Consider the following 57,671-nt stretch of genomic DNA (forward strand, 5'->3'; position numbering starts at 1 on the left):
ACGGTCTTGCAGGACATCGCAGATAAACGCGATCGCGCCCAACTTGAATTAAAACAAAAGGAGAAAGTGCGGCGGTTTATCACCTTTGCCCGCAAGGTTTATAAGGAAGCGGGGCCACGAGTTACAGAACGGTATGTGCAAAGCATTTCCCGTGAAGCCGATCGGATCTTTCGCGAACTGCTCAACCGTCCCAACGTTGCCCTGGAGTGGAGCAAGGATTACGAGATTCTGGTGCAAGATGGTGCCCATCCTCGGCGGTTCATTAACCTATCTGGAGGCGAACAGATGTGTGCGGCTCTTGCCGTCAGGCTGGCGCTGTTGCGGGTGCTGGCTGATATTGACATTGCCTTTTTCGATGAGCCAACAACCAATATGGACAAGCCCCGCAGAGCGAGCTTAGCGGAGGCGATCGCCAACATTAAAACGTTCCGGCAACTGTTTGTTATCAGTCACGATGACACCTTTGAACAAGTGACAGAAAATGTCATTCTGGTGGAACGAGATGCTAGCTAAGCCTGAACAGTGTTCCGCTACAGGAGATGAGTAGGTGGGATGTAACCTATCAATTAGCGTTTCGCCCTCCTATCGTTGAAATGACCTGGAGCCAAGGGGCTAACGGCTAAAGCATGATTGACGTGCAGTCGTACCATCGTGTCGTAGGGTATTGCATCCTTTTAACTGACCTAGCAGAGTGGAATTTGCCCTGTGCAACGTATTTCTATGATGACTTCACCAGACCCCACTATCACTCCTACCGCCGACCAAATTGCACAAGCAAAACAGGCGATCGACACCTATGTCCAGCGCATCGTTTCTCACCCTGAGCGTCGAGAGGGAGCCTACCCCTATTACCTGTTTCATGCCGCAGGCGAACCGATTCGGGGAACCGTGCTGCTCTTTCACGGGTTTAGCGCAAAACCCCACCAAACCTGGCGACTCGCTGATTACCTGTTTCGGAATGGGTTCAATGTTTATCAGGCCACGCTGGCCGGTCATGCGTTGGCATCCCCCGATAAAAACTGGCCTCAAGTTGATTTGATTCCAGAAATTGCCGTTCCGTTGAAACAAAAAGTCCAAGAAGACCCAGTGTTGCAGGTCTATTTTAGTAACCTGGCTGCCCATCCAGAAGGCTTTGCCAGACCCGGACACGGACAACGATTGGCTTTAATGGCTCGTTTGGTTGCGATCGAGCCTCGCTTATTAGACATTGCCCTGGCCATTCAGCAGCCCAACGATCCTGAATTCGATCGCTACTTTACGTCGTCTCATCTGGAGTATTTAACCGATGCGATCGATCGGCTCAATGAACTAGAGTCAATCCCTGGCCCCGTTTTCACGGTAGGGCTATCGGTCGGTGGCGCGGTTGCCATTGGTTTAGCCGCAGCAAAACCAGAGCGGATTCAGCGGGTCGTTGCCTATGCACCGCTACTCAGGGTTTATGGGGAAGAGCGCCGTCAATATGTCAACCTGGCAGGCCCGCTGGATATTAACGAACTGGGATGGGACCCCGATTTACGCTTTCCGGTAGGTGCCCTCACTGCCGCCGATCGCTTTGGCAGTAGCTTTGTGCTTGATCCTAAAAACTTAGCCACGCTCAGGGATATTCCCACCTTCCTGGTGCTGACGCAAAACGAAGATGCTGCCGATATTCAAACCAACCAACAATTTCTTAAAAAGATTGGTGGGTATGAACAGGGGCATCGATCGTTCATGTACCTGGCCGAAGATATGGTGCCTCACCCGATGGTTGATCCAACCGAGGTTAGCCAGGGGATGAGTAACCGCTTTTGGCAAAGTCTATATCAAGAAACCCTGCGGTTTCTCACCACAGGGAATGTTGATGTGATTAATATGAGTAACCTCGATCAATCCTCTGATTTGCCCCAGGTATCGCCTTTAAGCTGATCTGAGGCACATGTAGGCGAGGGCATTGTACTGCAACGCCCCCTCAAGTATTGGATGGTATGAAATTCGAGAACTCCGGCGTGGTTGCGCTCCCTTCATCCTCAGGATTTCTTCCCCTTTTTCGCCTTTTTCTTGCCATTTTTGGCTGCTTTCTTGATGGTGCCTTTGGTGGTGTCTACTGCCCCTTCCAACACGGCAGTTGCAGATTGGCGTGCGTTGTTGGTATTTCCCTGAAACGCTTTAATCGCTTTTTTGACGGCAGGGCGAATATCGCCAGCCGTTCCCTTAACTGCGTCAACGGCATCTTGAGCCGAGAGATTGTTGTCAGCGATCGCATCTTTAACGGCATTTGCTGCATCTACTACAGACTCGCGCACCTGCTCAGCCGTTTCGCTGTCCTTGGCCTTTTGAGATAGGCGACTGATGGTTGCTTGAGCAACTTCAGCCACAACAGCACCCGCGATCGCTGCGCCAATCTCGCTGGCTCTACTGCCCAGAACCGACATATTTTGGTCGTTGCGATCGTTTTTCTTCTTCGATTTTTTCTTTTTGGCCTTTTTCTTGGAACCCATTACTATCTATCCTCTTATTTCGTCTACCTGTGCTAGCCACTTTAGGTGTGCAGCCATTAGCGCCAGAGGACGTTGCACATCTCAGCCAGTGGAGCATCCTTGAGCCAATCATGGTAGCTGGTTTCGGGAAGATGTAATTCTGCTACAAGGAACATATTTTGTTTAACCGTTTGCACGTCTCTGGATGGAGGGGCGCGCAACATTTACGGGCGCTCCGGCAAATGTGCTGCTAACGGTGGAGCAGAGCCTCTACTTGTGCCACCAGTTCATCTGGCTCGAATGGTTTGACCATATAAACGTCTGCACCCACTTTAAGCCCATCAATCCGATCCTTGCTTTGCCCCTTCGCAGACAAAAATAACACCGGAATTCCCTGCGTCTCAGGATCTTCTCGAACTTTGCCAACAAAGGTGTAACCGTTCATTTCTGGCATCATGACGTCGCAGATAATCAGGTCAGGCTTTTCTCGGAGAACCGCTTCAATTCCCTGCACGCCGTTTTCTGCTGTGATGACTTCATAGCCCTTGTACTCAAGATAGTCCTTGGTCAGCATCACCAAATTAAAATCATCATCAATCAGCAATAGTTTGTAACGTGAGGTTTCGTTCTCTTCCATGTTGCTTAGTTTTTGAAAGTCTAAATACGTAGAACGTGTGTACTAAGTACTCTGTTTGCCGTCCTTATCTGACGCAAAAATAGGTTTGGTAGTTAAGTTTTAGCAGTTAATTTAATTGACAACGAGTACAGATTGCCACCTATGCTGTTAAATTTTAGTCATTCAGTCAAGCAAGATGAATTTAAACTGGGAAAACTATTCCTGAATGGTTCTGAATAGCTTGCAACACCTCGCTAAGGCTGAGGCTGCTTGGGTGCTCCTATAACGTGATGCGGTTGCTGTTCAACGCCCGCCACTACTTTTCATTCTGGGCGAGATGCTTTAAAGACACCGCTCGATTTGTAATGCGATCGCGACTCAGTCAGTAAATTATGTCTCAGAATTCCAGCACTCACCAACCTGTTTTAGATGTACCCGAGTTAGATATACCCGAGTTGGATGTATCCGAGTTAGATGCATCACATTATGAGGATGCACCATCCTCTAACTTTGAGCATGCCCGTTTCCAGGTAAACGCAGATTCTCAAGATGCCTCGGTCGAAGCCTATGCCAATCATTTGATGGACGAGCTGTTCGAAGAGGTTGATCACGTTCTCGATCGAGGTGGAAAGCTGCCCTCTGAGCCGCTCGAACCAGAGTATGTGTCGTTACAGCCGATCGCAGTCCCGGAAATAGCATTGCCGCCCGTACTGGCTCAGCGGCCAGCAGCAGTAGACACCGTAGACAGTACCGAACTGGCCGAGATCAACGCTGAAGCGGTAGAAGTGGCTGAACGGCGGCGGGGCGCTAACACGTCTTTTGATGGGCTGTTGCTTGCGGCGGCTTGCGCCTCATTGATAGCCACTGGAGTGGTTTGGTTTGCTCTGCAAAACCGTCTGCAACAGGCTGCCGACCCGTCTGATGCGCCAGTGGCAACCCAACCTGACCCCGCTACCGCCGACCAAACTTTTGCAACGTACGTGCAGCGATCGCTCGACCGCATTGAGCGAGATACCGTTGCCAGCCGCCAATCTCCTGGCTCAACCAGCAGCACCCCAGCCGCCAATGGTGCAGCTCCTACCCCAGCTTCCAACTCTACGGTGGCCGCTGCGCCCCCTACAGTGCTAGAGCGCGTGTACATTCCGGTTTACCAGCCGCCTCAGCTCTTTAACCAGCTTCCTGGCGGCACAGCGCCAGCGGCTCCGCCTGTTAATGCCCCAGCCGCGTCGGTTCCGGCTCCGGCGGCATCTCCGCAAAATATCGCGGCAGCACCCAATGCGGCTCCGTCTCCTTCGCATGTGTTGATTGGCGTGCTTGAATTGGGCGATCGCTCGGCGGCTTTGTTTGAAGTCAACGGCACTCCCCAGCGCGTTTACATTGGCGAAGGCATTGGGTCGAGCGGCTGGACGTTAGTATCGATCGCTAATCAAGAAGCGATCGTTCGGCGTAACGGTGAAGTGCGATCGATCTACGTTGGGCAATTGTTCTAGTCGAATGGTTCCAGCAGACCTGTTGGAACTATGAATGTGATGGCGATAGCGCTGGCAGCGATCGTCCCTTGCTACTATCTAAGAGGGCGTACCTCAGAAGGACTTTCCCCTAATGGGCTTGTTTGAAGACCTCAGCCGTTTTTTGGAAATGCGGTTAGAGGAATTTTTGCGAAATAACCCGCATCTGGAGCTACAGGCTCTAGAAGAGAACCTGCGGCAGCAAGAAGGAGAAACGACACGGCTGCTAGGAGACTTGCAGCGACGAGAGAAACAGCTAGAAGAGGAGATTTTGTCAACGGCTCAGGAAATTCAGCGCTGGCACATTCGCATTGAAAAAGCAAAGTCGGTGAATCGGTTGGATCTGGTCAAACCGGCTGAAGAACGCGAAGCGGCACTGTTGAGCCAGGGCAACCAGCTTTGGGGACAGATGCAGGTGTTAAACGATCGAATCAAGCAAACGATCGCTCTGCACCAGCAAATCCAGACCCGCCGCCAGGAAGTGAAAGTGAAGGTGGCAGAGGCAGAAGCCGCTCGCGCCAGTCAAAAAGGCGAACAGCAGTGGCAAACCAGCGGCTGGAACCAGGGCTATCGGTTTGGGTCGTCTAACCCTGCCGACCCGCTAGAAGCCACCTTTAGGCAATGGGAAACAGAGGAAGAACTGGAACAGTTGAAGCGCAATATGGGGCGGTAGTTGCGTCACCGCTGGCGGCGGTTCCAGGGGTTATGGACGTGGTGTGTTCGGTTTCTGAATGGTGAAGGAAATCGAGCGGTTTTGCTGCGACGGATTGAAGGCAGCGGAGGCGGAATCAGCCGCTTGAGAGGGATGAGCCGCCGTTGCGGGTGCTGTTGACGGCGCGTTGGGTGCAATTGAGGGTTGGGTCAGACGGGTGTACATCTGCCACGGCAAACCTGCCTGTTTGTCGTAGTTAGAAGCGATCGCCAACCCGGCTCCGGCCAGCATTAGCACCGGAAGCGGCAGATGAAAATGACTCATCCAACCCGTATTGGTGATCCACTGATACAGCTCTGCGATCGCAAACAGCAGCAGAAAACACGTCAACCAAACCTTCATCCTTAACCCCTGCGAACACAACGTCAGTTGAATGCCAGGATACCCGATGTGGACAATTTTGCAACCCGTTACAGTGACCTGTGCAGAGACGCAATGACTACGCCCCTGCACAACCTAGGTTCATCTCAAGCTTGATTTGATCTGGCTTGATTTGATCTGGTAGTGACCTACTGCGGTTGGTGGGCAGATGGGGTTGATGAGCCAGCCTGGGTGAGGCGATCGCGTGCTGCTACCGCTGTTGCAGGAAAATCTGAAAAAACGCCGTCTACTCCAAGGTTGTAAAACTGTTCGTATTCGGTGAATGGGTTGCCGTCATAATCCACAGTGAGATAGCGTTCCTCGTTGCGGAAGGTATAGGGATGTACCACTAATCCGGCGGCGTGTGCGTCTGCAATCACTGGCAGCACTTCACCTGTGAGCCGTTCTGTCACTTCTGGCTGCCCGTCGCCATTGGCATCAATGGGCGGCTCGATGGGTTCCGTCAACACAAACGATCGCTTCCAGGGGCCAATTCCATCAGCGTAGGTTGAGACAAAATTGCTCAAACTGTCGCGGCTGATTAAGTCGCCATAGGTGCGGCGATCGCCACTCACCACAAAGTCATAGGGCTGAAGATGAAACTCGTCAAAGAGCTGCACCAGCGGCAAGTCGATACCTGCGGCGGCCATCAACCGGGGCAATTCCTCTCTGAGATTAGTCACTTCAAACGACTGAATGTACACCCGATCTGGGTTGGTGAACTCGGTTGCAACCAGTGTCTCGATCAGCTTTTCTTCGAGTGATAGCCCCAAGTCATCAGAATAGGTAGGATGTTTGGTTTCGGGATAAATGCCAACCCTTACCCCCGTTTCAGCTTCCACTTGCTTGACCAAATTAATAATTTCTTCCAGGGTTGGAATGGCATAATCATCGTTAAAGGACTGGTCGCGAAATGGTTGGGATTGCTTGGCTCGCAGTTCTTTAATTTCGGCCAGGGTGAAATCGTCGGCAAAGAAACCCTCTTGCTCGGCACCATCTACAGATTTAGTGGTGCGGCGATCGGCAAATTTGGCAATGTCGGCAACGTTGGTAGTGTCGATCAGGTTGGGTTCATGGCGAGCGATTAGCACTCCGTCTTTGGTGGACACCAAATCTGGCTCAATAAAATCAGCCCCCTGTTCGATCGCCAACTGATAAGCCGCCAGCGTATGTTCCGGACGCGAGCCGCTGGCTCCTCGGTGCCCAATGACCAGTGGAGGTTCTCCATTTAAGGTTGAATAGGCAGTCATTTCAGCCTCGGCAGGCGATAACACCAATAGCCCTGCGGCTAACCAGCCTAACTTTACACCACGAACCATGATGCTCCTCACTCGCGTTGCATTTTGTTTTTGTTGTTCGTGGAGTATAAAAAACGGACATTAAGCAGAGGTGCCGTTCGCATTAACGGTAGATTAGAAATCAGTTAAGGCTATCTCTGCCGCCTGGAGAAACTGGCCTGGAGGCCATTCACCCACTCCTTCTGCGATCGATGAGCAGGCAAAATGAGCAGGCGATCGCTCCCCATCTCAAGCGTTAAACTATTTGAGCGTCTTGGTTGATATGGCTGGCTCTCGTTTCGGTGGCAGCCATCCAGCGCTCTAACTAAAATGCGAAGTCTAGCGATCGAAACGTGCAGGAGAGGCGTGTGGAACAGGCAGTTCTTGAGGTGCAACAAAGAGTTGCCGAGTTGCGGCAACTGCTCCAGCGAGCCAGTTATGCGTATTACGTCTTAGACAATCCCGATATGCCGGATGCGGTCTATGACCAGCTTTATCGAGAATTGCAAGATTTGGAGGCTCAGTATCCCCAGCTAATTACGCCCGATAGCCCCACGCAACGCGTTGGCGAACGACCCGCCACCCAATTTACCTCAGTCCGGCATAACGTACCGCTGTACAGCTTAGAGAATGCCTTCAACCTGGCGGAATTTGCCAGTTGGCAAGACCGCTGGCGGCGAGTTGCTCCGGGCGTTTCGGAGTTTGAGTATGTTTGCGAACTCAAAATTGATGGTAACGCGCTGGCGCTCACCTACGAGAACGGGGTGCTAACGCGCGGCGCAACCCGGGGTGACGGTGTAATGGGTGAAGACATTACTCCAAACGTGCGAACTATTCGCGCTATCCCGCTACGGCTGAATCTTGACCATCCACCGCCGCGAGTTGAAATTCGGGGGGAAGCCTTTCTGCCGCTGGAGGTGTTTCAATACATCAACCAGGAACGCGAGCAGGCGGGCGATGCTCTGTTTGCCAATCCTCGCAACGCCGCTGCCGGAACGCTGCGACAGCTTGATTCTCGTATTGTTGCCAGACGACGGCTCGATTTTTTTGCCTATACGCTGCATGTTCCCAACACCGAAGGCAGTGATGCGACCCCACCGTTACAGCTAGAGACGCAGTGGAATGCGTTGGAGACATTGCAGTCGATGGGGTTTCGAGTTAACCCAATGCGGCAGTTATGCCGATCGCTCTTTGAAGTCGAAGAGTATTACAACCGTTGGGCAACCGAACGGCTAGAACTGCCTTACCTCACCGATGGCGTTGTTGTAAAGCTCAACTCGCTGGCGCTTCAGGAGCAGCTAGGCTTTACCCAAAAATTTCCCCGCTGGGCGATCGCCCTTAAATATCCAGCAGAAGAAGCGCCAACCGTGGTTGAAAATATCAGCGTCAACGTTGGCCGAACGGGAGCCGTGACCCCAACGGCCGATCTGCGCCCGGTACAGTTAGCCGGGACAACCGTATCGCGTGCCACGCTGCACAATGGCGATCGCATTGCTGAACTGGATATCCGCATTGGCGATACCGTGATCGTTCGCAAAGCAGGAGAAATTATTCCAGAGGTGGTGCGGGTGCTGCCAGACCTGCGGCCAGCCAATACTACCCCCTATCAACTGCCCACCCACTGCCCGGAGTGCGAACAGCCCCTGGTGCGTCCAGAGGGTGAAGCTGTAACCCGCTGCATCAACACGTCCTGTCCAGCTATTTTGCGCCGCTCGATTTTGCACTGGGTGGGGCGAGACGCAATGGATATCAACGGCCTGGGTGAAAAATGGGTGCAACAGTTTACCGATCGCGGCCTGGTTCATACCGTTGCTGACCTGTATGAACTCACCCCCGAGCAACTGATGACCGTGGATCGGATGGGCAAAAAGTCGGCACAGAACTTAGTAGAGGCGATCGAGCAATCTCAGGGGCAGCCGTGGGCTAGAGTGCTATATGGCTTAGGAATTCGCCATGTGGGCAGCGTCAACGCGCAACTGCTGGCTGACCAGTTTTCCACCGTCGAAACGCTGGCTCAAGCGCAACCAGACGACATTGCCCAGGTGAACGGCATTGGAGCAGAAATCGCTCAGTCGGTGTATCAGTGGTTTCAAGTTCCTGCCAACCAACGATTAATTGAACGATTACGAGCCGCCGGAGTGCAGCTTGCTGGCGAAAGTAAGGCAAACCAGCCTCAGGGTAATCAACCGCTGGCGGGTAAAACCTTTGTGCTAACGGGAACGCTGCCTACCCTGAAGCGAGATGAGGCGAAAGCCATGATTGAGCAAGCTGGCGGCAAAGTAACGGGTTCCGTCAGTAAAAAAACAAACTATGTGGTTGTGGGCGCAGAAGCCGGATCTAAATTAGAAAAAGCTGAAGAACTAGGAATCACCCTGTTGTCGGAAGCGGATTTTCTCGAATTAATTGCATCCTCGTAAGGGTATGCCAGGGTTATTGCATTTCTGTACTGTCCTGACTGTGGCAGGCCAGGTTGCTATTGCGCCTTGTCTCGATGCCTTAGCTTCTACTACGATGCTGCGATCGATTCTGACGCTTGATTAGAACTACGCTATTCGAGCGATTATCACATCCGGTATCAGGCTTTAACTTGATATAGACCTTTCAGTAATTTTGCGATCGCACTCCCCTATGAACCGTTCTGCCTCTGTTGATGTAGTCAATTGTGAATCGGTTGGGTTGTCTCAGGCGCTTCGTACCATCAACCGCTTACCCCGTTGGTTGGCATCGGGACTAGGGCTTTGGCTCGTCCCTACTCTTGCGTCTCCAGGACTGGCGGCGGAGCGAATTATCATCTCCTATGGTCCCCTTCAGCGCTCGATTCCGATCGAATACATCGAAACCTATGCTCAAGAGGGCAGAATTGAAGGCGGCCTTAGAACGTATACCCGCTATTTTGATGACGCGCAGTTGGTGCAGTTGCGTGATATTCTCACCAACTCGATTGATCTGGATGTGGTGGCTGTGTCGCAGTTCCTCTACACCGAACAGGGCGAAACATTGCTGCAACGGTTGGGTGAAGTGATTCGCACTGAATCTAATTTGTCGGGCTTCTATGCTATTCGTGCGGCATTAATTCTGGCTGCTGCCGAGCCGGAAGGGTTAACGCCACTAAATGTCTTGAAACAGTTTCCGCTAGAGGGGATTCGGATTGATCTGGCGCGAGCGCTACAAGACTTGAGCAGTTTGGAAACGCTGATTGGGCAAACCCAGGAAGCGGTGGCAGCGATCGCCCAACAGTCCGAGGTGGAAGCCTCAGAGTCGATCGCGGAGCTTGCCCTCCTGCCCGACCTGGAAGACCCTGGCCCCTTTGCTTTTCGCACCGAAACGATGCAGTTGGTGGATGGCCGTCGCAATCGCTCGTTTCCGGCTGATATCTATCTGCCCATTCAAAATAGTGCGGCGGCATCAACCACTCCGGTGATTGTTATTTCCCACGGGCTTGGTTCCGATCGCAGCACCTTTGCCTATTTTGCTCGCCATCTGGCATCGTACGGGTTTGCGGTTGCCGTGCCAGAGCATCCCGGCAGTAATGCCCAGCAGCTCCAGTCGCTCGTTTCCGGTCGTGCCAACCAGGTCACGGCACCCGACGAGTTTATCAACCGCCCGTTAGACATCACCTATTTGCTCGATCAGCTTGAACGCTTTGCCCGCGAAAATCCATCCCAGTTTGGGCAACTCAATCTCCAGCAGGTTGGCGTGATGGGGCAGTCGTTTGGTGGGTACACGGCACTCGCTTTAGCCGGAGGCGGAATCAACTTTACTCAGCTCAGTACCGATTGTCCTCCCATCGACTCGTTTAACCTGTCGCTGTTACTGCAATGCCGTGCAACGGAGCTGCCCCAACCGACGGTTGACTTGAAAGACGATCGCGTTAAGGCGATCGTTGCTGTTAACCCAATTGGCAGCAGTATCTTGGGCGAAGCCGATTTTCAGGCGATCGACATTCCCGTCATGCTGGTGACCAGCACTGCCGATACCGTTTCTCCTGCCCTGCCAGAACAAATTCGTCCATTTACCTGGCTCAACAGTTCAGACAAATACTTGCTGATGCTGGAAGGGGGCACTCATTTTTCAACCATCGATGTGCCTAACCCTGAGTCTGAAATTGTTGCTATTCCGCCCCAGGTGATTGGCCCTGACCCTGCCCTTGCCCGTAGCTATTTGAACGTGTTGGGGTTGGCTTTCTTTGCAACCTATACCCAAAACCGACCCGAATATCGTGCTTATTTGAATGCGGGCTACGTTAGAAGCATTAGTCGAGCAACGTTACCGCTTAATCTGATTCGTTCTCTGACCCCAGCCCAACTGGCGCAAGCGCTGCAAGAGGAGCTACCGCCCACGCCAGACCAGGCACCCGCTGCACCAGGAGAGACTCCCGACCTGCAAACCGAAGCCGATCTGTCTCAGTTTTAAGCTGGCCTCAGGGTTTATTTCTGTCTCTAGTTAGGTTCAGGCGGGAACACCATCTAATAACCTGATGACGGTCACAAGACTTCTGTTCTGCTGTGTTTGGGGCTGAAGTTGGGGCAACTGCTGTTTCAACAGCTTCAATAAATTCATCAACGGATGTCATCCAGTTCACCACACAAATAGGGTTCAGTCTCTAGACTGAAAGTATCAGGCTCTCTGGAGCCAACGCTGCTAATCCATACGGAATGGATATCGACTTACACAACAAGCGTTATAGCAGTGAAGTTTAGTAAACACCGCAAAAGGAGGCGTAAGGAATGTACGCACAAGAGCTTGCAGCCACTGCACGAGCAATGATGGCTAGAGGTAAAGGGCTTTTAGCGGCTGATGAAAGCAATGGCACTTGCAACAAGCGATTTGAGCAGGTAGGAATTCCAACGACGGAAGAAATGCGCCGCGCCTATCGGGATATGTTGCTCACCACTCCCGGTATTAACGAGTGTTTGAGCGGGGTCATCTTGTTTGATGAAACGATTCGACAAACGACCAAAAGCGGCGTACCGTTTGCGAACCATCTGATGCAGATCGGCATCATTCCTGGTATTAAGCTCGATAAAGGAGCAAAGCCGCTAGCGGGGCACCCCAACGAAACGGTTACAGAAGGATTGGACGGGTTACGCGATCGCATCGCCGAATACTATCAGATGGGCGCACGGTTTGCGAAATGGCGGGCAGTGTATACCATTGATGGCGATCGATTGCCCTCTCGTAGCTGTATCGAAACCAACGCTCACGCACTGGCACGTTATGCCGCTCTCTGCCAGGAAGGCGGGCTGGTTCCCATTGTTGAGCCAGAGGTTTTGATCAATGGCAATCACACTCTAGAGCGCAGCTACGACGTGCATCGAGACGTGCTGAAAGTAGTATTTGATCAGCTCTTCGTTCAGGATGTTGACTTTGACAAGATGATTTTGAAGCCCAGCATGGTGGTTTCAGGACTAGAATGCCCTCAGCAAGCCAGTGTCGAAGACGTTGCTAGAGCAACGGTGAAGTGCCTCAAGGAATGTGTTCCGTCTGCGGTTCCGGGTTGTGCGTTTCTGTCGGGTGGTCAAAGTGCCGAACGGGCGACGGCACATCTCAACGCCATGAATGCCATCTTCAAAGACGAGTTGCCCTGGACGCTAACCTTTTCCTATGCGCGGGCGTTACAGCAACCCGCTATGGAGGCATGGAAGGGGAACGATGCGAATGTTTCATCTGCCCAACAGTTGTTCCACATTCGTGCCAAGCTCAACAGCGCAGCTAGCCAGGGGCAGTATACGCCCGAGATGGAAACAGAGATGAAGGCGGTTACGGTCTAGGAACCTGAGATACCTGAGATACCTGAGATACCTGAGATAAACGATGAGAGAAGAGGCGAAACAGACTGTTTCGCCTCTTCTCTCTGCTCTTCCTGTTGACCTAAAATTGAAACGTTGCGCGATCGCCCCCCTGCCCAAGTCGCCTAACTTTCACCCGCTGTTACCCTCAAATCATCAATGGGATACCTGTTGTTTCTAGCGCTTGGATTAGGAATTGTTTGGTTTGGCTGGCAGACTAAGGAGGAAGTGCTGCGTCTGGCCGCTGCTATCTCCGGCGCAATTTTCCTCATCTGGGGATTTGCTATTACCCCTTTGCCGTTTCAGCTATTGGTTGAGGTGCTGGCCGTGATCGCGGTTTTTTCGGTTTGCGTTCGCTGTTTGAGAACCTAATAGTCTGGGAACATCGTACCGTCTGAGCATTTATGTCCGCGTATCTGAGGGTGAATGGCTCCAGGGCAAGGGAGGAGAGCGATCGCCCTCTCAGCCACCAATTAACCAAACCGACACGTTACCCGCCAAACACGCCAGGAAAGGACAGTTTCAGTGCTGCTGTCAGCAAAAGATTAACCAGCGAAATCGGCAGCAAAAACTTCCAGCCCAAGTCGAGTAATTGGTCAATGCGTACTCTTGGTACGGTCCAGCGCAGCAAAACCGCCAGAAAAATCAGCAAATATGCCTTGAATAGCGTCATCACAATACCCAGCGTTGCCGCCACAATTTGCAGCCAGGGTGTTGTTTCACTCAGCCCCAACCAGGCCGCTATCCACTCAACTGGAATGGGGAATCCCCAGCCGCCCAAATACAGCACTGCAACCAGCAAGCTAGACAAAACCAGGTTCACATACGACCCGCCATAAAACAGCATGAAACGAACGCCGCCATATTCGGTTTGATATCCGGCAACCAGTTCTTCTTCTGCTTCGGGCAAGTCAAACGGCAACCGTTCTGCTTCGGCCAACGCTGCTATCCAAAAAATAATGAACCCAATCGGCTGTCGCCACAGGTTCCAGCTCAAAATGCCGTAGCTGTTTTGCTGTTCAACAATGTCGATCGTACTCAGGCTATTCGACATCATCACCACCGCTAATACTGCTAAGGCTAGCGGCACTTCGTAGCTAATGGACTGTGCCGCCGCTCGCAGCCCACCCAACAAAGAATATTTGTTGTTGGAGGAATAGCCAGACATCAGCAGCCCAATTGGCACAATGCTGGAGAGTGAAATCCATAGGAAGACACCCACACCAATATCTGAAATGATTAGATTTTGACCGAAGGGCACAATCAAGTAAGACAAAAATACTGGAACAAACAGCAGTAACGGGCCAATGCTAAACAGCAACGGGTCGGTTTGGTTGGGAATGGTGGATTCTTTAACCAGCAGTTTAAGTACGTCTGCTACGGGAACCAGCATCCCAACGGGACCCATGTACTCCGGACCAACTCGCTGCTGGGCGGCGGCGGATACCTTGCGCTCTAACCAGGTTGAAACTAATGCCCACAGGGTTGCCATGATAATGATAAGCACCATAGGCAAGGGCATCCAAACCACTTTGGCGACTCCGTAGGGCAACCCTAAATTGGTTAGCGCATCAACAAAGCTACCTTGAAGATCGATTCCGGTGTTCATACTGGGGAATCCTCCGGCTGAACGGGAGTTATTCTCTTCACCTACAGCGATCAATATAGTGAAACCTGCCAGGGGTAGGCTCAATTTTTAGGTAATTTTTAAATGACACTTGCAAAAACGCATAAAAAAGCATCCAGGAAGGTACTTTCCTGGATGCTTGATTACTCAGTCAAAGTGGTTCGAGAACGGCTAAAGGTTAGACGTTAACAGTCTTCTTGGTAACGGCCGATAGCTCGCCCTTCGCGTATTTAGCGGCAAACTCATCCACCGAGACTTGCTTGATCTTGCTAGCATTGCCAGCGGTGCCGAACTGCTGATAGCGATCGCTACAAACTTTCTGCATGTACTTGATAGAAGGCTTCAGGAAATGACGGGGGTCAAACTCCTTGGCATCTTTAGCCAGCGCTTCCCGCACGGCAGCCGTGATCGCCAGACGGTTATCGGTGTCAATGTTGACCTTACGAACACCGCTCTTGATGCCTTTCTGAATTTCTTCAACGGGTACACCGTAGGTTTCAGGAATAGCACCACCGTACTGGTTAATTAATGCCAGCAGATCTTCTGGAACAGAAGATGAACCATGCATGACCAGGTGGGTGTTGGGCAGACGACGGTGAATTTCTTCAATCCGGCTAATGGCCAGGATCTCACCAGTCGGCTTGCGGGTGAACTTGTAAGCACCGTGGCTGGTGCCGATCGCCACTGCCAACGCGTCAACCTGAGTCTTCTCAACGAAGTCAACCGCCTGGTCGGGGTCGGTCAGCAGTTGAGACTGGTCGAGTTTGCCCTCAAACCCATGACCGTCTTCGGCTTCGCCCATGCCGGTTTCTAGTGAACCGAGGCAGCCCAACTCGCCCTCAACGCTAGCGCCGATCGCGTGAGCGACCTTTACCACTTCGCTAGTCACAGCAACGTTGTATTCGTAGCTAGCAGGAGACTTGGCATCTGCCTCCAAGGAACCGTCCATCATGACGCTAGTAAAGCCATTCTTGATAGCCGAGTAGCAGGTTGCAGGCTCATTGCCATGATCCTGGTGCATCACAATGGGAATGTGTGGATAGGTTTCCACCGCAGCCAAAATCAAATGACGGAGGAAGTTTTCGCCAGCGTACTTGCGAGCACCACGAGACGCCTGCAAAATCACAGGGCTGTCGGTTTCATGAGCAGCCTGCATGATTGCCTGAATCTGCTCCATGTTGTTAACGTTGAAGGCAGGAATGCCGTAACCATTCTCAGCCGCGTGATCGAGCAGCAGCCGCATTGGTACAAGCGCCATAAATTTTCCTCCTAATGGATACTGTCAGCGATTTTGAAATAACAAACTGAATGCTTACGACAATCTTAAGATACTTTCCGCAGTATCGCGAATGTATCTCACAGATCGCTTAATTCTAAACATCCAACCGGATCACTTTAACAGTCAGTATAAATCTTTCTGAGCATTTATGCTCATCAAAGTCAGTGAAGCTGGAACCGTTCAGCGTCCGGTTTGGGAAATAGGCGGGACGTTTGCAATGGTTCAGAGCAGGGGTTAGAGCCGGGTTGCTCTGCGACCCGTGCGGATGCGATCGCCCCGCACCGACAGGCCATTGGTCCAGTGCCACTGCACCATTACCGCTTGTCTTACCTGAAAAAATGGGTCGCCTGGGATTCGAACCCAGAACTATTCGGTTAAAAGCCGAGTACTCTACCGTTGAGTTAGCGACCCAAAAACATTTGGGAAATTCACCTTTACAAAGGTATCACATCTTTTGACGTTGTAGCAGCGAACCTCAAAGAATCTTTTGACCTGGATCGTTGTTTGCAGGCGCTGCTTGTTGCGCTGCCGTGGTGTAACGGTAGCTAGAGCAAGGCCGCCTTAATCCGCACGATCGCTTCTAAACTTTCCCCTGGGTTGAGGTAGGTCAAGTCTTCTGCTGTATTGAGCGCATTACGCGGTGCGCTCCACGGTTCCAGACAGTAATAGTCTTTGCCCTTAACGGCCCAAAATACAAGGGTTGAGTAGATTGGGTCATACTCTAGCTGGAGTTGAAGCTGGCGATCGCTGTCTGTGACGCAGGCGTATTGGCGAGAGAGTGGCTTCAGCGCTACATCAATTTCATCCAGGTCAAAATCAAACCCACCTAGAAACGGGTGGCTGGTTTGGTTGATTTGGTTCGTATATTGATTGGCTGGAATATCAAACTGCAACTGCGACTTGTTGCTTACCTCAAAATAGGGGTGTAGCCCCGTAGAAAAGGGCATTGGGTCGGCTGAATGGTTGTTGTACCGCTGCTGAATTTCGAGGGTGTTGCCTTGTAGTCGGTAGGTATAAATCAACTGAAAGTCGAACGGGTAAACAGCACGAGTTTGATCGTTACTGCTAAGCGTTAGCGTAATGGCGACTGCTTCCTGGGTGATGCGATCGGTCACTGTCCAGGGCAAATCTCGGGCAAAGCCGTGCTGCTTTAAGGTGTAAGTCTTGCCGTTGTGGCTGTAGGTATTGTCTGGCAAGTTACCGCAGATGGGAAACAAGACGGGGATTCCTCCCCGTACTGATAGTTCGGGATTGGCAAATCTTGCTTCATCTAAATACAGGATGTCCTTGCCTTGCACCTGCCAGCGGGTGATGATGCCTCCCCGCTCTGGTACTACTTCCAGCCGGGTTTGAGCCAACTGGTCAGAAAGAATGTAGGTTTTGTATTGCTGCTGTTTAAGGGCGATCGCAAACACAGGTGCTCTCTCCGTTTACCGCACTGCTTCTACCAATCTAGTCTGGCATTGCACCGAAAAGCGAACATCACCTCGATTTAAATCGAATCCTCATGGTTTTAATAGGCTTCAGTGAATTCGTCTGAGACAGGTTCTTCCCATGCGGTGGGGTCAGACTCTTCCAGGTAGTAGTCATCTGCATACTCGTCCGTTGCATATTCGTCCGTTGCATACTCGTCCGTTACATATTCGTCCGTTACATATTCGTCCGTTGCATACTCGTCCGTTACATACTCGTCCGTTACATACTCGTCCGTATCAGGCGATTCCCAGCTATCCCCCTCACTCCACTCATCGTCTAAAGGAGCAGCATCAACACCAGCCTCTACTGAGGTTGTATCCGCACCAGATGAAGCCGTAGAGCGTCCTGGCGGTGATGATGGAGACTGTCGCTCCTCAGCACCCGATGGAGCCGGGGTAACCCTCTTGTCCTCCGGTTGACTGATTGCGGCGGGTGTGCCGGATGTCGTCGCATCGGATGGGAACGAAATAAATGAATCGGTCGCCCCTTCGGGAGAGGAATGCTTTAGCACGGGCGCAATCTTGGCATCTAAAACCAGGGGAGACTGCATGGGCTGTTCAAAGCGAGCCGAGGCCGCTTCGATCCGCTTTAAGATCGCTGCCCCGTCGTCGCCACTGGTCACCGTTGGCTTCGACTGCCGCACCTGAACGGGTAAAAACTCCAGACGCATCTGGCGATCGCGAATCGCTACCTTTAGTGCCGCTGTGTCATAGTCACTGCTGGAAGCGCTGCTGTCGGTGAAAATAAAGTCACCCAGGGAGTAAGCAATGACCCGATCTTTATAAATTTCTGCGCCTTGCAGCACATCCGGATGGTGGCCGACCACCAAATCAGCTCCCTGATCAATGGCATGGTGCGCCAGCTCAACCTGCCATTCGGCTGGATACTCTTGCAGATCCTGATTCCAGCGAACGTTTACAACTACCCAATCGACCTGCCCACGAATGGCACGAATGTCTTCTTCCAGTTGGATGTAAGAGCCAAAATTAATCCCTGCTAAATCGGTGCGGGCGGGCTGCAAATCAGACCCGGAGTATCCCAGGTAAGCAATTCGCTGCCCCTTAACATCCAGAATTTCGGGACGACGCGCCTGTTGCTGATCCCGCCCGGCACCCACAGCACGAACCCCGGCTTGCTCTAGCGCGTGTCGAGTTTGCATTAAAGCAACATTGCTGTCTTGCACCAGTTTCGTACTGGCCAGGTTAACGACATCCACTCCATTGGCTCGAAGCGCCTGAGCCGTTAATGATTGGGTAGAGTCCGTTGCCGAGGACACAGACAGAGGGGCGATCGGCTTAGCCAGATTAGCCATTGCTACATCGGCCTGCTGATACACCTCCATACCTGAAGCGGACGATCGCGGCAACCATCGTCTGTTGGCGGCGGCTGGCTCTAAGGCCGTGTCGCTACTGAACAACAGCGTCACGGTTGGATCGTGAGGATCGAGCACCGCTTGTTGAGCAACGGGCACTTTATCAACCGCCGTCTGCACTTCATTGGGTTGCAGTGCCGATGGCATTGCGGTCAACGCTGCCGTATTGCGGGTAGGAGCATTCAACTGGGTGCTGGCGATCGGAGCCGGAGCATAGGTCAGCGCTTCAAAGCTACATCCAATCACAAACGCGGCGGCGGCGGAACCACCCAGCGCCACCGCATGAGATCGCTTCACCTGCTTTGCATAGTGTGTCAGGCGATTGACTGAGTCGGTTGCCCATTGCACTGATTCAGTTGCTATCTCGGTTGCCCGCTCCATTGAGACGGGTTGCAGGGTCAGGGGGCGTTGAGGTGGCTGTGAACCCATTGCCGACGAGTAAATCTGCCTTCCGTCCGGAGTCGCTATCAGGCGCACTGAATGATCCCAGAGAATGTCAGACGAACCAATAAACTTGGTAATGACTCGTACTCCTTCGATCAGCCCGGAGTTTAGCTTACAGAGGCGATGACAAATAAAGCGCAGCAGGCGATCGCGATCGGGTCGGCGGTCAAATTCGGCTAACACCAGCAGATATCCTGGTCGGTCTGCACCCACGCGAACGTAGATTTCCTGGGGGGCAAGATAAACATTCAGCCAATAGGCGATTGCCCGAAAATCTCCAGATTTCGCTAGTTCAACCACCGACGATTGACAGATCTCATCAACAGTTCCATTGTGATCAGACATCACAGCCACTCCTCAAACTCCGCCTACACTACACCTGCAAAATCCAACGGTTTAAGCGAAGAATTTCTTGATTTGCACAAAGCTTGCCCAAATCTTACGCGATGACGCCTTCAGAAGATAAGACTTGGCTCGAATTTTCCAAGAAATTAATGTTTCGCCCGGTTAACAAAGCTCACCCTACCGTAGACCACAGCCTGATCGATCGGGTTAAGTGCTAACTCAACCCATACATCTGGATCTGTCGGTGATGAGTATCACAACCTTGTGGATGACAGTATCACACAGTTTGGCCGATCTGAATCAAGGGGTAAGCGGGATCGATGGCGGATAGTTAAATGTAGGGGAGATAGACACCAAAAGATGCCTCATTACCATGATTAGCAAGCTTGTCAAATCGGCATTTCAAACCGGGTATCTCAGCGTCGAGTCTGAGGGACTGATTCGCCAGGTTCTCGAAACTCGTGGTTATCAATGTACTGACCTCACCGCGCTTGAGACTCTTTACCAGGCCATCCAAACAGGACAAATCAAGCGAGAAGCGCATCATAGAATCGGACAACTCCCAACCATCTAGCATCAATTGCGGTAAATGATGGGCGAAAACGATGACGGCATGGTTTGTCAGCTTATCCTAAAGAGATGTAGGCACTCTCGCCCCTACTGGTCTGACCTCAACACCCATGAAACCAGCCGATTCATCTCGACCCAGCTCATCATCCATGCCCGCAACGGAGTCGTTTTCAACTGACTCATCTACCAATCGTTCAAATGGGGCAACCTCTTCAACGGCTGATTCTCAAGACTCCATTACAGCCGAAACCGTTCCCGCCGACGACCAAATTCAGTCGGATGTAGCGCTGAATGTATTGCCAGATGGTGTTTCATCCACCCGCATCTCTACCTCGCAGGGTGCCGTTAAGCTTGCGCCAAGGCAACCACCTCTGGTCTTGATCACGCTGATAGCGATCGCCATCATGATTGTGGGGCTAGTTCTGCCCAATCTCTGGCTGGGAATAGCTGGGGCTACGGTGACGCTGTTGTTATCGCTGCGGGTTCTCTGGGTTGCCAGCCGTTCTGTGATCATGGAGCTGTTTTCGGAAGAACAGCGATCGCTTACGGTCGGGCTTATTGGTGCCCTTGCCGCTACCTGGGGCATCCTGCAACTCACAGGGGTGATTCAACGCAGTGCCGGTTGGTTTGGTCAACTCGACTGGAATGCGATCGGTGCGTTGGGCGAAGTGTTAGGAGCGCTAGGGCAGATTCTAATTGCCATTATTGCGGTTTATGTTGCGTGGCGGCAGTATGTCATTTCCAAAGATTTGACCATTCAGCAAAACGTCATCACCCAGCAACAAACCATTGACTCGTACTTTCAAGGCATTTCGGATCTGGTGTTGGATGCAGAAGGCTTGCTCGAAGACTGGCCCCAGGAACGGGCGATCGCAGAAGGGCGCACAGCAGCGATTCTTAGCAGCGTTGATGCTGGAGGAAAAGCCAAGGTTTTGCGGTTTTTGTCTCGTTCTAAGTTGCTAACCCCGCTGAAGCGCGACAGTTTGTTAGGACGAGCCATTCTGGATGGGCAGGGCGGCTATCAAGAGGATCGAGATTATGGAGTGCGGGTAATTGACCTGGGAGTGATGCTGGCTGCATCCAACCTGGTGGGCACCGATCTGCGTTGGACCGACCTGAGCGAAGCCAATTTAATTCGAGCCAACCTGCACGACTGTGATCTGGTCAAGACCAATCTGGCGCGAACTATTCTATGTGATGCTGACTTATCTGGATCGGACATGATGGGCACGCGGCTGTATTATGGTCACCCCAAATCGGCAACCCCTCGCAGCCGTACCGTTGTTCCCGACTATGCCACGGGTGCCCACACGGGCGCTGTGATTGAGAATGCCAATTTGACCGGGGTTAAACGCCTATCTGAAGCGCAGCGCTACTATTGTTGCTCCTGGGGTGGTTCTGCCACCAGAGCAACGGTTCCGGGCGGGTGTGAGGGCATTCCTAATTTGCTAGGGCGTTGATGATAGCTCGATTGTTTTACCTGTTTCTGCCGATCGCCGCACGGCATCCGCCACTTTGAGCGCATACAGACTGTCTTCTAGCGTGACATAGAGAGGCGTATGGCCAGTTAAGTGGTCTAGCACCATCGTTGTATCTTTAGCAAACAGTCCGCGTCGGCTACCCACGGTTAGCGGCGTGGTTTGATCTGCCTGAATCAAGCTTCCCTGTTCCCCCTCTAGCAGGATCGCTCCCTGCTCTCCTTGAATTGCAACGCGGCGATCGCTCTGCCAGATGGCTTCTCCCTTGCCGTAGGTCACGTCTGCCACCAGTCCACTGGCAAACTTTAACTGCGCTGTACAAATGCAGGACTTGTATTGTGAACCAGAATTACCCCAGAACCGAGCCTGCCCGCTCACGGTGGCTACACTGCCAAACAAATTAGTTAGCCGATGGATGCGGGAAACGGCTCCGACCAGCGGAAACCCAAACAATTCATGATTGTAGGTCCATTTTTGTGGCGCAGGATGTTGCGAGTTTAGGCTGGTCGAGCGGACATAAAAGGGGGTGCCGATTGCAGGTAATGCGGTAGCGATCGCCTGGTGAATGCCGCTCAGCAGCTCAATATGCTCCACATGCAAGAGGTTACCCTGGGCAGAAGCTAGCTGGATCAACGCTTCGGCCTCGGCAACGTCTAACGCTAGCGGATACTCAAGTACGACATGCTTTCCCGCTTGAAGTGCTGCACGAGCGATCGCGCCATGATCGCGGTTAACCGTCGCTACAATGACCAGATGGATCTCAGGCTGCTGTACTAGTTCTGGCCATTCCATTGCCTGTGCGCCATAGGTTTGGCTGAATGTAGCTGTTGTTTCCGGTGCGTGACCCGCTACGGCAACCAGACGCGATCGGGCATCGCCTTGGAGGGTTTCAGCTCTGAGCTTAGCTGCGTATCCTGTGCCAACGAGACCAACATTCAGAGGTTGCATTTTCAAGAATCGAGATCACCACTGGCTATTATCCATAGTCTATGGTTTGAATGGATCAATTCGATTCGTTATCTGTGTGACCGATCAATCCCAGCGTTTCAGTCAACAGCTTTTGCTTAGAGGGTATCTGAGAATGGCTCAACATTCTAAATTAGCCCCCTAAATCCCCCAAAATTGGGGGACTTTGAAACAGAATTGATTCGGGAGTCTCCGTTCGGCTGAGCGCTCACGTCGAAGCCAAAATTGGGGGATTAAGGGGCGGTTCGAGTTGGAGCTTAGCACTTTTAAGACATCCTCTTAGATACTTCTAGCGATCGGGCGTTTCTGCTACACGACCAGAGCCTATTAATCGAAACAAATTAATGGCTGGGCGAGTAATTCCAGATGAATAACTGTTGTCTATTACACTGATAATTGCTGCTAATTTGTTAAAGGCTTTTGAGTTAGAAAAACGGATGGTTCAAGTGATTGATTGCTCGGCTCCTTTTACGTTGCAGGGTCTCCAACTTGATAGGTGTTTGCTGGCCTGCCGTAGAGAATCAGCGAGGCAATAATAGGGCATGTATAAGTAATTTAGGCTTAATTTAAGCAATTTGATTACGAATACCATACGTCTCCTCTGCCGATCGGACGTTACAGACCTTAAGTTTTCCCGTAGTATCGAAATGAGAGGTAGCTCAAAAAGCAGACTTCCGCTTTAGCAAAAAACGCAAAAGCGAGATATAAAGGATGCTGCGGAGTAAACTCTACTGCCGTTTGAACTATTGAGAGGATTGTTGCATGCCGACTTTCAAGGTCACACTGATCAACGAAGCTGAAGGATTGAACACGACCATCGAAGTTCCTGACGATGAGTACATCTTGGATGCTGCTGAAGAACAAGGCATCGATTTGCCTTACTCCTGCCGTGCAGGGGCTTGCTCTACCTGTGCTGGCAAAATGAAAGACGGTACAGTCGATCAATCTGACCAATCCTTCCTGGATGACGATCAAATTGAAGCGGGCTACGTTTTGACTTGCGTTGCTTATCCCACGTCTGACTGCACCATTTTGACGCACCAAGAAGAGGAACTGTACTAAATCCTCAATTTGTTTGAGACAGGGAACTCCTTTTAGTCCTGAGTTTCTCTGCCTCTTCATGAATTTCTTTTCGCGCTACATTCTTTCATAGCAGCTACCAGAGTACATTTGCTCATTTGGAACCTGCTAACCAGTGGATCGTGTGGGCAAATAATTTTACAGGCAGGAACGTCACATACGTTCCTGCCTTGTCGTGCTTATTCAAGAAACAGTTGCTACGAATAAGCTGTAGAGGTCTAATCATCAAAGCCTCTACAGCCATACGTTATATTGGTCTGTTCTTCGAGAAGGGATGAGCGCTCCTGGCAAACGCTGGCGTATGCTCGCTGCGCCACTCACAGGATGTTGCCGAGTTAGAGGCGAGGACGAAGCGGTGTTTTATCATCGAGAGCCTGATTAAGGCCAGGTATCAGGCTCGGTTGAGAGGGTTGACGGGTTGTCTTTTCCTGGGACTGTACCTTTGCTTGCGGTTTGGACTGCAACCTGGATTTGGTTGTCGTTGCCAGGGAGTCAGATGTTTCTGGCTCTCGCCAGAAGGTGATGCTGCTATTTAACGGTTCAAGACGGGTTCCTGGATAGTAGAAGCTGAGAATGCGATCGCTCGACCAACCCAAATCGCCCAGGCGATAAGCACCTGTCTGGCTCATCCCTACGCCATGCCCCAGACCACCCCCCACAAAGGCATAGCCCTTCAATACCCGTGCTGGGTCAGGAGATGGGCTTGGATTGGCCTGAGCCGTATCCACAGAAGCTGGTTGGGCAGACGGTGCCGCCGTTCCCTGGTTTGGGGTTGGTTCGTAGATGGGATCTAGATAAAACAGCGTGCTGTTGGGAGCATAGAGCGCGCGCATAATTTCATCTTTTTCAAGTTCAACTTTGCCGCGATCGGTTTGGACGGCGATGCGTTGAACCCGTCCGGATGGCGATCGTTCCACAACGTCTAGCTGCTGAATGGTCGTGAAGTTAGCCAATGGATGCTGTTGGTTCTGCAAATACTGCTTCAAATCAGCCGCAATTTTAGGCAGGGTATTTTCGACGCGCCAGCGAAACATATTCCAGCCTTCTTCGTTAAACCCGGTTCTGCTGTTAATGAAAGCACGGAAATTGGCCTCATCGGCCAGGCTATCGCGAGACAAATCCCACACGTTTTGCACCGAATCAACCACCGCTTTGAGATAGGGCCGATCGGGGCCGTTCCACACGCTGCTAAATGGAGCCGTTACTCCGCCTGTGGTGGAGGAATACAGGGCATCAACCAGCTCGTTTTGGTACGTTAAGACCATCCCCTGAGTAGCCGTGATGGCGCGATCGCTAGCAGGAGCCGCCCCTTCTAGCCCCCGATACACCTGGCACTGAGTATCGGCGCAGAGTTGGTAATTGTCGATCGCAAACCGCCGGACGTTTCGCAGGGCATAGGTGCGTGCTAAAACGGCCTGCGCTTCAATGGTGGTTTGAGGCGCACCTAGCCCAATTTCGTGAGGTACCACACCCCGCAGATAGGTTTCGATCGGCACCTGATTTACCAGGGTGTAGGTACCATAGGCGTTGGTCTGAAGCCGCAGACTGCCAGCATAGAGCCGACGACCATGCTCATCTCGGTTGAATGTGACCTGAGTGCGGCTGTTTGCCGTCGTAATTTCCAGTTCATCTCGCTCGTAGCGATAGCCATTGACTGTGAAGGCCGCCTTTGGCTGTTGATATTGCACCTGGGTATCGACAAAGGCAGAGGTTGACCCGTTAGAGCGCAGGTTTTGCATCAACAGCCGCCGCAATAGCGGTGTTTTGTAAGTGTCTCGCTTCGCCCAAACCTGCCACTGTCGCGGTTGAGCCAGCTCGACCTCAACTCCGCGTGCTTTCCATTGATTCGCGCTATCTTCGGCACTTTCAAAGCTGCGGTGAGTGCTAAGAACCACCCGCTCGTTAACAACGGGTTCTGCTAATTGCTGCGGCGTGATGTTGAGCTTAACGCTGTTACTGGTAACGACGGACTGTTCTTGATTGGCGGTTTTGAATTTAAGCGTAAGGCGATCGCCCGTCAGCGGTTGCAACACAATTTCATCATTTGAATTCGACCCAAACCGCTGCACAATACCCACATCCAGCGTGGGATTGAGGGGCGCAGTTTGAGCCGTCGCGGCTTCTGGCACGACACTGGCGACAGATACCGTCATCAACGCTGTACCAGCCAAACAGCCAGACCAGCGCTGTAACATAGAACGGATTAGCATGGTGATCGCTCGATGGTTGGAACGGTTCAACTGAGACTGTTTACTCACAACGCTACTCCTCACCCAATGGCAACTGAGTCAATCTGGATCAGATTATCAACTCTATCTAAAGGTATAGCCAACTTCTTAACGGAATCTATCTAAAGCCATAAGTAACTTTACGTAAGTTGACAATCAAACGTTGAGGTTGCTGAAACGCAAATCTTGTTTAGCAGTGTCGTCGGGCAACCGCCATCCAACTGTAGAAGGCTTAGGCCATTGTAAAGGTTCAGATCGAGCTTGAGCCTTCGTTAGTGTTTCCAAACCATAACGCTGCACCTCGTAGTTCGTGCCAACTTCACCAATTCTTGACCTTAGCTTTTAGCTTCTAGTAGGCTACGTGTTTCGGCTGGCTCAAGCTCCAGGAGTACAGTCTTTCCCTCAGTTGTTGACCCAATCCGGCAGCTAATGTTTCGCATGAGCCATAGTACTTGGGCTGCTACGCTTTTGGCAGGCTTTGCCTTAACCCTGTCGGTCGAGTCGATTCAGACACTGAGATCTGATTCAGACCCTACTTAGACTTGGAGAGTGGCTTCAGGAAAGGTTGCCAGAAAATGATGTCGAAACGTTGCAACTCATACTCATAACGAGTATGATTAAGAAGAAGCAACATGGAACTGAAATAGAAGCATGGCAGTAAAAATCCAGGAAGTCCCCATCCAAGAAATCCGTCGTCCGCTGTTTCGCCAAAACGACCAGGACAAAGTGGCCGCGCTAATGGAGTCAATTCGGGAAATTGGCCTGCAAGAGCCGATTGACGTTCTAGAAGTGGAAGGGAAATATTATGGTTTCTCTGGTTGCCATCGCTACGAAGCTTGCAGTCGTTTAGGGTATGAGACCATTCGTTGTCGTGTCCGTCGAGCACCTAAATCAGTTTTACAAATGCACCTCGCTTAAATTAAGAGGGTCGCTCGACAAACTTACTCGGCGAAAAACGGTTGTTCTAGCAATTTCCGCCCCACGCGGATACTTTCATTCAGCTTTAGTTCACTACAGGAGAACCTATGCAAGTTCAAAATCAATCACAGCCTATGGACATTGGGATTGGAGAAACCGATCGCAATGCCATCGCAGATGGGCTGTCTCGTTTACTGGCCGATACTTACTCGCTTTATCTCAAGACCCACAATTTCCATTGGAACGTCACAGGGCCGCTGTTCCAAACGCTGCACACGATGTTTGAAACTCAGTACACCGAGCTAGCAGTAGCGGTTGATGACATCGCTGAGCGAATTCGTTCTCTGGGATTTCCGGCTCCTGGTACCTATAGCGAGTATGCAGAGCTTAGCTCTATCCCTGAAACACCAGGCGTACCCAAAGCAGAAGAAATGATTGCTTTGCTGGTTGAAGGTAACGAGGCCGTCGTTCGCACGGCACGGGCAGCGTTCCCAGCAGCAGAGAAGGCTGGCGATGAGTCTACGGCTGACCTGCTCACCGAGCGGATGCGTCTACACGAAAAAACCGCCTGGATGCTCCGCAGCTTGTTGCAATAGTAATCGTGAAGCTTTGAATAATAGACTTTGATCAGCAAGCCGATCCGCATGTCTACTATTCGAGTTTTCCGATGAGCCAAGTTTCTGCTTCAAATTACACCTGTCTGTTGCGATCGCTGATGCAAGAGGCAGGTGTTTCTAGTTTTAAAGCGCTCAGCCAGGTGGCAGGGGTATCTGAATGGCAGGTGCGTCAGCTTCGCCAGGGACGGGCAGCCCAAATGCGGCTGCAAGAATTACACCGCATCAGTCAGGCGTTGCACCTTTCGGTGGCCGATCTGGTTGAAACTTTTTCTGAGTTAGCACTGCATGGAGCGCCAACGGGTACAGCGCCAAGCAACGTTAACGTAGAGGCATGGCAGCAAGACTATCAGCGATTACAGGCTCAACTGGCGGCACAGCGAGAGCAGCTTTGGCAAGAGTTTCAACTCGCCAGCCTGCAAACGCTGGAATCGTGGATGCTTCAGTTTCCTACTGCCGCCTATGCTGCTCAACAGAATCCTCAAATCCCGGCGGCTCGGTTGCTGCCATTGATGCGTCCGGTGGAGCAGTTGTTAACCCAGTGGGGCATTGAGGCGATCGCCCCGGTTGGCACTGAACTTCCTTACGACCCGCACTTTCACCAACTGATGGATGGAACGGCTGCACCGGGAGAGCCGGTCAGGATTCGCTACACCGGGTATCGTCAGGGCGACAAGCTGTTGCATCGAGCGAAAGTTAGCCCGGTTGTTCATGATTTACCTTAGAGGCTTCGGGTCTATTTCCTGCTTGCCACAGTTTCTCGATCCTATGGGGATGGGCTGGATTGTGGGGGCACCGGGGGTACGGTTGTCGGGCTGGGCAGCGCTGGGGGATTGGTTGGTGCAACCGTTGGGGAAGCACCGGGCGCAATAGCAGGAGCCGTTTGTACCGGGCTAGGGGAATTCGCCGGACTAACAGGCGACGCTGGAGCGGTAATGGCTGGGGTTTCTTCCCGTTCGCCTAAGATGCCTGGAGCACCCGTGTCGTAAAATCCGGCAACGCAAGCAATCATATAGGTTGCTAGCGTTCCAACGAACAGAGCCTTCCAGCCAAGGGCGGCGATATCGCGACGGCGTGAGGGGATTAGCGCTGAAACACCACCGACAAAAATACCGACTGACGCGAGATGGGCAAACCCAGATAAGGCATAGCTAACAATTAGCACGGCGCGATCGCTAATGACCCGCTGTGCTTCGGGTAATGCGGCGGCTTCCCCCAACGCTTGATAGGGCGGAATTGCTGTTTCTAGCAATCTACGTCCAATAATCACGGACGATTGCCACAGTTCGTTCCATTCCAGGGACACTCCAGTCAACGCTGTTAGGGGCAGAAAGAGTGCGCCCAAAATGTTCGAGAGCGTGAAGACTTGAAAGAACTCTCCTACGGAGCCGGGTAAAATAGCCAACCAGCCAAACAGTTGATTGATTAACGAAACCAATCCCAGAATCAGGATCAGGACAGCGGCGATCGACACGGCCATTTTGACCCCATCCAGCGCTCCAATAATAGCCGCATCCAATGGGCTAATGCGCTCGATCGGTTCACCACCTACGGTTTCACGGGCTGCTTCTCCCGATTCAGATGCATCCGTTAAGGTGTATTCCGACGCTCTAATATCGTCCTGGCGGGGGATTCCTGCGGCAGTCAGCGGAATTTCGGTTTCGGGCACCAAAATTTTGGACAGAACAAAACAGGCTGGAATAGCGATGATAGATGCCGATACAAGGTGTCCCAGAATGTTTGGGAAGACCGGGCGCAAAAAGCTGACATAGATCGCCAATGTAGACGATGCTGCCGTGCCAAAGCAGCAGGACAAAATGGCGCAGAGTTCGCTGCGGGTCATTTTAGCCAGAAAAGGTTTCACGACGATCGCCGCTTCAATGCCCACAAAAATATTCGCTGCACCGCTGAGCGCTTCTGCACCGCTCAACCGCATTACCGTATAGAAAATTTTGGCGAAGATCGTAGTAACGAACTGAATGACACCAATGTTGTACAACAGTGCCATTAAGCCAGAGAAAAAGATTACGGTGGGCAATGCTCGAAAGGCGAAAATGTAGCCAAGGTTGATGTCTGGCTCTGTACCAGGCACCGGAACAATGTTGCGCCCAAAGACAAATCGTGCCCCAAAGTCAGCGGCGATAAACAAACTGTCCAAAAAGCTGCTAAAAAGCTGCAACGCTTCGCGCGAACCTGGCACTACAAACACCAAAGCCCCTAAACCCAATTGCAGCAAAATTCCGGCGATCGCCAACCGCCAGGGAAAATATTTGAGCTTACGATTTTCGGAAAAAATCCAGGCGATGCCGCACAGGCCAAAAATTCCGATTAGCGAAATGATGTTGAGAGGGATGGCATTGAGGTAATTCATAGGATGAGTTCTTTCGCCAGTTCAGGGCTAGCAGCTAGTTGAGCAACTACTAAATTTGGATAGTCGATCTGAGTGGGTTGAGCATCAATTTAGCGAAGGTGTGGCTAAAAGACATGGTGTCTACGCTACTGATGCTTCAAGGTAGACGGAAAATCTAGTTTTTCGTCCACCGCTTAAAACTTTGACACCTTCGCTATCCTCCACTGAAATCTCTAATCTTTAGTTTCGGTTGTGAGTAGGATAGTAGGTATCTAGCCTCTTCATCTTTGATGCATGGACGCATTTAATCCGTTTCCTCCTGAATGGACTCAATCAGCAGCACACGCCCGAGAGTTTAGTTGCCCTACCTGTCGTTCAGCCTCGGTTGAAGCGGAACATGTTTGGATCAACCGCCGATCGCCCGTTTTTACTGAAGATCATCGCCGTAAATGGCAAGAGTTTTATCAATGCCGCTGTGGAACGGTGTGGTGGGCCTGGAGTTCCGATCGCCCCCCTACTGATTTGAAACAACCCGATCGACCTGAATCACCGTGGACGAACTGGAACTTGTTTGACAGTTAATTCAGTGGTACCAATCGCACCCGTTTGGGCGGGATTAACGGTTGCGTTGTCAACAGCGGCTCGAAACAGGGGGTTCGGCTGAATGCACTCAGGGTACCCACTTAGCCGTTTGATCTAAAGAAATAACAACGCGATCGCTAATGTGGGAACTCAGGTATCGTAGTGGGAGATCATTGGAGTAGGCTGTGTATCTGACCTCTCCTATGACAGAACCACGCATTTCGAATGACAAGGTGCCAGAGGTGTTTGCCCTGGCCGCGCGGCTATATACCCGCAAACAACACGACCAGGGATATGCTCTTCCAGAGCTGCTTCAGGCTGGTTTAGAGGCAGATATCCCTCCAGAGTATGTTCAGGCGGCTTTGCACTATCTTCAAACGATTGACCTTCAGCAACAGTTGCAGCAGCAGGCGATCGAGCGTCGAAAAAAGCTGTGGATGGGGGCTATCGCGTCAAGCGTTACGCTTCTAGGTTGGCTAGTGTGGACGTACCAATCGTTGACCGCAGCCACCGAAAAGGTAGACTTCTCGTGGCAGAAAGTAGAGAACCAGTTGCGACGGCAGGCCGATCTGATTCCCAGCCTGATCGATGTAACCCAGTCGAGCGCTCACCCAGAGCGGGAACTGGCGGCAGTTTTAGCCCATACGCGGCAAAGCTTTTTAGCGGCAAACACTCGTATGGAAAAGATCGAAGCGGCCAACGAGTTAGCCAGGGCGCTCAATCGGTTTGAGAACTATATGATGCAAAACCCCCTATTGCGCTCAAACCAAGTGGTTGCTGGTTTGCAATATGAGTTAACCGATTCTGAGAACCAGCTTGCCGCTAAGCGAAACCGATATAACTACACGGTTCATGGGTACAACCAGCAGGTGCAATCGCTGCCTAAGTCTCTGGTTGCTCCTATTCTTGGCTATGAACCCAAGCCTTACTTCGATACAGAAAATGCTAGAGTTCCCGTGATGATGCCCTGATCTGTCTTGCTCTGAACGGCTTGATCGAAGGGATGGGTTGGAGGCGATCGCCGCTAAACCCCACGAAAATCGAGTCTGCTACCGTGGTCTCCATCTACGATAGAAGAAGATCGATTTACATTACTCAACATGATTTGGCAGGAGATTTACGGGAACTGGGTGTTAGTCCCTCCCCGACCCGTTGCAGTCATTCATTTTTTAGGCGGAGCGTTTGTGGCAACGGCTCCCCATGTCACCTACCGCTGGCTGTTAGAAAACCTGGCTAACCAGGGATATGCAGTCGTCGCGACTCCATTTGTTAATACGCTCGACCATGCAGCGATCGCCAAACAAACCCTGCGGATCTTCAACTTAGGGTTAGAGCATCTTCTAACAGAAGTCATTCAAAAACGCTATCTCCCGGTTTACGGCATCGGGCACAGCATGGGCTGCAAGCTGCATTTGCTAATTGGCAGTTTGTTTCCGCAGGAACGCGCCGGAAATATTCTGATTTCGTTCAATAACTATCCGGCTCGTCGCGCCATTCCGCTGGTTGAGCAGTTTGTGCAATTTTCGCCAAACTTTGCCATTGAATTCACGCCTTCGCCAGAAGAGACGAATCTGCTGATTGAGAAGCAATATCAGGTACGGCGCAATCTGCTGGTTAAGTTTAGAAATGATGATATTGACCAAACCAGGCCGCTGAGCGAAGCCATGCTCACCCGATTTCCAGAAATGACCACCATTCAGATTTTGAATGGCAACCATCTCACTCCTTTAGGGCAGGATGTGAGCTGGACAGCGGGCGCTTCATTTACACCGTTAGATGCGATCGCCCAATTTGTGCGACAGGAAGTGTATCGAGACTTGAACCAGCTAAAGCGCACTGTGTTGCTGTGGCTTGATCCGATGACTTCACTACCGTGAGTGGTTTCAACCTCAATCAATCACAGACGGTAAACATGACTAAATTGCCATTGACATAGTAGTAAGCATCAGAACAGTATCCCAGACTGCTAACGTCGAGGCTGGTTGGTTTTCCCTGCTCATCCATTTGAATCGCTCGCCAATGGTCGATCGCAGGTTTCGATAAATACACATTGCGAGCCGTGTCAGTGAGGGGGCTATACTCACGGTTTGCTAACCCTTCCGAGCCGGGGCGTTTGAAGTTCAAAGAGATATAGACACTGCCCGCTTCGGTGTCTGCGAGCGGTTCAAATTCCTTAAGAACCAGTGGTTTAAACGTGCCATTTCCCTGATTCAGAGCCAACTGGACGCGGAAACTGGACGTCTTGTCATCGACTAACAACAGCGCATAGTCTCGGTCTTTATCTTCATCAAAATCGGCGGTAAAGATGCTGCACGTTAGATCTTCTGTCGCGTTCTGGTTAAAGTCACGAATAGAAGACACAAAATCAGATTCATCCGCCAATCGATATCCAGCAGTGACTTCGGCTAGAGCTTCTGGCAGTTCGCCCTGACACTGCACCTCTGGCAACGGCAACGGTGTGGCGGCGGCTCTAGTTAAAGCCGCAGACGAAGCAGGTATTTCGGTTGGCGTGGTTGAAACCCCATCTGCTTCACCTGTGAAGCCACAGGCTGTCATCAGGAATGCCATTCCCAACCCGAAAATTGTTTTGTTCATTGCGTCCACTATCCACTCGGCTATATACACACGAACCCAAAGAGCCGCTGCCTGTTCCAAGCAGGCGGCGGCTTGCTGATAAAGCTCCTGGGAATATCCGGCTCGCCGCTGGTTAACCGCTCCATCCAAAAGAAAGGGCTGGGGGAAAGTGACGTGCTTGTAGTTCCTGGCTGGAGGTTTCCTGGTCGAGGGCGTGAATCACTTTATGGTAGATATCGTCTGCTTCTTGAGGCGACTTGCCAATGCTGGTCAGCCCCAGTTTGCCAAACTCGGACAGGCAACCCATCAAATGAAACACGGTTCCTGTTTCGGAGGTGCTGTCAAAGTGCAGCCCGTGATGGGCAATGACTTCCATTAAGTCGTTTGGCAGCAGGCCATGATAGTGATCGCGTTGCAGATTATCGGTTGCAATATAGTATCTGGGGCTGCCGTGGTGGTTGTAAAACAAACCCGTTTCCTGGTCGTAGCAACCGTTGGTCAACAGCTTGAGTGTCATAAACGGATGGGTGGTGCCGCCTTTCCGCAGGTTGATTTCGATCGCCTGCAACTCCCACTCGTTACCCGGTCGTCCGGGTTGCCGGACGGCAACAAAATCCAGGCTAAAACGTTCCAATGCTCCCTTTGCTGCCAGGTTTCGACCCACACTTAGCCCATATTCCTGAAGCTGCAAGCGGTAGCATTCATCTGCTGGAAAACGACATCCCAGGAAGATTTGTCCATCTGGCCCGCCCAAAATTTGGTCATGGGTAGACAGGATTTCCACTTCTCCGGTGGGTGTGATGCGCCCCTGCACGCTGGGCGATCGCTTTTCGTCTCCCTCAATAAACGCTTCCACGATCGCGCCTAATTCTGGAACGCGCCCGCCAAAGTTGCTCCATGTTTCCGTATCGCATTGAAAACTGAGCTGTTCGAAGCGATCGAGCAACAGAGATGCCCGTTCCCGTGATGAAACCAGGCCAGGTGCAACATGCTGTAACGGCCTCAGGTCGAGCAGGGCATTGCCTTCTCCAGAAAAGCCTTCATTGAGCTTGACAACCATGCGCTTTAAAGTCGGTTGCCGTTCCCACAAATCGGCAGCGGCGGCGGCCAGGTCTTCTGCTGTCCACATCAATTCGCTGCCGTCTGGGTGAGGAATGTTGCTTTCTGCAAAAATCTGACGGCTACCGCTCTTCGTACCCCAGTGCAGCAAGTCGGGATCGACTGCCAGCATGGGAATCCCTAACTGCACCGCTAAATCGCGTTCCAGCGAGGTGGAGTTAAAGCAGACCATGTACGCCTTGTCTACCCGAATCGCCTGCCGCAGCCGTGCCATCAAGCGGGGACGTTCCAAAATCTTCTGTGTTAGCGACTTAAACGACGAATCGTAGGTTGAAAGCAGCAGCAGGCGATCGCGCGCATGGGAGAACGGGATTCCCGGCAACAGTTGCAGGTAGTAGTCAATAATATGCGAGTGGATGGGCTGGGACGTAACATACACCACTCGGCTGTACGGGTTTCGCAGCCGCATAAGCGAGAACAGCAGTCGCTCTTCGTAGTGATGAATGCCCTGAACTTTACGCAGTTCACGCTGATCCAGGCTCAGAGATGGGATCACCAAAATATCGCAATCTTCTCGATCAAGCTCATCGGCAGCGTGCCAACGTGCCCGCAGTTGCTCCTGGAGTTGGCGAAACCGCTCCACCTGCTCTGGATGTGCCGCCGTGGAAACTGTCAAACCTTGCATATTATCAGCCTCACTCTGCCCAACAATGGAATAGGCAAGCTAAACGAGCTAAAAAGGACTCAATTAGTCAACTGTCTACTAACAACCGTTACTAGCCTTCTGCTTGACGCATCCGCTGTTTGTAACGCTGAATTTCGTTTCTTAGACTACTCGGACGTATATTTGTGATTCTACTCAGTCGATCGCCAGGTCATCTGCTACCTTGGGGCAGAAAAGTGCTGTAGTTTACCCCTTGCTACTGTATTAGAGGGATAAATTCCGCCCAATTGCTGTAATTCGTTGTAATCAGCGCGATCGACGCGATTTGAGCAACTTGTAACTTTAATTTTTCTCAATATTTTTTTACATTCCCTCTGCTTAAACAGCGTATGGTTGAAATTCAATTGGCTCGGTTGCCCTGGTTAGGTCGCAGCCGCTGGTATATCGCCCTATGGATTGCTGCCGTATGTGCTGGCGCGATCGCCACTCCTGCAACCGCAGGCGCTTTGCCCCATGTTTCCCAACGGGAGGCGATCGCTCAAACGGCTTCACCTCCAGTTAAAACCTGGGCAACCGCTCGGTTAGTTCGTACCATCGTCAATCCAGGACTGGTGACTGGAAGCAGTAACGTCATTGCTGTAAGCCCTGATAATCGCATGGTCGCCAGCGCAATGGCCACTAACCCGCAAGAATATGCCGACGCGGTTCGCGTTTGGGAGATAGACACAAAGCGAGTGCTTTACACCTTATTGGGGCACCGTCCGTTTGTGAGCGCCGTTGCCTTTAGTCCCAACGGTCAGTTATTGGCGACTGGAGAATACAATTACGATATCCGAATGCTGGTGATTCGGCTCTGGGATGCCAATACGGGGCAACTACAGCGCACCTTACAGCGATCGATACAACCCCAATATCGCAACGGAGCTTTTTATCATAATGCAATTTTGACATTTAACCCGGATGGACGAACCCTGTATAGCACAGCCACAACGCCCATTATTCAAGAGTGGGATGTTAACACAGGGAGGTTGCGTCGTAGCATTGTGGGTCATCGTGAAGTCATTCGAGCGTTGCGCGTTAGCCCAGACGGTCGCACGTTGGCGAGTACCCACATAGACGGTAAAATTTCCTGGCTCGATCTCGCAACCGGGCAGGTTATGCAGACGCTCACAGGAGGCTTAGACGGCTTTGAACTTGCTTTTAGCCTCGATGGTGAGGCATTAACAGGCACCTTTACTTTGACGCGAGATCCAGAAACACAGCTAGAAGAAACTCGGCAAATTACAACCTGGAACACCCGCACCGGAGAGATCACTCATTCCATAGGCGGCTTGGCGGGGAGAGATTGGCTCCTTCTTAGCCCTGACCTCCAAACCTTTGCCGCCGCAGACCATCAGCGCCCGATCCGTTTGTATGATTTACACACTGGACAGCAGATCCGTGCCTTTCGTGGGGCATCCACTAATATTGCGTTTAGTCCTGATGGTCAGCTCTTTGTGGCGGCCACTGAAACTGGTATCAAGATCTGGCGTTAGTGCAAAACTGTTAATGCAAAATCATAGAGGCATTTAGCGTCAATGGCTCTACTGTTCCATTTCGCTCACCGCTTTCGGCACACCGTCTGTCAGTATTTCGTACCCGGTTGATGTCACCAGCACATCATCCTCAATTCGTATCCCAATGCCGTGCCAACGCGGATCAACCTCTGGTTGCCCGTCTACTGGCTTGATCGTAGGAGAAATGTAAATTCCCGGCTCAATTGTTGTTACCTGTCCTGGTTCCAGCGTGTGAGCTGTCTCGCCATGCTGGTACACACCAACATCATGCACATCCAACCCCAACCAGTGCCCGGTTTTGTGCATGTAGAAGGGTTTATATTTCTCCTCTTTGATAATGTCTTCGCGATCGCCCCTTAATAACCCCAAATCGATCAACCCGTCCACAATTACCCCTACTGCCGTTTCATGAATATGGCTGTAAGGGTTGCCTGGTTGCACTTGCGCGATCGCCTGCAACTGCGCTTCTAGCACAATTTCGTAAATCGCTTTTTGCTCTGGCGTAAACCTTGCCCCTACAGGAAAGGTGCGGGTGATATCTGAGTTGTAATATCCATAGGCGCAGCCCGCATCAATTAACAGCAGATCCCCGTCCTGCATTTGGCGATCGTTTTCCGTATAGTGCAACACGCAGGCATTGGCACCGGATGCCACAATCGATGGATAAGCCGGACTGGTTGCCCCGTTTAGCCGAAACGTATGCTCAATCTCGGCTTGCACCTGATACTCATAGCGTCCCGGTCGAGCAAAATCACGGGCGCGGTTGTGCGCTTCGGCGGCGATCGCGGCAGCGGTTCGCATCAGTTCCAGTTCGGTAGAACTCTTGATTTGCCGCATAGCGTGCAGCAGCGGCCCCACATCTTCGATCGCCGTTGGTCCTGTTCCTCGTTTGGCATAAGTTGCCATGAACCGCTGCCACTGGGTTAAGATTTTGTCGTTGAAGGCGCGATCGCGTCCCAGTCGGTAGTAGATGCGATCGGCTTTCTCAAGATAGTGGGGCAGTTTTTCATCCAACTCCTCAATCGGATAAACGGCATCTGCACCAAAGCGCTCTTTCGCCGCTTCAACCCCTACTCGATAGCCCGTCCATGTCTCCCGTTCCGGATCTTTGGGCTGCACAAACAGCACAAAGCGATGCTCTTCGTGGTGGGGAGCCAATACAGCAACGGCCTGCGGTTCGTTGAACCCGGTTAAGTAGTAAAAATCGCTGTCCTGCCGAAAGTTGTACTCCACGTCGTTATGCATTACTGCCATTGGGGCACTGCGGAAGATGGCAGTACCTTTACCAAGCTGGGTCATCAACTGCTCACGACGCTGGGAGTACTCTGCTGGCATAGGAATAAGAAATGGAATGTAATTGGCAATACAGGGAGGCGATGAGCCGCACTCATCACTAACTTAGAACCTGTAGCTTAAAACTTCAATCCTGCTGCCAGAGTCGGGTAAGTCGCTCCGCCCAATAGTGACCGTATCTCCATTGGCACGGCGCACTGGCGTACCGTCCATCGCAGACAAAAACTCGTCGATTGAAGCAATATTGCAAGCGTTCGCATCGGCAGCTTGCGTCCGGTAATGGGTTGGAATAATCACTTTGGGGTTTAATACCTGAATTGCTGCTTTTGCCTCTTGAGCGGTATACGCTTTAGGCCCGCCACCAACTGGCAGTAGCAGCACATCCGGGCGACCCAGAAGAATCTGTTGTTCTACCGAAATGGGAGCCGCCGCTCCACCCATATGCAGCAGATTGACACCCCCCTGGTTCCAACGCCATGCCACGTTCATGCCAAATCGTCGTCCACCGACGCGATCGTGCTCTGTACTAATGCCTTGAACCTCTATTCCTTGAACCTCAAAAATGCCAGGTTCAGACAACAGACGTGGACTACCGGGAATCCCTTCAACCACGCCTTCGTCCAGCAAGCGGCTGCTAATCATCACCAGATCAGTTGCCACCTGAGGCGGACGGTATCCAGCCGTACACCCAATGGGACGATAGGGATTGACCAAAACGCGGCGGCCATTTCCAGTAAATAGAAAACAGGTATGCCCCAGCGATTGAATCGTGACTGACCCGCTAGCTTGGGCTTGAGCCGGTTGCAGCCGACTGATGATGCCCGTTCCTGCCATCGCCAAGATTCCTGCCCCTGCATACCGAATGAGTTGTCGCCGCTTCATCATGGTTCTACTTCTCTTATTCAGTCGATTCAACGTCCGTCTTCAACAGTGAACTTGCAGCCGTTATGGTTTGAGGGCTTCAGCGCTATGTGGTTGAATTGCATAGTGACAACGGCTTGACGCTTGCAGCCAAAATAGCAACTCCTAGCTTACAGCGATTTCTGCCACCCGCTCACCGATTCCGGTGGACTCATCGACGGGCAACAGGGACGTTCAGTTTCCAGAATGGGTCAGCATCAGTCAGGGAAATAGAGTTTTGTCTCTCTCCCTTGTCCTGATGTTATGCAGGATGAGGCGGTCAGGGCACCAATCGCACGTTAATCGGCTAATTCGGTTATGACATCGCTACCGCAGACGGCTGTTCATGGTTCGGCTGGCGGTGTTCTAGCGATCGCAAAAAATTTCGCAGCAGATCTTTGCCAGACTCCGTCAAAATACTTTCTGGATGGAACTGAACCCCCTCCACATGGGGATACTCGCGATGGCGCACTCCCATAATTGTGCCGTCTTCTACCCAGGCCGTGATTTCTAAGATCTCGGGACAGGTTTGTGCCTCAATTACCAGGCTGTGATAGCGCGTAGCAACCAGCGGATTTTCAACCCCTGCAAATACCCCAATGCCTTTGTGCTGTACCTGAGAGGTTTTCCCGTGCATCAGCTCTGGTGCAGAGGTGATGGTGCCACCAAACACTTGACCGATACTCTGATGCCCCAGGCAAACCCCCAGGATTGGCATAGAAGGCCCAAAGGTTTCAATCAGGTCAAGAGAAATGCCAGCATCCTCTGGACGACCGGGGCCTGGAGAAATCACGATGCCATCCGGTTGTAGCGCTCGAATTTCATCCAGGGTAATTTGGTCGTTGCGGTACACCAAAATCTCGGATGCGACAGGTAGCTCTGCCCCCAATTCCCCTAAATACTGCACCAGGTTATAGGTAAAGCTGTCGTAATTATCAATAACAAGAATCATTGGGAATGGTTAATGGGTTGAACATTAGGATCACTGCAAGCTTGGCGGATTTTGAACCAGTTGGCGACTTGCCCTATGTCGTCTGTATGTTAAAGAGTCGTTTGCACCAGCTCAAACAAAGGCGGCAGCAACAGCACACTAGCCACCAGGATAGCTACAAAGGCTGAAACCAGGACGGCACCTGCCGCACAGTCTTTAGCAATCTTGGCGAGTTCGTGATAAGTCTGCTTGACGGTGAGATCTACTACGGATTCAAGGGCGGTGTTCAACAACTCCATGGTCAAAACCGCTCCGATCGTTAACCCGATAATGCAAACTTCAATCGAGCTGAGGTGGAGCAACATGCTGAGCGCGATCGCCAGCGTGCCCACGGTTAGATGAATTCGGAAATTTCGCTGTGTGGTGAAGGCGTAGCTTAACCCAGCCCAGGCATAGGTGAAACTAACCATTAAGTTAGAAGCGACCTGCCAGGAGAGCGTGCGGTTAGGCTTAACAAGCCGGGTGTGAGGCAAATTCTCTGTCGAAACTTCTGGAGACATAGACATCACTAATAAGCAAACAACAGCGGCTACGTTGAAACAGAAGTGTATTAATAGAACGTTGTAATGTTTATAACTTCGGTATCAGCAGCAAACTTTTTAGAAAATAGCTGAGTTAACCCATGTTACAACCTACCTCACCCTGGTCAACGTTTTCCTCCTACTCATAGTCAGCCTTGAAGCCAACTAGCTGTAGTAACTCTTTCTGCTGCATTAACATGCAGGTTAAGCTGGCTTCATCCGGATGATCCCACCCTAGCAAGTGAAGTAAGGCGTGAGCCGCCAGCCAAACTAGCTCCTGCTCCAGGGAATGCTCCTGTTGCTGAGCTTGACGATAGGCCGTTTCTACAGAAATAACAATGTCACCCAGATACAACGGTGTTGCGCTCTGAAGCTCTTCTGGTAAAGGATACTCCGCTTCTAACGCAGCAAAGGCTAAAACGTCGGTAGCCTGATTTTTCTGACGATATTGCTGGTTTAAGCGGCTAATTTCTCGATCGTCTGTTAACCGCAGAGTAAGTTCATACGCTGGAGCCGATGGGCGATCGCTCGACAAATGCTCTAGCCAACGGCAAAACCATCCTTCCCATGCCGCTTCCGAAACAGGTGCAGAGGTCAACCTGTTTAAACCAACTAAACCAACCTCTCCTGATGACCTTGCTTCGAGCCAGTTTGTTTCCAGGCGAGTGGCCTGTGTTTCTGGCTCAGGGCTATCTGTACCGTCATCTATGGATGAATCTGCAAAAAAATAATCCTGCACATTGACTTCGATCTGTACAGGATGGGTTTCTAGCATCGCTTTTCCTTACCGAGTCAAATAGGCTAACCCAACCAGGAGTCCTAATAGCCCCACTGTGGTCAGGGTGAAATGAAACAATGACTTGCCGCCCTTCCGCACCATATTACGCATGGCTAGCTTGACATAGCTAGGCTGAGGCTGGGACGTAGATTGGGTTGACGGCATCTCTGCTCCTGGTGACTCAGGGGCGATTGCACCCGACTGACGATCAACAGATTCTGCTGATGCTTCAGGAACGTTGGAAGGTTGACTCATGAACCAAATCTCAGCTCAACAGATCACCGATCGATGCATGGGAACCACTGCAAAACTGGCTCTCCCAGGACATCGCACTTTCAATGTAACAAGCGGTTAAAAGATTGACTACCACCCTAAGACATTTGGCTGACCGCCCTGAGAGCAGGCCGGGAACTGGCCGCAGGGGCAAAGACGTTGCAATAGGGCGATCGCCTAAACGCTGGTTGCTTCAACCATCTGATTCTCCTGGCGCAAATTGTCCTGGATAAACTGATCAAGTTCACCGTTCATTACATCTTCGATCGCCGTCGTTTCAGTGCCCGTCCGCAGGTCTTTCACCATTTGATAGGGGTGGAAAACATAGTTGCGGATTTGGTTCCCCCAGGCCGCTTCCACCATGTCGCCCCGAATGTCTGCAATCTCTTGCGCCCGTTGCTCTTGGGCGATCACCAGCAACCTTGCCTTCAACAGCGCTAGTGCCTTCTCTTTGTTTTGCAACTGCGATCGCTCCTGCGTGCAGCGCACAGCTAGCCCTGTTGGTAAGTGGACGACCCGAACTGCCGTTTCTACCTTGTTCACGTTCTGCCCACCTTTACCGCCAGCGCGCGAGGTAGTGATCTCTAAATCTTTTTCTGGGATGTCCAGCTCTACCGACGAATCTAAAACGGGCATGATCTCAACCCCGGCAAAACTGGTCTGTCGCTTGCCATTGGCATTGAAGGGTGAAATCCTGACCAGGCGGTGCGTCCCTTTTTCATGCTTGAGGTAGCCATAGGCATAGCGCCCATCAATCTCAAGCGTGGCAGACTTAACTCCAGCCTCATCTCCCTCTGAAAGGTCGGTCATGTGAACTTTATAACCGTGGGTTTCACCCCAGCGAGTGTACATCCGCAGCAGCATCTCTGCCCAATCTTGAGCGTCGGTTCCGCCTGCTCCTGCATTGATGGTTAGAACTGCGCCGTTCTGGTCGTAAGGGCCAGAAAGTAACTGTTGCAGTTCCCACTGCGCCAACTCTCGATTCAGTTGATGAATCGTTGTTTCTGCCTCCTGAAGCAGGGTTTGATCGTGTTCTAGCTCCAGCAGTTCTAGAATGGCCTGCGTGTCTTCCAGGTTTGCTCGCCAGTCGTCTAGCTGCTGCACATGGGACTTCAGATCGTTGAGTTCCTGCAAAATCCGTTGTGCTTGGGTTTGGTCATCCCAGAAATCAGGCTGGGTCGCCAGTTGTTCTAAGTCCTGGATTTTTGCGGTCAGTGCTGGAATGTCAAAGATAGTCCTGAGTTTTACCCAGGCGATCGGATAACAATTCAACATCTCGTTTGAGATCAGACGTATCTATCACTGCTACAACCCTCTAAAAATTGAGCCAATCTTAATTATGGAACGTTGAGTATGACTTGTAATCACAGAACACGGACTATAGAGCTTTGTAGCTAGGCCGTGTCTATCTCCATACGCTCTATACAATTTTAAATCGCTACGGGTTTAAATTGCAGACTGCGATTTCGAGCGATCGACCCCTTTTGCCGCTCTTGCTAGCTTGAGAAGCACTGGCCTTGGAGATTGATATGACCTTGCTTCAATGTGGGCATACTGGAATGTGGGCATGTTTAGCCAACTTAGATGAAGAGGATGGAAAGGCACTGAACGCAGCTCGAACGCCTTCTGGTCTAGCCTGCCGCAGGCGCTAAGTCCCGATCTGGGGAAACTTCCGATCTGGTTCTGGTTCAAAGTCTCCGTTCGGTGAGCGTTCGCGTCGAAGCCCAGAGTCAGGGAACTTAGGGAGCAAACGCAGACCATTTGCTACTTTTCAAACAACCTCTAAGAAGGTTCAGCAAAAAGCAGGTATAAGTGTAAACAGACTCAAACTGTAAATCCCGGCTACTGTAAACCCTGGCTGGAGTCTGATCTGCCTCTTTAGTTATCTCTGTTGCGCTTAAATGCTCTGTCTGATTGAGTTTCTGGATTTGAACATCAATCAACTGTTCCAACCTTCGGCATCTTGCAGCTTTTACCAACGAGTGGTCTATGACAGAATCACAACGTCCGGTTACTCCCCCGCCTGCCCATCGAGCGCCGCCTCCGCCTCCACCCCCAAGACCGTCAGGCAACCCGACGGTGACTGGAGTGACCCAGCAGATGCCGTCTCAAACGCTATCGTCTCCGTCGGCTACTGCTGCCGTGAATTCGTCTGGCATTAAAAGTTCAGGAGAATCCACTGTGCCGACCGCCAAACCAGCTACTCCCCCTCCGGCCGCACCACCGCCTATGGGTGGGCACCGTCCAACGGCACCACCGCCACAGTCACTGAACCGGAGTGCGCCAACCGCAGGCTCACCCACGATGGCACAGTTGATTCGAGAAGCTTACGATAAAGGTTTCTCTGATGTGCATGTGGGTGTAGGAGAGGTTCCTCGTTTCCGTAATCGGGGTGAAATCGACACCACTGAATATCCCGTTACTGATGAACCCACCTTCTTTAGCTGGCTGCGAGAGCTGCTCACCGACGAGGAAATTAAGCGCTTCAAAGACCATCTCGATTTTGACGGTGCCGCTCAGTACGACTTTGCCAGGGTGCGGATCAATATCTTCGACTCGTTGCGCGGGCCATCGATGGTGCTCCGCTTGATTCCGTTGAAGATTCTGACGATGGAACAGCTCAACTTGCCGTCGGTGTTCAGGGATGTTTGCCACTATCACAAGGGGCTAATTCTGGTAACAGGGCCAACTGGTTCTGGTAAATCGACGACGATGGCCGCCATGATTGACTACATGAATCATGAGATGCCCAAAAATATTGTCACCATCGAAGATCCGGTGGAATTTGTGCATCAGAGCCGTAAGTGCTTGATCAAACAGCGTGAAGTGGGAATGCACACGCTCAAGTTTGATAACGCGCTCAAGGCCGCTCTGCGGGAAGACCCAGACGTGATTTTGATCGGTGAAATGCGCGACCAGGAAACCGTGAATACGGCACTTAAAGCCGCTCAAACCGGACACTTGGTGATGGGAACGCTGCACACCAACAGTGCCGTCAAAACCATCGAACGGATTTTGAACCTGTATCCGCCGGAGCAGCAAGCACCGATGCGGGTCGCGATCGCTGAATCATTGGTAGCTGTGATTGCTCAGGGATTGTGCCGTACTACGGATGGCAAGCGAGCCGCATTCCACGACATTATGATTAATACCGATGCCATTCGAGATTACATTCGCAAAGGAGAGATCGACGAAATTGAAGCGATCATCCCCAGATGTACCTTCGACGGTATGTGTTCGATGAACCAGTCCCTATACAAACTGTACGAAGCTGGACGGATTACAGAAGAAACGGCTCTGGAAATGTCGCCCAAACCAAACGAAATGGCTCAGATTTTGCGCGGCAGAGTTTAGGTTCGCCATTCTTTGAGGCTAAAGGCGGCCAAAGGCGGCTAAGTCTGGCTTGTTAGGAATGGAGGGGGAGTATAGACCAGTAACAGGCTACACCTGAGCCAATTCCTTTGGGTTGATGGCTCTGCACAACTGCTATGAACGATCGCTCCAACCGCAACTCTCCCTCCGACCCGAAGGTTTACCCAGATCCCCTATTCAAAGGAATCGCGTTATTTACCCCTGGAGGCGACCTCGTTTACTGCATCGATCCCCAAAAGCGGGTTCGCTGGCATCTGCAACTTTGTGCTGTGTTACAGGATCTATTGGTGTTGCCAGAGCTACCCCACTTTTTAGTGCCTTGCTATACGGCCACGATTGATCGGTGGATCGATCCCAAAACGCAGGCGGTACAGACATCGGCTGAGGCATGTCCCTTTGTGTTGCGGCATCAAGCTCTCTTGAATGCTGTGTTTGAAATGGGTGACTTTACCTGGCAAGTGGCACCCCATTCAGAAGACTTATGTGATTTGATGCTGATGACGACCTATCAGCATCAGTTTCCCCAGCTCTGGCAAAACCACGATCTGGTGGTTCGGTTTGAAACGGTTGAACCTCAAACGCAGGTGGAAGGAGACGATCGCCCAAATCTGGCCTGGTCTCCACGTCAACAGGCGCAAACGGCGCAAGGGTATGTACTGCGTTTGTTTGTCTCAGGTCACAGTGCTGCCACTGAGCGCATTTTGCAAAATCTGCATCAGTTGTTAGAAAAGTCGCTTCAGCAGCCCTACACGCTGAAAGTGGTAGATATCTACAAACATCCCGATTTGGCAGAAGCAGATCAGGTTGCTGCTACACCAACGCTGGTGAAGGCGTGGCCTCTACCCGTCAGACGGATGGTGGGGGATTTGAATGATGCAAACAAAATCCTGAGAGTGTTGGCAACAGTAGAACAGGTGGAGCCATAAGCCAGGACATTGCTGCACCGAGCTGACCATTGCCTGAATAGTGTAGATTCCTGAAGCGAAAGCGCGCTAACAGTCGTTCACAGGCAGATATGAGGCGCACACAGCCCTGGGAAGTTAAGCGTCGTAACGGTTTGTGTCTCAATCTCTATGCGTCGAATGGCGTGGTTGTTCGTATCGGCTACGTATAAATAGGAGCCTGCCCGACTCAAGCCCGACGGTTCTGAGAATTGTGCCTGAATGCCTTTGCCATCTTGAAGGGCTGGGGTACCGTTCCCCAGAATGGTTGTACATGTGCCTGTAGGAACATCCACCTGCTTGATTTTGTGGTTATAGGTATCTGCAATCCAGAGCTGATGCTGCCCCGCATACGCTACACCCAGACAGTGCTGAAGCCGAACATCGCTTCCTTGACCATCCACGTCTCCAAAGCCATAGAGATCGCCGCTGCCACAAATCGTTTCGACTTGGGGAGACCGTCCCAGGCGAACCGCCCTGATTGTACTACTTTCGCTATCGGCGACGAAGAGAGTAGTGCCATCGGTAGACAGGCCGCTGGGTTGGGCGAAGGCGGCCTGGTCGATCGCGCCATCTACACAAAACTCTGCCCCGGTTCCAGCATAGGTGCGGATCGTGCCCTCTATCAGGTTCAGTTGCCAAATCTGATGAGAACCCGCCATTGCAATCAATAGATAATGCTCTACCCGGTCTAAGTCCCAGGGTGAATTTAAGGGCGTTTCTAACCCTATGCCTTGATGGGGTTGAAGCTGTCGGCTCTGTTGCCCGGTTCCGGCGATCGTCTCAACTTGACGCTGGCGTAAATCCACTCGACGCAGGGCGTGGTTTTCGGTATCTGCTACATATAACCAGTGCTGCTGGCGATCGAACACCATTCCTTGCGGAGATGCAAACTGTGCAGACGTAAAGGTGCCATCGGTCAATCCGGGATGACCGTTGCCAATAATGTGTTTGATTTCACTGCCATTGAGAGACGTAACGATGATGCGGTGGTGTCCTGTGTCGGCAATGAATAGGCTATCACTGCTTTGATCGGCCAGTACCTTGCCCGGAAAAGCTAAGGGTGTGAGGATCGGCGATTTCTGTTGTTCTAGGAACCAATCGAGTTCTTCAAAACGAAGTGTTCCCTGCTGTTGATGAGCCTCAATTAAAGCGGCAATGAGGCGATCTAGCGCGTGGCGATCGCCCTCTCCTACCACCGACTGCACCACATATCCCTGTGGATCAATTACAACCAGGGTGGGGTAAGCTTTCACCGCATAGTGCTGCCAGACTTCAAGACCGTTATCCACCAGCACCGGATGCTTGATGTCGTAGCGCAAAATGGCCTGTCGAATGGCTGCAACATCTCGCTCATTGTCGAACTTGGCAGAGTGAACGCCAATTACAGTGAGGCTGTCTTTGTACTTCTGTTCTAGCTGCTTAAGGACAGGCAGAATATGCAAGCAATTAATGCAGCAGAACGTCCAGAAATCCAGAATGACCACTCGTCCTCGCAGGGATTTGAGGGACAAAGGATGTTCTGCTAACGATGTTGTGCCGTTTAACCAGAGTGAGTCTGGCGGCAGTTCGGGCGCACGTACACGAGCCATGGTGGTTGCTTTGCTGTGGCAGGCACCCCTTCACGCTAGCGAATACCAAACGTTGTTGGTTAATCAGGCGATCGAACTTCTGCGTTGGCTCCAACGGACGGGGTGATTTCGGACAGGTCTACTTTGGATGGTTCTGTGCTAGACGGATATGGCTCGATTTCCTCGCTCGCCGGAGGCTGAATGATTTCAGGCAGGGTGTCTTCAGGTGTTAATGGCCCTGGAGAAACAGGCGAGCGGAGGGGAAAGATCCCCGATGGTGCAGATTTGGACGGCGTTGAGGGTAGCGCCTCTGGTGAGGGCGATCGCTCAGGGATCTGGTCAACATCCGGCGGTGTTGGTTCCGGCTCAAACCCACCAGTGAATTCGGATGATGGCTCAGTCGCTTTTGTCTCTGGAGTCGTTTCCACGCGGGGCAAGTCTAGATCGGGAGCCTCCAACACGTCTGGCAAGGGTTGGGGTGACGGTAAGGTTTCTGTCGCTGGGCGACGGAAGCGATCGAAAAAGCCTTGTCTGGGTGCAGACGGAGTGGGTGCAACAGGGGGTGCGGGTGCTGATGGCTCCAACTCAGGCACAGGTTCAACCACTGCATCCTCGCTAGCACGGTCTTCACGGTCGGGTTCATCTAGCGGCTCGGATGGTGGAGATTCAGGGGTGGGCGGTTCGATCGCAGCAGGTGGAACCGGGGGGGATGTGGGTTCAACCGCAGGTGGCACCGAACGGCGACGGAAACGGTCGAAGAATCCCTGTCTGGGTGCAGACGGAGTGGGCGAAACGGTGGGTGTGGGTGCTGATGGCTCCAACTCGGGGACAGGTTCAACCACTGCGTCGTCGCTAGGCCGATCTTCGATCGTTGGCACCTCTTGGGGCACTGGCTCAGCCTCCCCAAACGGTGACGTTTCCTCAGGCGTGCCAGGAGATTCGATGATGGCGGGCGGCGTTGGCACTGGAGCAGGCTCAACGATTGGTGGTGTAGGCCGACGACGGAATCGATCGAACAACCCCGGTCGAGCCGATTTGGGTGGCGGAACCTCTTCAATCTCAGGTTCTGGAAGTGCTTCTTCGGGAGCCACTGGCGCGAGTTCAGGCGGAGAGATTGGCTTTTGTGGCAATTCTTCGACTTCTGGAAGCGTTGGTTCGGTCGGCAGTGGTTCAGGAGACGGCACCGGAACTGGAATCGGCTCAGGTGTTGGTGTTGGGCTTGGTTCCGGGATCGGCTCTACGTCAGGCGTGTAGGTTGGATCAACAATGCCACGCACGTCTGCGATCGCCAATTCACCACGAATCAGCTTAGAAAGCGTATCGGTTCCGTTTGGCTTGTAATCAATTAGCCGAACGGTGCTGTTAAACGGATTGGGAAACAAATTGCCATTTTCATCGAGTAACTCAAGCTGAACCCAGTTTTTGCCCGGTTTGAAGCCCTTGAGATAGATCGGCTCCCAGCGATCGAACACAAAACTCTCGCCGTTTACCGTCGCTCGAATACGCCAATCTAGAACGTCATCATCGGTTCTTTCCTGGGCCACCAGGTGTAGCGGTGCATTCGTGAGGTAGAAATCCAGCATAATTGGCTCTGCCCCATAGCTTCCTTTAGGACGGCTGTACGTTAACAGCGGCTTGCTGGGGTCAGGGTTATTGTCTGGCGTTTGCGTAAATAGATGGAAGGTTGTTTGGGCATATGCCCCTTCGTTCTTGAAGCTTTCGTGCCAGGGGCGGGAAGCAAATGCTCGGATGGTGTGCGTTCCAGGCGGCAGATCCTTTAAGACCAGCGGCTCATCGGCGTTGTATACCGCTCTGTAGGGTTCGTTATCGACAATGACATGTAAATGTGGCCCCAGATCCAGCTCCTCGTCTTTAAACAGAGGCAGATCTTGTACTTGAAAACGTACAGTGACCTGGTCGTCTTGCAACACCTCATTGGGCTTGGGTGCAAGAATGTTGACCTGGGGTTGATAGACTTCTAGTTCTCGCTTCAATGCCTGAATTACTTCGGCAGGGGCAGCCTCTGAGAGCCGTCCGGTTAGCGATTGTGGGGAACTCGATGTCCGAGATGACGGTGCGGAAGCCGAACGATCGCCCCCACATCCTGTCAAATTGAGTCCGAGAACGAGCACTAACCCTACAGCCAGTAGCCCTCTAACTGCCGTTTGTTGCCACTTCATCCCGAACACTCGACCAAGCTCCTATGCGATCGCCAATAATTTCGTATCGATCTGTCCATAGGGAACTATAGCCCGGATAGGGGCATCCAGCGTCGCAAAAGCCTCCGTTGTCCTGGGTGACTTTGTTTGGTTAAGGCAAACCTGAAGCGCAACCCACTTGACCTGGGTTGCGATCGCGGCTCACCCCTAACGCTTTCTTGTTTACAAAACTTATGGGTTTGAAACCATTTTCTTCATAAATTAAACCTTCTTTTTCTGCTACTAAATCTGCTGCTTAAAAACGTTCAAACAAAAAACAGGAAGTGCCAAGTCCGGGCTAACTGGAATAGGGTGTCCCTCTAGATTCTTCTATGGGGTGTATAGATCATTTCAAATTGTAAACAATCTACAATATATGGAATATTTTTTGTACCTAACTGTGGTTGGAAACTAGATATATTCAATATTTGCTCATTTTGAATTATTGTTAACTCTCCTTAAAGTGCGTCCAGATGCGGCTCTATAATGCACCAAAGACCCCCCCCAAGGTTGTCTACAACGCCCTCCGGGTTTTTAGCGCGGATGGCGATCGCGGTTAGTCCTCTTCTCAATAGCGTGGACTCTGAAACGTTACGACGCTCTCTCTGGGTCTCATAAGCCTGGTTCTGTTAATTGCTAGCTTGCTGATTAATTGAGAAGAGAAACACCGTCTAATTAAATACTTGGGGTGAGGGATACCTTCGTTCCTTGTCTAGAGAGAGGAGAGTCTCTAATGACAACTACCCCACGGGAGCGGGAGGCCAAAGTTAAAGTGGTGGTCGATAACGATCCGGTTCCTACTTCATTTGAGAAATGGGCTCAACCTGGTCACTTCGATCGCACTCTAGCTAGAGGTCCCAAAACCACAACCTGGATTTGGAATCTTCACGCCGACTCGCATGATTTTGATAGTCATACCAGCGACTTAGAAGATATATCCCGTAAGATCTTCAGCGCTCACTTTGGTCACTTAGCCGTCATCTTTGTCTGGCTAAGCGGCATGTACTTCCACGGCGCTCGTTTTTCAAACTATGAAGCTTGGCTGGCAGACCCTTTAAGCATCAAACCTAGTGCTCAGGTGGTCTGGCCAATTGTTGGTCAAGAAATTTTGAATGCAGATGTAGGCGGTGGCTTCCAGGGAATCCAGATCACCTCTGGATTCTTTCAAATCTGGCGAGCCTCTGGCATCACCAATGAATTCCAGCTTTATTGCACTGCAATCGGCGGTCTGGTGATGGCAGCTTTGATGCTGTTTGCTGGTTGGTTCCATTATCACAAGCGGGCTCCCAAACTGGAGTGGTTCCAGAATGTGGAGTCAATGCTGAATCACCACCTGGCTGGCTTGTTGGGTCTGGGTTGCCTGTCTTGGGCAGGTCACCAGATCCATGTGTCATTGCCCATTAACAAGCTCTTAGATGCCGGGGTTGCTCCTCAAGACATTCCCCTCCCCCACGAGTTCATCTTGAACTCTGGTTTGATGGCAGAGCTTTATCCGAGCTTTGCTAAGGGTCTCACTCCTTTCTTCACCCTTAACTGGGGTGAATATGCTGACTTCCTTACCTTTAAGGGTGGCTTGAACCCGGTAACGGGTGGCCTATGGCTAACAGATACTGCCCACCACCATTTGGCACTGGCTGTTTTGTTCATCATTGCCGGCCATATGTATCGCACCAACTGGGGTATCGGCCACAGCATTAAAGAGATCCTAGAAGCGCATAAAGGTCCTTTCACTGGCGAAGGACACAAAGGTCTCTACGAGAACCTGACCACCTCCTGGCACGCTCAGCTAGCCATTAACCTGGCGATGCTAGGCTCTGTCACGATCATCGTGGCGCAGCACATGTATGCGATGCCACCGTATCCATACCTGGCAACGGACTATCCCACGCAACTGTCTATCTTTACGCATCACATGTGGATTGGTGGATTCTTGATTGTGGGTGCCGGTGCTCACGCTGCTATCTTCATGGTTCGGGATTACGACCCCGAGGTGAACCAGAACAACTTGCTAGACCGTGTGCTTCGTCATCGGGATGCGATTATTTCCCATCTCAACTGGGTTTGTATTTTCCTTGGCTTCCACAGCTTTGGACTGTACGTTCACAACGACACCATGCGGGCGTTGGGTCGTCCTCAGGACATGTTCTCTGATACGGCGATTCAGCTTCAGCCTGTTTTTGCTCAGTGGATTCAAAACATCCACACGCTGGCTCCCGGTGCCACGGCTCCTAATGCGTTAGCTCCAGCGAGCTATGCGTTTGGCGGCGGTATCGCGGCAGTGGGCGGCAAGGTTGCCATGATGCCGATCGCCCTTGGTACGGCAGACTTCATGGTGCACCACATTCACGCCTTCACGATCCACGTCACTGTGCTGATTCTGTTGAAGGGCGTGCTGTTTGCCCGTAGTTCTCGCCTGATTCCAGACAAAGCCAATCTTGGTTTCCGTTTCCCTTGCGACGGTCCAGGTCGTGGCGGCACCTGCCAGGTTTCTGGTTGGGATCACGTTTTCCTCGGTCTGTTCTGGATGTACAACTCCCTATCGATCGCCATTTTCCACTTCAGTTGGAAGATGCAGTCGGATGTGTGGGGTACCGTCTCTCCAGATGGCTCTGTCTCTCATATCACCGGCGGAAACTGGGCAGCTAGCGCAATTACCATCAACGGTTGGTTGCGTGACTTCCTGTGGGCACAAGCAACTCAGGTGATTGGTTCCTACGGTTCAGCATTGTCAGCTTATGGTCTGCTGTTCCTGGGTGCTCACTTCGTCTGGGCGTTCAGCTTGATGTTCCTGTTTAGTGGTCGTGGCTACTGGCAAGAATTGATTGAGTCTATTGTTTGGGCTCACAATAAACTGAAAGTCGCTCCGGCAATTCAGCCTCGCGCTCTGAGTATCATTCAGGGGCGGGCAGTTGGGGTAGCTCACTACCTCCTGGGTGGAATCGTCACAACGTGGGCGTTCTTCCTGGCTCGGATCATTGCAGTAAGTGGATGAGCACGAGGTCTCGGTAACCTATGGCAACTAAATTCCCGAAATTTAGCCAGGACTTGGCTCAAGATCCGACCACTCGTCGGATCTGGTACGGGATTGCCACAGCCCATGATTTTGAAAGCCATGACGGCATGACGGAGGAGAATCTTTATCAAAAGATCTTCGCTTCTCACTTCGGCCACCTGGCAATCATCTTCCTCTGGACATCTGGCAGTCTCTTCCACGTCGCTTGGCAAGGCAACTTTGAACAGTGGAGTAAAGATCCACTCAACGTCCGTCCCATCGCCCACGCGATTTGGGATCCCCACTTCGGTCAACCCGCTGTGGATGCGTTTTCGCAAGCTGGTGCTTCTAGCCCAGTCAACATCGCTTACTCTGGTGTCTACCACTGGTGGTACACCATCGGGATGCGAACCAATGGTGAGCTTTACATGGGAGCAGTCTTCCTGCTGCTGTTGTCAGCGATCTTCCTGTTCGCTGGTTGGCTGCACCTGCAACCCAAGTTCCGCCCATCTCTGTCCTGGTTTAAGAATGCAGAGTCTCGCCTCAACCACCACCTGGCTGGTCTGTTTGGTGTTAGCTCTCTTGCCTGGGCAGGTCACCTGATCCACGTTGCGATTCCTGAATCGCGTGGACAGCATGTGGGTTGGAACAACTTCCTATCGACCCCACCCCATCCCGCTGGCTTGAAGCCTTTCTTCACAGGCAATTGGGGTGCCTATGCTCAAAATCCTGACACCTTGGATCACGTGTTCAACACGTCTCAGGGTGCTGGAACGGCTATCTTGACCTTCCTGGGTGGTTTCCATCCGCAGACTCAGTCTTTGTGGCTGACGGATATGGCGCACCACCACCTGGCGATCGCTGTCATCTTCATCATTGCGGGTCACATGTACCGCACGAACTTTGGCATCGGTCACAACATCAAAGAGATGTTGAATGCCAAGAATTTCTTTGGCACCAAGACAGAAGGTCAGTTCAACCTGCCTCACCAGGGGCTGTATGACACCTACAACAACTCTTTGCACTTCCAGTTGGCTTTCCACCTGGCAGCGTTAGGTGTTATCACCTCTCTGGTCGCGCAGCATATGTATGCGATGCCGCCTTATGCCTTCATAGGGCAGGACTTCACAACGCAAGCGGCTCTCTATACTCACCACCAGTACATTGCTGGATTCATCATGGTGGGTGCCTTTGCTCACGGTGCGATCTTCCTGGTTCGGGACTACGACCCGATTCAGAATAAGGGCAACGTGCTCGATCGCGTCCTCCAGCATAAAGAGGCGATCATCTCGCACTTGAGCTGGGTGTCGTTGTTCCTGGGCTTCCATACGTTGGGTCTATACGTCCACAACGATGTGATGCAAGCGTTTGGTACTCCTGAGAAGCAAATTCTGATTGAGCCTGTGTTTGCACAGTTCATTCAAGCGTCTCACGGTAAAGTGCTGTACGGCTTCGATACGCTGTTGTCTAACTCTGACAGCCTTGCAACCACTGCATGGCCGAACCACGGTAACGTTTGGTTGCCGGGTTGGTTAGACGCAATTAATAGTGGAACGAACTCTTTGTTCTTGACCATTGGCCCTGGTGACTTCCTGGTTCACCATGCGATCGCTCTCGGTCTGCACACCACCACTTTGATTCTGGTCAAGGGTGCGCTGGATGCTCGCGGATCGAAGCTCATGCCAGACAAGAAAGACTTCGGCTATGCCTTCCCTTGTGATGGCCCCGGTCGTGGCGGTACTTGCGATATCTCTGCTTGGGATTCGTTCTACCTGGCTATGTTCTGGATGCTAAATACCATTGGTTGGGTCACCTTCTACTGGCATTGGAAACATCTTGGGGTTTGGCAGGGTAACGTTGCCCAGTTCAATGAAACGTCAGTGACGATCATGGGCTGGCTGCGTGATTACCTGTGGCTAAACTCGGCTCAGTTGATTAACGGGTATAACCCGTATGGCATGAATAACCTGGCGGTCTGGTCGTGGATGTTCTTGTTTGGGCACTTAGTCTGGGCAACGGGCTTCATGTTCTTGATCTCCTGGAGAGGGTACTGGCAAGAACTGATCGAGACGTTGGTTTGGGCACACGAGCGCACTCCTCTGGCGAACCTGGTTCGTTGGAAGGACAAGCCTGTGGCTATGTCCATCGTTCAAGGTCGTCTGGTTGGTTTAGCTCACTTTACGGTTGGCTATGTCTTAACCTACGCTGCCTTCCTCATTGCCTCAACAGCGAGTCGATTTGGCTAGCGCCTTTGATGAGCTGTAAGTAGATAAAAGAATCCCCTGCCTTCGGGCGGGGGATTTTTGTTGTGTTTGGGTTTTCACGGGGTTAAAATCGCAGTATTTCTTGGTCGTAGTGGTCGGGCGTTGGCTCAATTTCCCACACCAAGCCTTCGCCGGGCGCTAAGGAGACTTCAATGTAAAGCTGCTCTACTGGGGCGTTCGCTGTGTCTTCATTCCCAGCGAACGGCTGCAAGTCTTCTGTTAAAAGTCGCAGTATGATGCCCGCCGGAATGGTGCCGCCGCTTTGCTGTAATTCAAACCGCCAAATGTTACTGGTGCGATCGACCGCTGATATCCGCAGTTCGTAGGAGTGGTTGGCGATCGTCAATTCTTTGGCTAGCACTGGCGTTGTTTCGGTTGCCTCCCCTCGAGCGACGGCCAAGCCCGGTTGAAACTCCAGGCGAGTCCACCCTGACTGCTGACTCAGATTGGAGATGCCAGCCTGAAGCCATTGCAGCGGACTTTGCTGTTCTGGCAAGCCTCGACGCTGATCGCTTAAGCGTTGCCGCCAGCCACCATGAGCGATCAGCGATCGCCATTGCTCAACCGGAATTGCTAATCGGGGCACCAGAACAGACGGATCGCCGAGACGTTGCAACAAGGTTTGGGCTTGGGCTAACGGCAATGGTGATACGGCAGGAACACGGGCGCGAGTCGTTGCTTCGGGATGGAGTTGACGTGCCACCCAGAGCGCATTCAGATCCGCCGTCAGGTCAGATTCATTGATGGGATAGGTGCGATCGCTCCAGTCCACTGGTCTTTGTTTTAACTGCCAATGGGTAGTAAAGCCATTGATTCTGACCCAGCGATCGTCTGGATTGACCTGCACTGCTAGATAATAATCGGCGATCCAGTCGGGAATATCTACCCATTCTTGCGGCACCCGGATTTCGTCAACGTCAATTGCTTCAGTGGGGATGAGAACCAGTCTGGTGCGGTTAACGGCGATCGCACTTCCGTTAACAAGTTCCCAGAAGCCAGGCAAGGCGGTAGCACTGGGTGCAGGTGTAGCTTGTCGTTCGTAAGCATCTTGTAGCCAGGGCAGAACGGTATCCAGGCAGAGCTGATTGAGATAGGCGTTCCATTGGCTGCTGGGTGTTGCAAACGACTGGCTTTGCTGCCAAGCCTGGGTCTGGAGGGCTGGCTCTATATCCAGGCAAACTTGAATTGGGTCAAACAAAGCTGAATTAAACGTCATGATGGCGGCTCCATCTGGGGAATGTCTGGGGATTGCAGGTCAGGATGGCTGTAGTGGGTCTTGAGCCACTCTTCCAGGGCAGTGCTGGTATGTTTCAATAGGTCGGCTGTGGCCGTCCTATGCAGTGTCTCTTCGCTCCACTTTGCTAAGGTCAACAGCAACGCTTCGCGGGCTTTTGTCAGTCGGCGTGAAACAGTGTATTGCTTGACCGCTAACCGTTCTGCCATTTGCTGCTGCGTTAATCCGTCCTGGTAGTAGAGCGCTAAAAGGGTTTGAGATTGCTCGTCCAACTGTTTCAGGGCGTTTATTAACACGGCAGTGAGTTGCGATCGCTGCGTTTGTCTTGTGCTGGCTTCTTCCTCTGCAATCATGTCTGCCAGCAGGGAGGTTTGCACGGTTTCGGGCAGGTTATCGAGAAATTCGCCTGTTTCCTGACCTGGCCGGGGAGCATTGATCGAAACCTGGCTGGGATATAGATAAGCGCGAGCGGCCTTGGCACAGGCCAGCAGCCATTTGTCTAACGACTCAGGTTGGACGGCTGTGCCAGAAGACGATAATTGCGTGTACCGCTCGCTGTTATAGAGATGCGCGATCGCCTCCCAGGTCTGCCGATCGGGTTTTGAGAGTTGGCGTGTGCCGCTGGCTTGCATTGGAACGTACAGCGTTTTGAAACAGCTCCAGGCGAGGATGTAGCTGGCGATCGTCTCGGATGCCAGCCCCGCGCTAACCAACGATTCGGTTAACCGTTTTTGGCTGATTTTTCGTAACAAGGCCCAATCGGTGCAGATATCAATCTCCTGCCGTTGCCGCAGCAGTTCTCGAATCAGGCTGTTGAAAGTCGCGCTGGCGTAGTTTTTGAAGTTGAACCCTTGCTGCGAATCAAACCCTTTAAGAACTTTGTCAATTTGGGCGATCGCCATTTGAAAGCAGTCGGCCAAACTGGATTGGTTGCTGGCAAACCCTGCTGCCGTTTTCTGAGCCGCCCAATAGCAGCTTTCCTGAACATAGGCCAGCAAATGTTCTTTCGCCAAATTGAGCAGGTTGTCTTGCGTCTGCCAGATTTTGTGCCAGTAGAGTGCCCAAAAGTTTTCCGAGACATTGGTTTGGGCGGTTTGCGCTAAGCATTGTTGCATACTGCGCCGCAGCTTTGGCTCGATCGCCCAACGGTCAAACCGATCGGCTTCCAGTTGCAAAAAGGTCGAGAAGATTTCGATCAAATCCTGGCGAGGACGCATAGGAGGAAGACAGAGAAGAGAGCAACAAGGGATTGATGATAGACTTCACTCAACTCTACTACTGATCAGCAGGGTGTTTTAAGGCTTACGAGAGGCGCGCTGTCGAGTGCATGATGCCACGCTAAAGTTGCGCTCGGTGACAGAGCTGGATTCGGCCACTAGAGACAGCTGAACCGTTTCACATGAAGCGTAGTAGACCGTTCGCAGATGCTGAAACGGTTCGGCTGGGAACGCCAAACCGTTGGACTGAAATAGGGATATATAAAGTTAAGGAGTGACAGCCTGAATCCCTTTGCGAGCCTGAATTTCCAGGTACACCAACAACGCGTTGACATCGGCTGGATTAACGCCCCCCATCCGAGCCGCTTGGCCTATCGTTAGTGGCCTCATCTTTGCCAGCTTCTCACGCGACTCTTTAGATAGCGTGTCGATCGCCGCATAGTCTAAATCGGCGGGTAAGGGACGATTAGCCTGACGCGTAATTTGGTCAATTTGCGATTGCTGACGCTGGATGTAACCCGAATACTTGATGTCAATTTCTGCCCCTTCATGTTCAGCTTGAGTCAGGCTGGGATTGCTTAACCCATAGCGATCGAGATCACCATAATGAAATCCTGGTCGGCGCAGCAAATCGGCTAGGGTAATGGAGCCTTTGATCGCTTGCTGGGTATCGCTAAAAATTTGTCGGCCTAAGTCATCGTGCTCTTTGACGCGGGTTTCGTACAGCCGCTCTTTCTCGGCAGCAATGTTTTCTTGCTTCTGGGTGAACAGGCTCCAGCGACGGTCATCAATTAGCCCCACCTCCCGCCCCAGTGGGGTGAGCCGCTGATCGGCATTGTCCGATCGCAACAGCAACCGATATTCTGAGCGAGAGGTTAACACCCGATAGGGTTCCCGTAAATCTTTAGTACACAGGTCATCAATCAGTGTGCCAATGTAGCTGTGCTCACGCGGAAACACAATCATCTCTTGCCCCCGCACCAGCCGAGCGGCGTTGATACCCGCAACGATTCCCTGCGCGGCGGCTTCTTCGTACCCCGTGGTGCCGTTGATTTGCCCTGCACAAAATAGACCGTCTACTTTTTTGGTCATTAAGGTGGGATAGCACTGAGTTGCGGGCAGATAGTCATACTCCACCGCATAGGCCGGACGCAGCATGGTGCAATTTTCCATGCCGGGAAGCGATCGCAACATCTGCACCTGCAAATTTTCGGGCAACCCGGTTG

47 protein-coding genes, 1 tRNA gene and 1 pseudogene (2 of these 49 running past the window's edge) are annotated in these 57,671 nt (G+C 51.9%); 22 read left to right on the forward strand and 27 right to left on the reverse strand.

Annotated features, from left to right (window positions below; all coding sequences use genetic code 11):
• Positions 1–513, forward strand: partial view of an AAA family ATPase gene (locus IQ268_RS04930; protein WP_193876143.1) — the 3' end only. It extends 2,253 nt beyond the left edge of the window; the window shows 513 of its 2,766 coding nt (coding positions 2,254–2,766); the start codon falls outside the window, past its left edge; its stop codon occupies positions 511–513.
• 207 nt (positions 514–720) lie between these two features.
• On the forward strand, positions 721–1,905 hold the full coding sequence (locus tag IQ268_RS04935; RefSeq protein WP_193876145.1) for an alpha/beta hydrolase: 1,185 nt from the start codon (positions 721–723) through the stop codon (positions 1,903–1,905).
• A gap of 101 nt (positions 1,906–2,006) precedes the next feature.
• Here IQ268_RS04935 and IQ268_RS04940 read toward each other — a convergent pair whose 3' ends face one another.
• From IQ268_RS04940 to IQ268_RS04950, 3 genes and pseudogenes are all read right to left on the reverse strand, one after another.
• Positions 2,007–2,477: a hypothetical protein gene (locus IQ268_RS04940; RefSeq protein WP_193876147.1), complete on the reverse strand. Its 471-nt coding sequence runs from the start codon at positions 2,475–2,477 to the stop codon at positions 2,007–2,009.
• A 56-nt stretch (positions 2,478–2,533) separates the two neighbouring features.
• Entirely contained in the window at positions 2,534–2,680 is a 147-nt protein-coding gene (locus tag IQ268_RS04945; RefSeq protein ID WP_193876149.1) for a hypothetical protein, read from the reverse strand.
• Positions 2,681–2,715: 35 nt separating this feature from the next.
• Positions 2,716–3,093 (reverse strand): annotated as a pseudogene (locus IQ268_RS04950) (response regulator transcription factor); the annotation flags it as partial.
• Positions 3,094–3,464: 371 nt separating this feature from the next.
• On the opposite strand from IQ268_RS04950, the gene IQ268_RS04955 reads away from it, so the two are divergent.
• Positions 3,465–4,562 (forward strand): hypothetical protein, encoded by a 1,098-nt coding sequence (locus IQ268_RS04955; RefSeq protein WP_193876153.1) that lies wholly within the window; start codon positions 3,465–3,467, stop codon positions 4,560–4,562.
• A gap of 112 nt (positions 4,563–4,674) precedes the next feature.
• Positions 4,675–5,253, forward strand: coding sequence for a TIGR04376 family protein (locus IQ268_RS04960; protein ID WP_193876155.1), 579 nt, complete (start codon positions 4,675–4,677; stop codon positions 5,251–5,253).
• A 30-nt stretch (positions 5,254–5,283) separates the two neighbouring features.
• On the opposite strand, the gene IQ268_RS04965 is transcribed toward IQ268_RS04960, so the two are convergent.
• Complete coding sequence (locus tag IQ268_RS04965) at positions 5,284–5,634, reverse strand: hypothetical protein (protein WP_193876157.1); 351 nt, start codon at positions 5,632–5,634, stop codon at positions 5,284–5,286.
• Between the two features lie 167 nt (positions 5,635–5,801).
• The gene (locus IQ268_RS04970; RefSeq protein ID WP_193876159.1) at positions 5,802–6,971 is read right to left on the reverse strand and encodes a glycerophosphodiester phosphodiesterase; all 1,170 of its coding nucleotides are present in this window, start codon (positions 6,969–6,971) and stop codon (positions 5,802–5,804) included.
• 326 nt (positions 6,972–7,297) lie between these two features.
• On the opposite strand from IQ268_RS04970, the gene ligA reads away from it, so the two are divergent.
• The 4 genes from ligA to IQ268_RS04990 all read left to right on the forward strand — a co-directional run bounded on the left by ligA (position 7,298) and on the right by IQ268_RS04990 (position 13,090).
• Positions 7,298–9,346 (forward strand): NAD-dependent DNA ligase LigA, encoded by a 2,049-nt coding sequence (gene ligA / locus IQ268_RS04975; protein WP_193876161.1) that lies wholly within the window; start codon positions 7,298–7,300, stop codon positions 9,344–9,346.
• A 211-nt stretch (positions 9,347–9,557) separates the two neighbouring features.
• On the forward strand, positions 9,558–11,342 hold the full coding sequence (locus IQ268_RS04980) for an alpha/beta hydrolase (RefSeq protein ID WP_193876163.1): 1,785 nt from the start codon (positions 9,558–9,560) through the stop codon (positions 11,340–11,342).
• A gap of 314 nt (positions 11,343–11,656) precedes the next feature.
• The gene (locus IQ268_RS04985; protein WP_193876164.1) at positions 11,657–12,700 is read left to right on the forward strand and encodes a class I fructose-bisphosphate aldolase; all 1,044 of its coding nucleotides are present in this window, start codon (positions 11,657–11,659) and stop codon (positions 12,698–12,700) included.
• A 177-nt stretch (positions 12,701–12,877) separates the two neighbouring features.
• Entirely contained in the window at positions 12,878–13,090 is a 213-nt protein-coding gene (locus IQ268_RS04990) for a hypothetical protein (RefSeq protein WP_193876166.1), read from the forward strand.
• A gap of 118 nt (positions 13,091–13,208) precedes the next feature.
• On the opposite strand, the gene nuoH is transcribed toward IQ268_RS04990, so the two are convergent.
• The 5 genes from nuoH to IQ268_RS05015 all read right to left on the reverse strand — a co-directional run bounded on the left by nuoH (position 13,209) and on the right by IQ268_RS05015 (position 19,261).
• On the reverse strand, positions 13,209–14,327 hold the full coding sequence (gene nuoH, locus IQ268_RS04995; RefSeq protein ID WP_193876168.1) for an NADH-quinone oxidoreductase subunit NuoH: 1,119 nt from the start codon (positions 14,325–14,327) through the stop codon (positions 13,209–13,211).
• 196 nt (positions 14,328–14,523) lie between these two features.
• Positions 14,524–15,603, reverse strand: coding sequence for a class II fructose-bisphosphate aldolase (fba, locus tag IQ268_RS05000; RefSeq protein WP_193876170.1), 1,080 nt, complete (start codon positions 15,601–15,603; stop codon positions 14,524–14,526).
• A gap of 360 nt (positions 15,604–15,963) precedes the next feature.
• Positions 15,964–16,035: transfer RNA gene (locus IQ268_RS05005), tRNA-Lys, on the reverse strand.
• A 134-nt stretch (positions 16,036–16,169) separates the two neighbouring features.
• Positions 16,170–17,039 carry an aldose epimerase gene (locus IQ268_RS05010; protein ID WP_193876172.1) on the reverse strand — a complete coding sequence of 290 codons (870 nt, stop codon included), beginning with the start codon at positions 17,037–17,039 and terminating at the stop codon, positions 16,170–16,172.
• Between the two features lie 98 nt (positions 17,040–17,137).
• Complete coding sequence (locus IQ268_RS05015) at positions 17,138–19,261, reverse strand: CapA family protein (protein WP_193876174.1); 2,124 nt, start codon at positions 19,259–19,261, stop codon at positions 17,138–17,140.
• A gap of 373 nt (positions 19,262–19,634) precedes the next feature.
• Here IQ268_RS05015 and IQ268_RS05020 point away from each other — a divergent pair, with 373 nt between their 5' ends.
• Entirely contained in the window at positions 19,635–19,835 is a 201-nt protein-coding gene (locus IQ268_RS05020; protein ID WP_193876176.1) for a hypothetical protein, read from the forward strand.
• Positions 19,836–19,941: 106 nt separating this feature from the next.
• Complete coding sequence (locus IQ268_RS05025; protein ID WP_228035096.1) at positions 19,942–21,291, forward strand: pentapeptide repeat-containing protein; 1,350 nt, start codon at positions 19,942–19,944, stop codon at positions 21,289–21,291.
• Here the strand turns inward: IQ268_RS05025 and IQ268_RS05030 are convergent.
• The gene (locus tag IQ268_RS05030; protein WP_193876178.1) at positions 21,280–22,257 is read right to left on the reverse strand and encodes a Gfo/Idh/MocA family protein; all 978 of its coding nucleotides are present in this window, start codon (positions 22,255–22,257) and stop codon (positions 21,280–21,282) included. The genes IQ268_RS05025 and IQ268_RS05030 overlap by 12 nt on opposite strands.
• Positions 22,258–23,037: 780 nt before the next feature.
• Here IQ268_RS05030 and IQ268_RS05035 point away from each other — a divergent pair.
• The gene (locus IQ268_RS05035) at positions 23,038–23,337 is read left to right on the forward strand and encodes a ferredoxin (RefSeq protein WP_193876180.1); all 300 of its coding nucleotides are present in this window, start codon (positions 23,038–23,040) and stop codon (positions 23,335–23,337) included.
• 353 nt (positions 23,338–23,690) lie between these two features.
• Here IQ268_RS05035 and IQ268_RS05040 read toward each other — a convergent pair whose 3' ends face one another.
• Positions 23,691–25,613, reverse strand: a complete 1,923-nt coding sequence (locus tag IQ268_RS05040; RefSeq protein WP_339383555.1) for a SpoIID/LytB domain-containing protein — start codon at positions 25,611–25,613, stop codon at positions 23,691–23,693.
• A 621-nt stretch (positions 25,614–26,234) separates the two neighbouring features.
• Between IQ268_RS05040 and IQ268_RS05045 the strand changes: the two genes are divergently transcribed.
• The 3 genes from IQ268_RS05045 to IQ268_RS05055 all read left to right on the forward strand — a co-directional run bounded on the left by IQ268_RS05045 (position 26,235) and on the right by IQ268_RS05055 (position 27,840).
• Complete coding sequence (locus IQ268_RS05045) at positions 26,235–26,501, forward strand: ParB N-terminal domain-containing protein (RefSeq protein ID WP_193876182.1); 267 nt, start codon at positions 26,235–26,237, stop codon at positions 26,499–26,501.
• Positions 26,502–26,608: 107 nt separating this feature from the next.
• On the forward strand, positions 26,609–27,097 hold the full coding sequence (locus IQ268_RS05050; RefSeq protein WP_193876184.1) for a Dps family protein: 489 nt from the start codon (positions 26,609–26,611) through the stop codon (positions 27,095–27,097).
• A gap of 71 nt (positions 27,098–27,168) precedes the next feature.
• Positions 27,169–27,840: a helix-turn-helix domain-containing protein gene (locus IQ268_RS05055; RefSeq protein WP_193876186.1), complete on the forward strand. Its 672-nt coding sequence runs from the start codon at positions 27,169–27,171 to the stop codon at positions 27,838–27,840.
• Positions 27,841–27,881: 41 nt separating this feature from the next.
• Here the strand turns inward: IQ268_RS05055 and IQ268_RS05060 are convergent, their stop codons facing one another.
• The gene (locus IQ268_RS05060; RefSeq protein ID WP_193876188.1) at positions 27,882–29,486 is read right to left on the reverse strand and encodes a NupC/NupG family nucleoside CNT transporter; all 1,605 of its coding nucleotides are present in this window, start codon (positions 29,484–29,486) and stop codon (positions 27,882–27,884) included.
• A gap of 273 nt (positions 29,487–29,759) precedes the next feature.
• On the opposite strand from IQ268_RS05060, the gene IQ268_RS05065 reads away from it, so the two are divergent.
• From IQ268_RS05065 to IQ268_RS05075, 3 genes are all read left to right on the forward strand, one after another.
• The gene (locus IQ268_RS05065) at positions 29,760–30,047 is read left to right on the forward strand and encodes a hypothetical protein (RefSeq protein WP_193876190.1); all 288 of its coding nucleotides are present in this window, start codon (positions 29,760–29,762) and stop codon (positions 30,045–30,047) included.
• Between the two features lie 203 nt (positions 30,048–30,250).
• Positions 30,251–31,018 carry a LemA family protein gene (locus tag IQ268_RS05070; RefSeq protein ID WP_193876192.1) on the forward strand — a complete coding sequence of 256 codons (768 nt, stop codon included), beginning with the start codon at positions 30,251–30,253 and terminating at the stop codon, positions 31,016–31,018.
• Positions 31,019–31,147: 129 nt separating this feature from the next.
• The gene (locus IQ268_RS05075) at positions 31,148–31,924 is read left to right on the forward strand and encodes a DUF1350 family protein (RefSeq protein WP_193876194.1); all 777 of its coding nucleotides are present in this window, start codon (positions 31,148–31,150) and stop codon (positions 31,922–31,924) included.
• Positions 31,925–31,940: 16 nt separating this feature from the next.
• On the opposite strand, the gene IQ268_RS05080 is transcribed toward IQ268_RS05075, so the two are convergent.
• The gene (locus tag IQ268_RS05080; protein WP_193876196.1) at positions 31,941–32,771 is read right to left on the reverse strand and encodes a hypothetical protein; all 831 of its coding nucleotides are present in this window, start codon (positions 32,769–32,771) and stop codon (positions 31,941–31,943) included.
• A complete protein-coding gene (locus tag IQ268_RS05085) occupies positions 32,755–34,365 on the reverse strand; it encodes a peptide ligase PGM1-related protein (protein ID WP_193876198.1) in 1,611 nt (536 codons plus the stop codon). Before IQ268_RS05085 ends, IQ268_RS05080 begins: the two co-directional genes overlap by 17 nt.
• Before the next feature lie 368 nt (positions 34,366–34,733).
• Between IQ268_RS05085 and IQ268_RS05090 the strand changes: the two genes are divergently transcribed.
• Positions 34,734–35,879 (forward strand): WD40 repeat domain-containing protein, encoded by a 1,146-nt coding sequence (locus IQ268_RS05090; RefSeq protein ID WP_193876200.1) that lies wholly within the window; start codon positions 34,734–34,736, stop codon positions 35,877–35,879.
• Positions 35,880–35,927: 48 nt separating this feature from the next.
• On the opposite strand, the gene IQ268_RS05095 is transcribed toward IQ268_RS05090, so the two are convergent.
• The 7 genes from IQ268_RS05095 to prfB all read right to left on the reverse strand — a co-directional run bounded on the left by IQ268_RS05095 (position 35,928) and on the right by prfB (position 41,956).
• Positions 35,928–37,235, reverse strand: a complete 1,308-nt coding sequence (locus tag IQ268_RS05095) for an aminopeptidase P N-terminal domain-containing protein (RefSeq protein WP_193876202.1) — start codon at positions 37,233–37,235, stop codon at positions 35,928–35,930.
• A gap of 63 nt (positions 37,236–37,298) precedes the next feature.
• Positions 37,299–38,075, reverse strand: a complete 777-nt coding sequence (locus tag IQ268_RS05100) for an MBL fold metallo-hydrolase (protein WP_193876290.1) — start codon at positions 38,073–38,075, stop codon at positions 37,299–37,301.
• Positions 38,076–38,409: 334 nt separating this feature from the next.
• Positions 38,410–39,045, reverse strand: coding sequence for an aminodeoxychorismate/anthranilate synthase component II (locus tag IQ268_RS05105; RefSeq protein ID WP_193876204.1), 636 nt, complete (start codon positions 39,043–39,045; stop codon positions 38,410–38,412).
• An 89-nt stretch (positions 39,046–39,134) separates the two neighbouring features.
• Entirely contained in the window at positions 39,135–39,584 is a 450-nt protein-coding gene (locus IQ268_RS05110; protein WP_193876206.1) for a diacylglycerol kinase family protein, read from the reverse strand.
• 160 nt (positions 39,585–39,744) lie between these two features.
• The gene (gene ybeY / locus IQ268_RS05115; protein ID WP_193876208.1) at positions 39,745–40,380 is read right to left on the reverse strand and encodes an rRNA maturation RNase YbeY; all 636 of its coding nucleotides are present in this window, start codon (positions 40,378–40,380) and stop codon (positions 39,745–39,747) included.
• Between the two features lie 9 nt (positions 40,381–40,389).
• Complete coding sequence (locus tag IQ268_RS32075; protein WP_228035097.1) at positions 40,390–40,638, reverse strand: DUF3285 domain-containing protein; 249 nt, start codon at positions 40,636–40,638, stop codon at positions 40,390–40,392.
• A 195-nt stretch (positions 40,639–40,833) separates the two neighbouring features.
• Positions 40,834–41,956 (reverse strand): peptide chain release factor 2 gene (gene prfB, locus IQ268_RS05125; RefSeq protein ID WP_193876294.1). Its coding sequence is split into 2 segments (ribosomal slippage): positions 40,834–41,883 and positions 41,885–41,956, totalling 1,122 coding nucleotides; the frame shifts between segments, so codons are not numbered across the junction.
• 689 nt (positions 41,957–42,645) lie between these two features.
• Between prfB and IQ268_RS05130 the strand changes: the two genes are divergently transcribed.
• Positions 42,646–44,010: a type IV pilus twitching motility protein PilT gene (locus IQ268_RS05130; RefSeq protein WP_193876210.1), complete on the forward strand. Its 1,365-nt coding sequence runs from the start codon at positions 42,646–42,648 to the stop codon at positions 44,008–44,010.
• A gap of 134 nt (positions 44,011–44,144) precedes the next feature.
• Positions 44,145–44,954: a circadian clock KaiB family protein gene (locus IQ268_RS05135; RefSeq protein ID WP_193876212.1), complete on the forward strand. Its 810-nt coding sequence runs from the start codon at positions 44,145–44,147 to the stop codon at positions 44,952–44,954.
• Positions 44,955–45,031: 77 nt separating this feature from the next.
• On the opposite strand, the gene IQ268_RS05140 is transcribed toward IQ268_RS05135, so the two are convergent.
• Together IQ268_RS05140 and IQ268_RS05145 are read right to left on the reverse strand one after the other, a co-directional pair.
• Complete coding sequence (locus IQ268_RS05140) at positions 45,032–46,561, reverse strand: thioredoxin-like domain-containing protein (protein ID WP_193876214.1); 1,530 nt, start codon at positions 46,559–46,561, stop codon at positions 45,032–45,034.
• A 59-nt stretch (positions 46,562–46,620) separates the two neighbouring features.
• Positions 46,621–48,720 carry a DUF6130 family protein gene (locus tag IQ268_RS05145; protein WP_193876216.1) on the reverse strand — a complete coding sequence of 700 codons (2,100 nt, stop codon included), beginning with the start codon at positions 48,718–48,720 and terminating at the stop codon, positions 46,621–46,623.
• A gap of 751 nt (positions 48,721–49,471) precedes the next feature.
• Here IQ268_RS05145 and psaA point away from each other — a divergent pair.
• Together psaA and psaB are read left to right on the forward strand one after the other, a co-directional pair.
• Positions 49,472–51,730 (forward strand): photosystem I core protein PsaA, encoded by a 2,259-nt coding sequence (gene psaA, locus IQ268_RS05150; protein ID WP_193876218.1) that lies wholly within the window; start codon positions 49,472–49,474, stop codon positions 51,728–51,730.
• Positions 51,731–51,750: 20 nt separating this feature from the next.
• Positions 51,751–53,976 carry a photosystem I core protein PsaB gene (gene psaB, locus IQ268_RS05155; RefSeq protein ID WP_193876220.1) on the forward strand — a complete coding sequence of 742 codons (2,226 nt, stop codon included), beginning with the start codon at positions 51,751–51,753 and terminating at the stop codon, positions 53,974–53,976.
• 82 nt (positions 53,977–54,058) lie between these two features.
• Here the strand turns inward: psaB and IQ268_RS05160 are convergent, their stop codons facing one another.
• The 3 genes from IQ268_RS05160 to mnmG all read right to left on the reverse strand — a co-directional run.
• Positions 54,059–55,210, reverse strand: a complete 1,152-nt coding sequence (locus IQ268_RS05160; protein ID WP_193876222.1) for a DUF1822 family protein — start codon at positions 55,208–55,210, stop codon at positions 54,059–54,061.
• Positions 55,207–56,445, reverse strand: a complete 1,239-nt coding sequence (locus tag IQ268_RS05165) for a sigma-70 family RNA polymerase sigma factor (RefSeq protein ID WP_193876224.1) — start codon at positions 56,443–56,445, stop codon at positions 55,207–55,209. The genes IQ268_RS05160 and IQ268_RS05165 overlap by 4 nt, the downstream gene beginning before the upstream one ends.
• Before the next feature lie 267 nt (positions 56,446–56,712).
• On the reverse strand, positions 56,713–57,671 hold the 3' portion of the coding sequence (gene mnmG / locus IQ268_RS05170) for a tRNA uridine-5-carboxymethylaminomethyl(34) synthesis enzyme MnmG (RefSeq protein ID WP_193876226.1). The gene runs 952 nt beyond the window's last position; only the last 959 of its 1,911 coding nucleotides appear in the window; its start codon lies off the right edge, out of view — the gene reads right to left on this strand; its stop codon occupies positions 56,713–56,715.

Origin of the sequence: Oculatella sp. LEGE 06141 (genome assembly GCF_015207605.1) — a bacterium.
Lineage (GTDB): Bacteria > Cyanobacteriota > Cyanobacteriia > Elainellales > Elainellaceae > Oculatella.

What these genes read in the sequence shown, in the direction of transcription:
- IQ268_RS04990 (WP_193876166.1), top strand. Translation starts at nt 12,878, where the DNA reads ATGGGATACCTGTTGTTTCTAGCGCTTGGATTAGGAATTGTTTGGTTT.
- IQ268_RS05015 (WP_193876174.1), bottom strand. Translation starts at nt 19,261, where the DNA reads ATGTCTGATCACAATGGAACTGTTGATGAGATCTGTCAATCGTCGGTG.
- IQ268_RS05030 (WP_193876178.1), bottom strand. Translation starts at nt 22,257, where the DNA reads ATGCAACCTCTGAATGTTGGTCTCGTTGGCACAGGATACGCAGCTAAG.
- IQ268_RS04980 (WP_193876163.1), top strand. Translation starts at nt 9,558, where the DNA reads ATGAACCGTTCTGCCTCTGTTGATGTAGTCAATTGTGAATCGGTTGGG.
- IQ268_RS05045 (WP_193876182.1), top strand. Translation starts at nt 26,235, where the DNA reads ATGGCAGTAAAAATCCAGGAAGTCCCCATCCAAGAAATCCGTCGTCCG.
- fba (WP_193876170.1), bottom strand. Translation starts at nt 15,603, where the DNA reads ATGGCGCTTGTACCAATGCGGCTGCTGCTCGATCACGCGGCTGAGAAT.
- IQ268_RS05145 (WP_193876216.1), bottom strand. Translation starts at nt 48,720, where the DNA reads ATGAAGTGGCAACAAACGGCAGTTAGAGGGCTACTGGCTGTAGGGTTA.
- IQ268_RS05050 (WP_193876184.1), top strand. Translation starts at nt 26,609, where the DNA reads ATGCAAGTTCAAAATCAATCACAGCCTATGGACATTGGGATTGGAGAA.
- IQ268_RS04960 (WP_193876155.1), top strand. Translation starts at nt 4,675, where the DNA reads ATGGGCTTGTTTGAAGACCTCAGCCGTTTTTTGGAAATGCGGTTAGAG.
- IQ268_RS05070 (WP_193876192.1), top strand. Translation starts at nt 30,251, where the DNA reads ATGACAGAACCACGCATTTCGAATGACAAGGTGCCAGAGGTGTTTGCC.
- psaA (WP_193876218.1), top strand. Translation starts at nt 49,472, where the DNA reads ATGACAACTACCCCACGGGAGCGGGAGGCCAAAGTTAAAGTGGTGGTC.
- IQ268_RS05075 (WP_193876194.1), top strand. Translation starts at nt 31,148, where the DNA reads ATGATTTGGCAGGAGATTTACGGGAACTGGGTGTTAGTCCCTCCCCGA.
- IQ268_RS05110 (WP_193876206.1), bottom strand. Translation starts at nt 39,584, where the DNA reads ATGTCTCCAGAAGTTTCGACAGAGAATTTGCCTCACACCCGGCTTGTT.
- IQ268_RS05160 (WP_193876222.1), bottom strand. Translation starts at nt 55,210, where the DNA reads ATGACGTTTAATTCAGCTTTGTTTGACCCAATTCAAGTTTGCCTGGAT.
- IQ268_RS05065 (WP_193876190.1), top strand. Translation starts at nt 29,760, where the DNA reads ATGGACGCATTTAATCCGTTTCCTCCTGAATGGACTCAATCAGCAGCA.
- IQ268_RS05130 (WP_193876210.1), top strand. Translation starts at nt 42,646, where the DNA reads ATGACAGAATCACAACGTCCGGTTACTCCCCCGCCTGCCCATCGAGCG.
- ybeY (WP_193876208.1), bottom strand. Translation starts at nt 40,380, where the DNA reads ATGCTAGAAACCCATCCTGTACAGATCGAAGTCAATGTGCAGGATTAT.
- IQ268_RS05085 (WP_193876198.1), bottom strand. Translation starts at nt 34,365, where the DNA reads ATGCAAGGTTTGACAGTTTCCACGGCGGCACATCCAGAGCAGGTGGAG.
- IQ268_RS05140 (WP_193876214.1), bottom strand. Translation starts at nt 46,561, where the DNA reads ATGGCTCGTGTACGTGCGCCCGAACTGCCGCCAGACTCACTCTGGTTA.
- IQ268_RS04970 (WP_193876159.1), bottom strand. Translation starts at nt 6,971, where the DNA reads ATGGTTCGTGGTGTAAAGTTAGGCTGGTTAGCCGCAGGGCTATTGGTG.
- IQ268_RS04940 (WP_193876147.1), bottom strand. Translation starts at nt 2,477, where the DNA reads ATGGGTTCCAAGAAAAAGGCCAAAAAGAAAAAATCGAAGAAGAAAAAC.
- IQ268_RS05020 (WP_193876176.1), top strand. Translation starts at nt 19,635, where the DNA reads ATGATTAGCAAGCTTGTCAAATCGGCATTTCAAACCGGGTATCTCAGC.
- IQ268_RS05165 (WP_193876224.1), bottom strand. Translation starts at nt 56,445, where the DNA reads ATGCGTCCTCGCCAGGATTTGATCGAAATCTTCTCGACCTTTTTGCAA.
- IQ268_RS04965 (WP_193876157.1), bottom strand. Translation starts at nt 5,634, where the DNA reads ATGAAGGTTTGGTTGACGTGTTTTCTGCTGCTGTTTGCGATCGCAGAG.
- IQ268_RS04955 (WP_193876153.1), top strand. Translation starts at nt 3,465, where the DNA reads ATGTCTCAGAATTCCAGCACTCACCAACCTGTTTTAGATGTACCCGAG.
- IQ268_RS05055 (WP_193876186.1), top strand. Translation starts at nt 27,169, where the DNA reads ATGAGCCAAGTTTCTGCTTCAAATTACACCTGTCTGTTGCGATCGCTG.
- nuoH (WP_193876168.1), bottom strand. Translation starts at nt 14,327, where the DNA reads ATGAACACCGGAATCGATCTTCAAGGTAGCTTTGTTGATGCGCTAACC.
- IQ268_RS05090 (WP_193876200.1), top strand. Translation starts at nt 34,734, where the DNA reads ATGGTTGAAATTCAATTGGCTCGGTTGCCCTGGTTAGGTCGCAGCCGC.
- IQ268_RS05135 (WP_193876212.1), top strand. Translation starts at nt 44,145, where the DNA reads ATGAACGATCGCTCCAACCGCAACTCTCCCTCCGACCCGAAGGTTTAC.
- IQ268_RS05025 (WP_228035096.1), top strand. Translation starts at nt 19,942, where the DNA reads ATGAAACCAGCCGATTCATCTCGACCCAGCTCATCATCCATGCCCGCA.
- IQ268_RS04945 (WP_193876149.1), bottom strand. Translation starts at nt 2,680, where the DNA reads ATGTTGCGCGCCCCTCCATCCAGAGACGTGCAAACGGTTAAACAAAAT.
- IQ268_RS04935 (WP_193876145.1), top strand. Translation starts at nt 721, where the DNA reads ATGATGACTTCACCAGACCCCACTATCACTCCTACCGCCGACCAAATT.
- IQ268_RS05060 (WP_193876188.1), bottom strand. Translation starts at nt 29,486, where the DNA reads ATGAATTACCTCAATGCCATCCCTCTCAACATCATTTCGCTAATCGGA.
- IQ268_RS04985 (WP_193876164.1), top strand. Translation starts at nt 11,657, where the DNA reads ATGTACGCACAAGAGCTTGCAGCCACTGCACGAGCAATGATGGCTAGA.
- psaB (WP_193876220.1), top strand. Translation starts at nt 51,751, where the DNA reads ATGGCAACTAAATTCCCGAAATTTAGCCAGGACTTGGCTCAAGATCCG.
- IQ268_RS32075 (WP_228035097.1), bottom strand. Translation starts at nt 40,638, where the DNA reads ATGAGTCAACCTTCCAACGTTCCTGAAGCATCAGCAGAATCTGTTGAT.
- IQ268_RS05105 (WP_193876204.1), bottom strand. Translation starts at nt 39,045, where the DNA reads ATGATTCTTGTTATTGATAATTACGACAGCTTTACCTATAACCTGGTG.
- IQ268_RS05095 (WP_193876202.1), bottom strand. Translation starts at nt 37,235, where the DNA reads ATGCCAGCAGAGTACTCCCAGCGTCGTGAGCAGTTGATGACCCAGCTT.
- IQ268_RS05100 (WP_193876290.1), bottom strand. Translation starts at nt 38,075, where the DNA reads ATGAAGCGGCGACAACTCATTCGGTATGCAGGGGCAGGAATCTTGGCG.
- IQ268_RS05035 (WP_193876180.1), top strand. Translation starts at nt 23,038, where the DNA reads ATGCCGACTTTCAAGGTCACACTGATCAACGAAGCTGAAGGATTGAAC.